Below are 40,639 nucleotides of genomic sequence, written 5' to 3'. Positions count from 1 at the left end.
GGATGGGTGTCTATTTAATTTTATAATGCGCACACTCCATGACTTTTAAACTTGTAACTCGTTATTATTTATAAAAGCCATAAACCACGCCTATTGAACCCTTTGTATTTTTACTTCATATTAGCTGAACTATTTTTCAATTATTAGGCTGTTATGTCACTTTTAAAATTTAGCCAAGCACTTATTTTTACCCTTGCGAGTACCTTACCGATTACAAGCCATGCGGCGCTTAATAAAAATGAGCGTGAAATAGTAAAACAAGTTGAGCAAAACATGCCGCAAGCACTCAAAGAGATAGAACAAGCGGTAAACATAAATAGCGGCTCGCTTAATATTGAAGGCGTAAAAAAGGTGGGCGCGCTTGCAAGCGAGCAACTAAAAGCGATTGGTTTTGAGGTTGAGTGGCTAGATGGCAGCGCGTTTAACCGAGCTGGGCATGTATTAGCTACGCACAAAAGTAAAAACCCCGATGCAATAAAAATACTGATGATTGGCCATCTTGATACGGTATTTGCCAAACACGATAACTTTACTACCTATAAACAAATTGATGAACACACCGCCAGTGGCCCAGGTGTCGCCGATATGAAAGGCGGCAACACCATTATAATTACCGCACTTAAAAGCCTGCAAGCCCTTAATTTACTTGAAAACGTAAGCGTAAAAGTACTACTTACCGGCGATGAAGAAAGCAGCGGTCGCCCACTTAGCTTATCTAAAAAGGCGATTGTTGATGCGGCAATTTGGGCTGACGTAGCGCTTGGTTTTGAGAACGGTGATAACAATATTAAAACTGCTATGGCGGCGCGCCGTGGCTATACCGGCTGGAAATTAAATGTAACGGCTAATGCTGCACATTCGTCGCAAATATTTAGTGACAGTGTGGGCTATGGTGCTATTTACGAGGCGTCGCGTATTTTAAATGACTTTAGAGAGCAACTAGCCACGCAGCCTAACTTAACCTTTAACCCGGGGATTATTGTAGGCGGTACAAATGCCGATTACGACAGTGCTAACTCGTCAGCCACGGCGTTTGGTAAAAGTAACGTAATTGCGCAAACCGTGCATGTAGCGGGTGATTTACGTGCGCTTTCGCCAAAGCAGGTAGAAGGCGCTAAAAAAGTGATGCAGCAAATAGTGGCTAAAAGCTTAAATGGCAGCCAAGCTGAGCTTACTTTTGAAGACAGCTACCCACCAATGGGGCTTACCAAGGGTAATAAAAAACTGCTTGCACGTTATAGCCAAGCAAGCCAAGACTTAGGTTATAACAAAGTGGTGGCTGCAAACCCACGTAATGCCGGGGCGGCTGATATTTCGTTTGCGGCAAACCATGTTGATATGGCACTTGATGGCCTTGGCCTAATGGGTAGTGGCGCGCACACTAAAAACGAAACCGCCGATTTAACCAGCCTAAACAAAAACACCGCTAAAACAGCGCTGCTTATATACAGATTAGGGCAGCTATAAGCTCTTTGATTTTTTAATAGGCTCTAACCGTTTGCCCGCTACTTGCAATGCAAATTTACGTAGCGTTTTAAGCTGTGGGCTTTCGGTTTGCCAATAATGCCAGTACAAAGGTGTATCAATATAATACTCAGGGAATAAATCGACTAACTCTCCTTTTGTTACTGAATCTCCTAGCTGTAATGTAGGCAATAGCCCATAGCCTAGGCCTGCGATCATGGCTTGTTTAAATCCCTCTGACGAAGGGTAAATATGGGTAAACAATGGAGTTGAGCCATTAATATCTTCTAAAAACTGATGTTGTAGCTTGTCATGCTCACTAAATACCAAGCACGGTAAATGCGCTAATTGCGAAAGCTCAGTAAGTTTATGTTGTTTTATAAACTCGGGGCTGGCAATGGCTTTATAGCGTATGGCGCCAAGCGGGCTTACAAGCCCGCCATTAACTGGCTCGGGGGATGAGCTAATACACACCATAACCTCGCCGTCTTTCATTCTTTTATGCGCAATAGATTGATCCTCACTAATGACTTCAAAGCGTAGTTTGCACGTAAGTTCACTATCAAGCACAGCGAGTGCTTCGGGCAGCCAAGTGGCAAGGGAATCCGCATTAGCGGCAAGCTTTACGCTAAGTGGGGTGTTTAAATCGGTATGCTCGTTGAGTGCCTCTACATTTAGGGCCACTTCTAGCTGTAATACTTGCTGTAAATGATTAAGTAAACGTCTACCAAGTGCAGTGGGCGTTGGCGGCTGGGTTCTTATTAATACGGGCTCGCCTAGTTTGGCCTCAAGCTGATGTATTCGCCTGCTCACCGCCGATTGGGTAATAAATAACTTTTTAGAGGCCTTTTCAAATCCGCCTTCACTTATAACGGCACTAAGCGCATTGAGTAGCTGATAATCAATCATGATTTTTACGCATATAACAATAAATATATTCATTGGATTTGTAACAGAACCCCCCCTACCCTGCAAGGCATTGGGTATCAGGTTTTATTTGGGTGGATTTAAAGTATGTCGTTTTTGTCGGGTGTGATGTTAGGGCTGAGTTTAATTATTGCCATAGGAGCGCAAAATATTTGGATTTTAAGCCAATGTATGGCGGGCGCTAACCGTTTTGTTTTAGCTGCAGTTTGTATACTTTGCGACGCCACATTAATTATTGTAGGTGTATTTGCCGCTAATGAGTTAAAGCTATGGCTGCCGGGGTTATTACCTTGGCTAACCTGGGGCGGTATAGCTATGTTACTTTACTTAGCTTTTGGCTCTGCGCGCAGCGCAATTAAAGGCACATCGGGGTTAAAAGTAACTCAAGTAATAAAAGTGAGCTGGTGGAAAACCGCCCTTGCGGCCTTTGCTATAAGCTTACTCAACCCGCATGTTTATTTAGACACCGTATTACTACTTGGCAGCATTGGCGCACTTCAGCCTGCGCCTATGCATTTTGCTATTGGTGCTTGTGTTGCCTCTGTTATTTGGTTTAGTAGCTTAGTGTTGTTTGCGCCAAAATTAAAAAAGGTTTTAAGCTCCCCGTTTAGGTGGCGCGTATTTGATAGCTGTATTGCGGTTATTTTATGTTTTGTGGCGTTTCAGTTATATAACGTACCAAACCAATAAATAAAAAGCGGTAGTTATGTGTGTAACTACCGCTATGAGTTAGCGTATTTTAAAAGGCTAAGACATTATTTTGTAAAGTAACTCTCGCACTGTGGCCGGTTCAAATGGTTTATCACAAATGGCGTCAACCCCTGCTTGCGCAATATTAGCTAGGTGAGTGTCGTTTGCCTCTGAGCTCACCATTAAAATAGGAATATGCGAGTAAGCATTAGAGCCACGTACTGTTTCGGTTAGTTCGCGCCCATCCATTTCTGGCATATTGTAATCGGTAACTATTAAATCGAACGACTGCTCACTGAGGTGCACTATGGCTTGTTTACCGTTTTCGGCCTCTACTGGCTCAGGAATACCCATGCCAACAAGTACGCGAATTATGTGTTTACGCGCAAAGCGGCTGTCGTCTACTACAAGTACGCGAAGTAGCGTTACATCAAAATGATCAAGCTCTACTTCTTCTTCGCTTATTATATCGAGGGTTGCTTTGAGTGCGCGGGTAATCGCTTTTGCGCTAAAAGGCTTAGGTAAAATAGCCAGCACACCCGATTGGCGTAATTGCTCAAGGTATTTTTTATTACGCTCGCTCGATATAAGCATAAAAGGTTGATGCTCTGTGGCAGGATTAAGTCTTATTTTTTGCAATAGCGAGTCGGCAGTGCCGTCAGATAAGTACATTGAACTAATCACTAAATCTGGGTGGTAGGTTTCAAGCATAGATAGAACTTGTTCTTGAGTAGAGGCGGTTTCAACCTGTTTTACGCCACTTTCTACTAGTGATTTTATAATTATTTTTTGCTGAACCTCTGAAGGCTCTACAAGTAAAATGGACAAATTTGCTATTGCAGTTAAGTCGCTCATTCAAGTCTCTTTGGTATTGTTATAATCAGGATAATAATAACATTATTGACTCGTTAATATTATATAAAGAGATTGTAATATTTAAGAAAATATTAGCAATCTCTTTAAAATATAGCACTTTCTAATTAGATTGGATGTATTCTAATGCATTCATTTTTTTGTATGTTACATTACTGTGCATTATGTGAACAGGGTTTGGGTCTACCACTTCCACAGGTATGTTGTAATTACGGGCTATTTCTAATGCCATTTGAGTGATATTGACACTAAATGAGGTGCCCATAAATACAATTTTATCGGCATTGAGCATACGCTGTTGTGCTTCGGTGATTCTGTAAAGCTCGGTGTAATACTCATCAAATAATAAAACAAAGGGCTTGTATGAATGATTAAGCTCAGGTGTTTGATTTTGAATGTTAAATAGCTCAAAAAGAGACTCTTGCAGGCGACTTTCGTCTACGCTATCCCATGGAGTCATAAGCGGTTTAACGGCTTCGCCTTGTTCATGAAATAACGTCATTTGATCAAGCCTACCATGTATAGCAATGTAATTTTTGTTACCGGCTTTGCCATCAAGGCCATCTATATTTTGGGTAATTAAATTTTTATCGCTAAGCCAATGGTGAACGTCGTTAGGGCCATGGTTACGATACGTTGCAAAGCGGTTGTAATACCAAGCTAAAAATTCGCGTGGATTATTTTGATACATAGCACGCGTGGCCATTTCCATGGGCGTATAATTTTTACTGCCTATGGTCCAAAAACCATCTTCGCCTCTAAAGGTAGGTATACCACTGGCCGCGCTTACCCCTGCACCGGTAATATAAAGGGTATTCACTGTGTTACCTCATAACCTGTTACATCGCTTATTACTTGCTGTTGATTATTCATGCCGCCAATACGGTATAAAGACCCGTTGTGCTCAAGTAGTCCACGGTGATCCATACTGCCTTTGGCTAAAGGCGGCAAAACTTGCCATGTATTTTGCTCAATATTAAAACGCCACACGTGTTTACTCGCCGGTGCTGGCTTTTTATTGTAACCAATACCATTGTAGTTATAGGGGTTATTAGAGCCGCCAATCATGTAAATATTGTTATTGTAGCTAGTAGCAGCCATACGGTAATGTGACTCCCCGGTAGGGTGGGGCAAAGTACGCCAGTCTATTTTAAGAGGGTTACCTTCATCAATTGTACCCTTTAAACATTGCGCAACACCTGCAAACGAGCGGCGAGAATCGGGATTTGCTTGGGTTTTAACCCCATCGCAAATAACAATAGTATTACCACTAATGGCAGCCGCTTGACCAAATACTGGCTCGCCTAAAAACGGCGATGCCTGCTGCCATGTGTCGGTTAGGGTATCGTATACTTGTACTAAATTTACGTTGCCATCGTTATGCCAGCCGCTAATAAGGTATATGTAACGCTCTTTGTAGCTTAGCGCTACGCTGTCATCAACCGGTACAGGCATACTTGCAAGGTGTTTATACGTGTTGCTTTTTATATCAAAGCGGTAAACATCGGGGCTTGAAATTTCAGTATGATCGCTATCTACCGTATACCCACCAAATATATAAGCGTATTCACCTAAGCCCACAGCAGTACTCGCTAAACGCCCTTTCAAGGGTAAGCTTGAAGGTACACTCGTTTGTTGCTGCCATTCGTTTTCACCTAATTTAAGTGAAAACACCTTATTGTGTACATCGGTATGTTGTTTGTTTTTACCCAGTCCCATAAAGCTTAAAAAGTAGCTTTGGTTTTGTACGCTAACCTTAGCTACGGCATTGTTTGCAACGGGTTTGGGTAAAGCAGGAAGGCTTGCTAATACAACAGAAAAAAGAAGGCTCATAAAAAACAAATAATATAAAAGTGACTAATAGACTTAGGGTAATTTATTTTGCCTTTATGAACCAGTAATACAGCTGCTTTTAGTAGTAATGCACAGTTCAAAATTTTGTTTTAAACACAGCAGCAGGCTTAAAAATATAAATAAACTCAATTAGCTGTATTCCTGTTGTTTCATATTTATTGATCTTAGCTACACTCATACATAAGTACCATTTTGAACACAAAAGCAATACATAAAAAAACAGAGCGTAATTTAATTTTTTATAATTATTTAAAAAAGTCCGAGCAATCAAAAGCAATTTATTTTTATTACTAACTAAATGTACTTTTATGACTATAAAGTATGTTAATATTTTGTAGAATAAAATGTTTTACAAAAGCATACCTTGTTTTTGATTTTTTGAACCGTGTGGAGAAAATCTAGGTGAAAGTACCTCAAACGTTGTTGTTCTCAATTCTTGTTATTTCACCAATGCTCGCCGCTGACCCATTAAACGACGATGATTTAGACCTTGACGCGTTAATGGAAATGGATGTTCAAGCAACCTCGGCAATGAAACGAGCACAATCGGCCTTTAGCACCGCCTCTTCTATTTATGTGCTCAGTAAAGAGCAAATTATGAGCTCGGGTGCCACCTCTATTCCTGAAGCATTAAAAATGGTGCCAGGCCTTGCAGTAAGACAACTTGATAACAATCAGTGGGCGATTTCTGCACGCGGTGTTGCTTCACGGTATTCAAGCAAATTATTAGTAATGATAGATGGGCAAAGCTTATATACGCCAAAATTTGCGGCTGTGTATTGGGAGTCACTGCATGTGCCTTTGTACGATATTGAACGCATTGAGGTTATTCGTGGCCAAGGCGGCTTGTTATGGGGTAATAACGCAAATAACGGCGTTATTAATATCATAACTAAAAATAGTTTAGATACTCGCAACACTTACGCCAAAGCAATTACAGGTAACCAAATAAATGCCGATATAAGCCTACGCCATGGTAATGATATTTCTGATATTGGTAGTTACAGGGCCTACTACAATAGTAAAAATACAGCAGCCTCTAAAAAAGGCACTCGCATCAAGCCAAATGACTTTACTAAACAACGTTCGGGCGGTTTTAGAGCTGATTTTACCCCAAGCGACGAGTGGTCGATACTTATTCAAGGAGAGCATACTCACACAGAGCACGGTCAAAACCTTAATGGCGTTGTAGATGCTTCGAACCGCAGTAAGCAGTTTCCAACGGTTGCTGACAGGCGCGATACGCGATTAATGGGGCGTGTTGAGCATCGCCTTTCTGAGCATGCAAACCAAATGCTGCAAATGTCGTGGCTTAAACAACATGGTGAACAACCCTATATAAATGAAGATTTTGAATCGATTGATATTGATTATCAAATGAACTTTATTACTGGATCGCTCCAGGTTGATTGGGGGCTTAATTATCGTTTTAATGATATTTCTTTCCAAGACAGTATTTTTATTAATAGCGATAAAGACCTTGATGACCTTCATCAATACGGCGCCATGCTGCAAGCACAATACAGTGTTATACCTGATACGTTAAATCTCATTGTAGGCACCAAAGTTGAGCATAACGATTTAACCGGTTGGGAAAACCAACCTCTTGCCCGCTTTACCTATCAGCCATATGACGACCACCTAGCTTGGGGCTCAATTTCTCGAAGCGTGCGTATTCCTACTCTTATTGAATATAATGATAACTTTAGAGTAAATGGTCAAAAAATTTCAGACGTTATTGGCATGCAGTCGGGTATTGCCGAGATAGATCAATACCATATAGCTACATTTTTAAATGGTAACGATAACGTAAAAGCCGAAAATTACATCTCTTACGAGCTAGGCTACCGTATATCAAAAGCAGACTGGTCTTTAGATGTTTCTGCATTTAATACGCAAGCGGATGATGTTGCCGTAATTAGTTTAAACCCTCACGTAGAACAATTTATACCTGCATTAAACTTTTACCTTACAGGACAAATACCTCAAGCATTCGCGGCGCTTCAAACAACAAGCTTAGACTACGACTTTGTTTCGCTAGGCGAAACCACCACAACCGGCGGTGATTTATTATTCTCGATACAACTAATAGACGACTTAAGCAGTGAAATAGGTTACAGCTACTCAAAAATAGATTACGACCTACCTAATGCAACACGACCAACTATTGGCTATGACTCTGTAAACAGACAATTATTTACTAAACTGAATTACCAATTGAGTGAGCAGCATTCTATTTATGCCACGCTAAGAGCCGAAAACTCAAACACCTATAACACAGACAACTACACAGCATTAGACCTTACTTGGAACTGGAAAATAAACAATAACTGGGCCACGGCCGTATCGGGCAAAAATTTATTTGCAGGCTCACACTTAGAGTACGGTAATACGCGCGAAACGTTTACGGTTCCTAATTATATCGACGAGTGCGTCACGTTTTCTGTTAGTGCAACATTTTAAGAGACTCAATGTTTAAGCCCTTAAGCTTGTTACCTTACATAATTTTTAGCCTTGCACTTATAACAAGCGCAAGTGCACACGCTGTGCAAAAAGAATATGTCCTCAAAGCAGGGTTTTTATATAACTTTGCTCTTTTTGGTCAATGGCAAGCGACATCAGAAAACACATCAAATTTTTTAATTTGCAGTCCCGACAGCCAATTTATAGCGATAGCTAATGCAGCACTTGATAACAGAAAAGTACATAACCGTAATCTGCTCAATAAGCATACCGCGCTTGAAAAAGCAGCGCTTAAACAGTGCGATATAATCTTTATTACCGATAAAACCTACAATTTGTGGTTAAACGCCTACACTGATCTCGAATTAGAAAACACAATGGTTGTGGGCGAAACGGATGGCTTTATAGCCGCACATGGGCATATTCGGTTTTTTCTTTCAAGCAGTAAAGTTCGCTTTGAAGTTGCGCCAGGAAAACTTAAAAAAGCAGGCATAACGATGAGCTCAAAAGTGCTGCGACTTGCTCGTGTGGTTGAGGGGTAATTAAATGAAAAACTACTTCTCGCTCAATTCGATGAGCAAAAAGCTACTCTTTATTTTAATGAGCGTTGCGCTTATCTCAACGGCGGCAGTAACTGCAGTATTTAGCGCTTATGAACTGAGGACCGCAAAAGAAGAGCAAACACAAAGCTTAAAATCTCTATCACAAATATTAGCGCCAAACATTAGTACTGCCTTAATTTTTTACGACACGGCAGCCATAAAAGAGCTGATTGAGCCGCTACTAATGCGCTCAGATATTGTATCGGTAGAGGTGATAAACAATCTGAGCCAACAGATTGCAAGCGTAACGTCGCCTAAATACAGTCAAGAAAGCTCAGTCCCGCATACAATAGAAGTAAAAACACCATTAACAATTGACGCTCAACGCTACGGTACGCTGCTCGTACGCGCTGACGACAGTGACCTAAACGACAGAGCCGATTTTTATGGCCGGTTTATTATTGTATTAATGATTTTTAGCTTTATTTTAAGCTTGCTTGTCTCGTTAATGCTCAGAAAACGTTTTTTAAACCCTATTTTATATTTAGCACAAACGGCAGAGCAAATTACTTCATCTAATGACTATAGTTTACGTGCTAAAGAACTTTCGCAGGATGAAGTAGGCAAACTAACCACCTGTTTTAATACTATGTTGCACACAATAGAGCAACGAGACAACTTGCTAGAGAACCAAGTAAAGTTAAGAACAAAAGAGCTCGAAAATGCGAACGCTCAACTACACCAATATGCCTACCAAGATGGCTTAACCGATCTACCTAACCGCCGTTATTTTTATGAGCACTTGCAGCAACTAGTAAGCACACCAAAAGAAAAATTCTCTTTAGTGTTTATAGATTTAGATGGCTTTAAAGAAGTAAACGATAGTTTAGGGCACGACTTTGGTGATTTATTATTGCACGAAGTAGCCAAACGCTTGCGCCGCTGCTTAAATAAGCAAGACATTGTGGCACGCTTAGGGGGTGATGAGTTTACCTTAATTCTCAAAGGAATAAGCGATACAACAGCCGTATCACATATTGCGCACGATGTGATGAAAAGCCTCACTCGCACAATAACGATAAAAAACGAACATGTGCAGGTAACGGCTAGTATGGGGGTTGCGTTTTTCCCACATGATGGAGATTCGGTAGAAACGTTAATTAAACGAGCTGACCAAGCCATGTATTTATCAAAAAATAAGGGCCGAAACCGGTTTGAGTTTTTCTCTTACGAAATGGAAGAGCTGGCTGTTGAAAAGCGCCGCCTTATAGAAGAAATACGCATAGGTCTGAATAAAAATCAGTTTGAACTTTACTACCAACCCATATTAGATCCGCATTCACGTACGCTAAAAAAAGCCGAAGCGTTGATCCGCTGGAATCACCCAGAGCGGGGGATTATAAGCCCCATTGAGTTTATTGATATTGCAGAGCAAAATGGGTTAATTAAAGAGCTTGGAGAATGGGTAAAGGCACAAGCTGTTCGCGATGCTGTAGAGTTTAATAAACTAAGTTACACACCAGTGCAAATTAGTGTAAATACCTCGCCTTTAGAAATTGACCATGAAGGTATTTGGGCAAACCAATGGATAGAGGCATGCAAACTCTACAAATTGCCACCGCACACTATTTTAATAGAAATAACTGAAAACAGCCTAATGGACCCAGATAACGCTATACAGCATCATTTAAAACGACTTAACGCGCTTGATATAGATATTGCGATTGATGACTTTGGTGTAGGGTATTCATCGCTTGCATACTTACAGCAATTAGATATTGATATTATTAAAATAGATCAATCATTTGTACAAAACATTGAAGCAAATAGCAACAGCCTTGCCCTGATCAAAGCCATTATAACAATGGCACATAACTTAGGGGTAGAAGTGGTCGCAGAAGGAGTAGAAACGCCCACTCAACAAGCGCATTTAATCGCACTTGGCTGTAACTATATACAAGGTTATTTGTATTCTAAGCCACTTGCAAAGCAGGACTTTATAAACAACTACCTACAAATAAATGCAGCCACCGATTAACTTATAACCAACGTGGCACAGTTTGCTTATATTTTAGATAGTCATTATTAAAACGCGCCATTAAATGCGCTTCTTCAACGGCTATTTGCTTATAAAGTGCGTACAAGCCAACAGCTAAGCAAATTAAACTAAATACACAAGGTAAAGCTAAAAAGAACCCCAGCTGAGCGGTTGCCACACCAACATACATAGGGTTACGTGACAAACCGTATAGCCCATTGGTTTTAAGGGTTTTAGGGCCATTAGGGTCAATCCCTGAGCGCCAAAGCGATGCCATATGAAAATGCACAACCATGCTAAGTATAAAACCGGCACTTAACAAAATATTGCCAAACATCACACCTGGCCAACCATTTAAGGTATTGAACATACCTAAATAATTATCTGTAGAGGGCACAAATACTCGCAGCACGCATACAAACCATATAGCAGCTCTAAAAAACTTGAATGCCATATGATTCCACCAACTCGTACAAAATTTAGCACCCGGAAAGATAACACCCGCAGGGGTTGAGCGGTTTTTATAAACAATTCTAACAGTGTAAAACCCTGCCACAAACGTATAAAAAAGCGCTAAATACACACGTGTAAACTCAATTAACGACGCGGAGTCATCTATAAACGGTTGGTAACTCATTAAATTATTTTCTTCATCCTTTTAAAATAATTTCATCATAATAGTCATGTATCAGTTTAACAAGGCTAGTCTACGAAAAACGTTTATGCTGTTTTACTTTAAAAACTATAATTAATCCCTGCGTAGTAGCGTCTGCCTGAGTAACTTGAACTTAATAAACGCGCATCGCTATCATTACCTAAACGCGTAACAGACTCTGATTTAGTTAAATTAATAACAGAGGCTGTTAAACTTAAGTCATCTGAAATATTAATGGCTGCATTTACATCAACTTGATCGTAAGGGTCTTGGTAAACATTTAAACCACTGTTTAGACCAAGGACTGTTTCGCCACGTTTATTGTACGACGCTCGAAGAGTAAAATACTCACCCTCGTAATACGCAGAGGTGTTGTACTGATATTTAGCACTGCCTATTAATGGCGATTGGCCAAATTCTTCACCATTTACACTAACATCGGCTTTATTTGTTTTGTTATAAGTGTAGTTAGCATAAAAGCCAAAACCACCTGCAAAAACATGTTGAATAAATACTTCTGCCCCTTTTGATACGGCATCGGTGCCATTACCTACTGTGCTGTATGGCGCAACACTAATTACACCACTCTCTACTATATTTTCTTTGCCAGCGAAACCTTGCTGCATATCTATTACCAATGGCACAACAAAGTTATCAACCTTTTTATGAAACAGCGCTAAACCTACTGCTGAGCCCTCAGCGTAGTAATATTCAATAGATAAATCGGCCTGTACTGATTCAAAAGGTTTCAAATTCTTATTACCACCACTGCCACTAAAGCCTGCAAGCTCGTTGAATGCCGCTCTATCATCTGCCCATTCATTGGATACATACGTAATACGCTGCTGCGAGCCTAAATCGCTATAATCTGGTCGTGCCATCACTTTAGCAATCGCACCTCTAATCACTAAATCGTCGGTGGCATCCCATGCTATGTTAAAGCTTGGTAGAATTTGTGTGTCGGTGTTTTTTTGTGTAACCAACTGATAGTCTTCTACAAAACGCGCATCACCAGTAACCGGCTCGCCTGTTTCGTCATTGGTGTGATCAAGTTGATAAGTATATAAATCGGTAGAAGAAGTTAATGTTTTAGTGTGTACTACGCGCACACCTAAATTACCTCTTACATCACTAAATTCAAAATCGCCTTGAATGTAAAACGCGGATATTTTTTCTTCAATATCATATACAAAGTTATCTTCTTTACGGGTATAAGGGGTATAGTTGTCGGTTACTAAATCTCGGTAAGTATCCCAATCTATACTGGGCATTTGGTTTATGTTAAACCCACCTACTATATTGGTTTGCTGAATAAACACATCTTGCGCAAGTGGCATGCCGCCATTCCATTGATAGCTATCAAATTGCGTTATACCTTGCTCGCTCGCTTCACCTGCAGCAATATCAAAGTTAGGATCTAAAAAAAACGTATTACCAGTCTCGCGATGTAAGCTAGCATGGCGATATTTAGCCCCGGTTCTAATCGTTTTTAAAAACCCCCAATCAACATAAAAGTCGATGTCGGCTTGGTAATAATCTTCTTCTAGCTCGCTGCGCACAAAGCTAGAGTTTGACGAACCTGCATCACGGCCACCTCCTATACCACTTTGCAAGTTAGCCAATGTGTTGGGGTCAATACTCAGCGATACATGATTGTTATCTAAAGACCACGCGGCACTTTGCGATGCGTTTTGTATAACGGCTTGGTTTTCGCCGGCGTTTGAACTTTTATAAGCCGCTTCCCAACTTTCTTTTGGGCCACCCTCAGATTGAGTACTGCCAATAATAAACCGCGCTTTAAAGCTATCGCCTTCGTAGGTTAAATTAAAATCAAACGTGTCGGAGGTAGACTCTTCTCGTACATAACTGCCACGCATCCACGGAAATTGCATATCGTTTTCAACGCCGCTCGCACTGGCATTATATTGCATATCTGTTGCAATGGTGCCTGTTTCATCTAGGTTTACTGCGGTTAAAAAATCAGGGTTGAGTGACCACTCGGGAATATCAATGACTGATTCGGTTCTGTTTTGGCCAAGTGTAAAACCAAAGTAGTTAAATCCCAGCTCTAATTGGTTAGTCGGGCGCCATTGCGCACTAAACTGTATACCTTCACGCTCTCGTTTTTCATTCAATACCGAGCCGCGCACCACCTGCGGAAACCACACACCGTCGTAATTATTACCATTGGTGTCCGTTATCGTATCCCAACCATTATTATTTTCTACGGCATTTCCATCAATATCAGTAGGTTGACCGCCACCCGTATAGCGCCACACATTCGCATCTGTACCGCCTGTTAGCGTGCGATTTGTTCGCTCTTGATAGGTATAGCCTACTAATACACCAAAGGTGTCATCGTCATTTTTCCACGAATATAAGCCACTAAATTGCGGCTCGTATTCCTTAGTCACGTCAGCGTAAGTGGATTCAACGTTAAATACACCTGAGTTTACCTCCATGCTCAAAGGCTTGCGGCTATGCATTAATACCGTACCACCCACGCCGCCTTCATCTAAGCGCGCTTCGGGCGATTTATATACCGCAACACTTTCTATCATAGCAGCGGGCAGTAAAGTGTAATCGAACGAGCGAGAAGGCTCCCCCGGCGACGAGGCAATAAAATTACCATTTAGTTGTGTAAATGTAAGTTCCGATGATAAGCCACGAATACTCACCGCCGCCCCTTCTCCGCCATCGCGCTCAATTACAACGCCTGGTACACGTTGCAGTGAATCGGCCACATTTTTATCGGGAAATTTGCCAATATCTTCGGCTGTAATGGCATCCACTACCGAGCCGGACATACGTTTTACATCTAAGTTCTCAGCCATGCTTGAGCGAATTCCACGCACCTCAATAACTTCCATATTTTTTTTAAGCAGAGTTTTAGCGTTTTGTGAGGCAGCATCATCCGCTAAGCTGAACGGACTTGCAGTAACAATAGATACACAAAATAAAGATTTATAAACATGAGATAAGGGGTAATGACGTAGGCAATTAATCATTTTTTACAGCTATTCCATTTACATTGCTTTAGGTTAAGCAAATCAGTGATTCCGTTGACGCAATGAGGTACGTATCGGCAAATTGCTGCAAAGTTTACATGGTGAAACTTAATGTATTGTTAATGCCTGATTTAATTTAATCTCAACTGTGCTTGAAAATAACTCGCATCTCAGTATTTGGCCTTATTAGGGTTTATGCGCCAACAGCTAGGTAGGTTTATAGGTTTATTTTTCAGCGCTCTAATTACTTGATATGTGACGCTACACACGCTTATTAAAGTCAAAAACCGCTTTCGCGGTTTTATTTGCACGTGTAGTTTAAGCGTATTTATTCTATCAGTTATTAGAGTTTAGTTGGCTGGTAAATTGCCCTACTGCATTAACCACTTTTTGAGCGCCATCTTGGATTTCTGCCATAACCTCTCCCGACTCCTTAGAAAGCGCAAGCCCTTGCTCTGCTTTTTCTTTGCCTTGTTCAATAACGGCCACAGTACTTTGTGTTTGTGATTGATTACGCTGCACTACCTCTACAATCTCTTCTGTTGCTTTTGATGTTCTAGATGCTAAATGCCTTACTTCGTCAGCTACTACAGCAAAACCACGCCCTTGCTCTCCCGCTCGCGCCGCTTCTATTGCAGCATTTAAAGCCAGTAGGTTAGTTTGCTCAGCAATGCTACTTATACTTTGCACTATGTTGGCTATTTGTTGAGACTGTTGATCCAACGCCGAAATTTCACTCGCTGCTTGTTCCATATTGACAGCTAACTCATCCATAACAGAAACGGTTTCTTGTAATACATGGCTACCACGCTCCGCTGTTTTATCGGTTTCTGTTGAGGTGCCGTACGCGATTTCAGCTGCTTGTGAAATAGCAATCTCACGGTTTACCTGTTCAGTAATTACAGTGGCAAACTTCATTACTTTATAAAGCTGGTCAGCATCATTTGATATAGGGTTATAAGTAGCCTCAAGCCAAATAACATTGCCATATTTATCTATACGCTTGAACCTATCGGCAATAAATTGGCCCTGTCTTAACTTATCCCAAAATGCCTGATATTCCGCGGAGTTTGCTTCTTCAGTTTCGCAAAAAATTCGGTGATGTTGGCCAATTATTTCAGCTTCACCGTACCCCATAGCAGATAAAAATTGATCATTTGCGGTTAAAACATGTCCCTCTAAATCAAATTCTATCACCGCCATAGAGCGATAAATTGCTTTGATTGTGTCTCTTTGCTCACGCGAGGTCGCGATTGTTTTAGTAAGCACAGTGCCAAATACAGAAAAATACAACAGCTGATTTTGCTCACCCACCACAGGGTGAACAATTAATCTTAGCCATTCTGTATTACCATCTTGGCGAATAAACTCAATAGCCCCACTCCAGTGCCCTTCCTTTTGGAGTGCTTTTTCAAGCTCTTCAAATTCAGAAGATAAACGGGAATGATCAGCTATAAAGTCGCCTAGCTGATTATTTGTTAGGCTGTCTTCGTTGTAACCTAATACAGCTAAAAAGTTATCATTAGCATGTGAAATTCGCCCATCATAAAGTACATTTAATACCAACATTTCTTTATACAGCCCCTCCCATACTTGCTCTAAGGGGTACAACTGAGCTTTTAAAGCGGCTATTTCGTTTTGCTTACTTTTCGAAAAAAACATTAATTTCCCTACCAAACAACACTAAATCAAGTTAATTCCAGTATAGGAGGTTTTATAGATAACGCGATAATAAATAAGTAATTAACACTTAACTATCAGTACAGCTGTAAACAAATGTTTGTTTTTATATCCTCAGCTTTCACTTTCGATTAGATTGACGTATTTTTGTGCAAGCTGCTCAAGCGACTCTTTATGGAGCGGATCGTTTTTTATGCAATTGATAGGGCACACTATTACGCAGGTTGGTTTATCATAATGGCCAACGCACTCGGTGCATTTGCTTGGGTCTATTCGATATATTTTTTCACCCATAGAAATAGCGCTATTTGGGCACTCATCTACACATACATCACAGTTAATGCATTTGTTATTTATAAATAGAGCCATTTGTAGCCTTTTTAATTAACATCATTTTAGTTCTAGGTGTAAGCAATAACCGCAAATTATGCCTATTTTTCTTTGCTGAGTTGTTGATTTCAATCAATGAAGATTACCCTGCGTAACTAGGCGGCAGATGTTTATAATCCATAGCGTACCAATTTCGAAAAGTTTTAATCCTACAAAAAGCGCTTGTATTGCAAAGAACTAAAAAGCACTCCCCACCTATTATGTTTCCCTAAATACGGGGCTTGAGAGTTAAAAGGCAACTATATTAGACAACTCTAATATTAAAGTTTATATTAGACCTTACTAATATAATTCTCTACTTCATCGTGAGGAAATAAATATGGCAATAAAAGAAATATCCGCAGCAGAAGCTTTTCAGCTTATGAAAAGTGGGGAGGTTGGATTAATTGATGTACGAGAGCCTGCAGAGCACGCTTCTGCTCACATTAGTAATTCTAAGTTACACCCATTAGGCACTATTAATGAAACAGTCATTAATCAAGAAAAAAAAGCCCATATAATTTACTGTCAAAAAGGCGGTAGAGGTAAAAACGCCTGTGAAAAGCTACTTTCTAAAAACCCAAATTTGAGCCTTTTTAACATCAGTGGCGGTATCGAAAGCTGGCAAGAGGAAGGCTTTGATATTACTAAAGGAAAAAAATCGGTTCTTCCGCTAGACCGCCAAGTACAATTATCGATTAGCACCCTGCTATTGGTGTTCTCTGTGTTTACTTTAACTGTGTCGAGTAAGTTTATTTGGCCCATAATTTTCATAGCAACAGGGTTGTTTATTGCAGGCTCTACAGGTTTTTGTGGACTGGCTAGGCTTATAGCCCAGATGCCGTGGAACCAAAGAGTATAACTGAGGCCGATTAAAACTAGCGTATTTAAAAAGTGATTTCCGTACGCGTATTTACACTGATGCTATGCTTGGTCGACTACTAAATACAGGGCTTAAAACGGGGATATCAAGTCTTAGCTTCTATCATTAAGCGTTATTTTAAACCGGCAAAGTAAGGAGCATTAATTAATGCTCCTTACTTATTTTATTAACCCGGACCTTATCGCCATTGACGTTCTATATATTCTACTTATAACGACTGCTTTGACTCACCCTTCACACACAATCTTTTTATACGGATCACGCGTATCTTGATGTGCCTCCAAATTACGCATCAAAATAGCGTGCTCTAAGTTAATGCTCTCATCTAATGGTATTTTTACGCGATGGCCAGACCCTTTTGCATCATAAATGGGCTCATTTTTACTGTTTTGCATATGTGTAAGCTCAAACGTGATATTACCTTTTGGCGTCATTAGCTCTAAAACATGGCCAACACAAAATTTGTTTTTAACGTCTATGTATACAAATCCGTTCTCATCACGCCCTAGCACTTCGCCTACAAATTGCTGCTTGGTAGATACCGAGTGGCCGTATTCGTAATTTTGATATTCGTTATGAGCATGACGTTTTAAAAAGCCTTCGGTGTAGCCTCTGTGCGCTAAGTTTTCGAGTGTTTTAAATAAATTGGGATCGAATGGTTTACCTGCGACAGCATCATCTATGGCTTTACGATAAACTTGCGCGGTGCGAGCTACGTAGTAAAACGATTTAGTTCGTCCTTCAATTTTTAAACTATGAACTCCCATTTTTGTTAGCTGTTCAACATACTGTACTGCACGTAGATCTTTTGAGTTCATAATGTATGTACCGTGCTCATCTTCAAAGGCAGGCATATACTCCCCAGGGCGCCCCTGTTCTTCCAGCATGTAAATACTATTAGTTGGCGCGCCTTCGCCTAGCGTTGGAATAACCGAGTTAGGGTCGACTTTATGCACCATGTCGCCCGTTTCGTTTTCAACCCCAGGCTTTACATCGTAATCCCAACGACAGGCATTGGTGCAGGTGCCCTGATTTGGATCACGCTTATTAATATACCCCGAAAGCAAACAGCGTCCAGAGTACGCCATACATAACGCACCATGCACAAATACCTCCAGCTCGGTATCTGGGCATAAATTACGTATTTCATTGATCTCTTCAAGCGATAGCTCGCGCGACAAAATAACCCGTTCAATGCCTTGCTTTGCCCAAAATTGCACACTTGCATAGTTAACGGCATTTGCTTGCACCGACAGGTGAATAGGCATAGCTGGCCACTTTTCGCGTACCAGCATAATTAACCCAGGATCTGACATGATCAGTGCATCAGGCTTCATCGCAATCACAGGTTCTATATCGCGTAAATACGATTTAACCTTTGTGTTATGCGGGGCAATATTAGACACCACATAAAACTTTTTATTTTGCGAATGCGCTTCATTAATCCCTATTTTTAATGTTTCTAAATCAAATTCATTATTACGTACCCGTAAGCTATAGCGGGGCTGGCCGGCATAAACGGCGTCGGCCCCATACGCAAAGGCGTAACGCATATTTTTTAAACTCCCTGCAGGGCATAATAATTCAGGTACAAACGAGGCTAAAGGGGAAACAGCTGACATACGCGCTCCATAAGTTCAACCGAGTACACATCGGCTGCATGGTTAGTTAATATTGCAAGCGCGGCATTATAAAGGCGATAAATAATAGACTTTTGATCAAGATCACAAAACGGTAACCAAACTGGTTTTTAATAAAATTAGGCTTTTTCAATTAAAACGCGTATAATCCGCGCCCGTAAATATTCACACTTTTATTTAAAAATTATTGGAGCATAAAGATGGCTTTAGAGCGTACTTTCTCAATCGTAAAACCTGATGCAGTAGCTAAAAACAACATCGGCGCAATCTACAACCGTTTCGAAACAGCGGGCCTTAAAATCGTTGCAGCTAAAATGGTTCACCTTTCAAAAGAGAAAGCTGAAGGTTTCTACGCAGAGCACAGCGAGCGTCCTTTCTTCGGTGCTTTAGTATCTTTCATGACATCTGGCCCAGTAATGGTTACTGTTCTTGAAGGCGAAAACGCTGTTCTTAAAAACCGCGAAATCATGGGTGCTACTAACCCAGCTGAAGCACTAGCAGGTACTTTACGTGCAGACTACGCTGATAGCATCGACGAAAACGCTGTTCACGGTTCTGATGCTGTTGAATCTGCTGCTCGCGAAATCGCGTACTTCTTCGCTGACGAAGAGCTTTGCCCACGTACTCGTTAATTCGAGTTTTACAGTTAACGCTGTAAAGCAAAGTATGAAAAGGGCTTTCGAGCCCTTTTTTAGTCATTACGTAAAGCATCAACAAGTGCATTTTTGATATTTTACTTAATGATTAAAGTGGGTAAATTGTGTACAATTTACCCTTGTAAATTTTATCTCCACCGTCACCGATTGAGGTTGTTTCATGACCGAGCAAAAAAAGATTAACTTATTAGATTTAAACCGAGATGCAATGCGCGAGCTATTTGTATCATTCGGTGAAAAGCCGTTCCGTGGCGACCAGGTGATGAAATGGATTTATCATTTTGGCGTAGATAACTTTGATGATATGAGCAACGTTAATAAAAAGCTTAAAGAAAAGCTTAAAAACGAATGCGAAATTGTTGCGCCAGAAATCTCTGTACGCCAGCAAGCAAGCGACGGCACCATAAAATACGCATTAGTGCTTGATGGCGGCCAAGAAGTGGAAGCGGTATGGATCCCAGAAAAAGACCGCGCCACTTTATGTGTATCTTCACAAGTAGGCTGTGCCCTTGAGTGTACGTTTTGCTCAACTGCGCAACAAGGCTTTAACCGTAACCTTAAAGTATCGGAAATTATTGGCCAAGTTTGGCGTGTCGCTAAAGACATAGGCCTTGATGGCAACAGCGAGAAACGCCCTGTTACCAACGTAGTAATGATGGGTATGGGCGAGCCACTACTTAATATTAAAAACGTCGTGCCAGCAATGGAGTTAATGATGGACGACTGGGGCTTTGGCTTATCTAAGCGCCGCGTAACATTAAGTACCTCAGGGGTTGTACCTGCGCTTGATTTATTAAAAGAAAAAATAGACGTCGCACTTGCTATTTCACTTCACGCACCCGATAACGCACTGCGTGACGTACTTGTACCAATTAATAAAAAGTACCCAATTGAAGAGTTTTTAGCGGCGTGTCGTCGTTATATCGATGGCTCTAAGGCAAATAAAGATGTAACCATTGAATACGTTATGCTAAATGGCGTAAACGACAGCACCGATCAAGCTCACGAGCTGGTTAAAACGCTTAAAGGCACGCCTTCTAAAGTTAACCTTATTCCATTTAACCCGTTCCCGGGTAATGAATATGCGCGCTCTAGCAACAGCCGTATTGATCGTTTTTCTAAAGTACTTCAAGCGGCCGGTATAACATGTATTGTTCGCCGTACTCGTGGTGACGATATTGACGCAGCGTGTGGGCAGTTAGCGGGCGATGTTGTTGACCGTACTAAGCGTATGGCGAAAAAGAAAATGCGCGACGATAACGCCATTAGCGTAAATATCCAACAAGCTTAAGCCTTGATCCGCCCTGCGTATATTACCGACGTAGGGCGGTTAAGTTGTTTATTTTTAAATAAATGATGCAACACTAAGGGTTTTAGGTAAGATAGGCGCTATGGATAGAAAAATAGAGACAAGGTAATGCGATCTTTACTTGCTTTAACACTTTCAACACTTGCCCTTACAGGGTGTGTGAGCGAAAGCAGTTATAACGGCAGTGACAAACCCGTCGTCAAAAACAAAATTAACAATGCAGGTGCTGCACGCACTCGTATCGCCCTCGCTTTACAATACTTAGAAACAGGCAATAACTCGCAAGCAAAGTATAACCTTGAACGAGCGATTGAATTTGCCCCAAACTTACCCGAAGTTCACTACTCTCTTGCTTACTATTATCAACAAGTTGGCGAAAACGAGCGTGCTGACAAGGCTTATCAAAAAGCACTCGCCATTAAGCCTGATGATCCAAACACGCTTAATAACTACGGTGTGTTTTTATGTAGTATTGAAGAATATGACCGCGCAACCGATCAATTTTTAAAAGCTATTGATATCCCAAGCTATATTCGCGTTGCCGAAAGCTACGAAAACCTTGCTTTATGTGCCATAGAATTTAACGACTTTGAAAATGCAGAAAGTTACTTTACCCAAGCACTTAATCACAGCTCGCAACGTACATCGACCCTAATAAGCTTAGCCGCCCTTTTTTATGCTAAAAGTGACTTACATAAAGCCAGCGACGTTTTAAAACGTCATGACGACACCGGACGAGTGTCTCCTCGTGCTTTACTGCTTAGTTATTTAATTAAACAGCGTATGGGCAGAATAGAAGAAGCAGAAAAAATTGCCGCCACCATATTGCAAACTTACCCAACAAGTAAGCAGGCGTATGCTATTCGCGATAACCGTACTAAACAAACTGAGTTTGAAATACTGCGCGAAAAATACCGTAAAGCACAGCTCGAAAAACTAAAAGATCAATATAGCGAAGAGCAAATTAGTGTTGAGCAACCAAAAATTAAAATTATCCGCAAAAAGCGCCCAACTACCGATAATTCGACCAGCTTAATTTCTCCTGGCGTTGAGCCATCAAGCCCAGTATTAAATGAGGCCGCAAAAGCACAGGCAACCATAGCCGCAGTAAGCAAACAAAAAACCATAGCTGAGCAAAATGATGAAGTGAAAACCCTCACGTTACCGGCTGAACCTGCGCAAGCTAAAACAACAACGACTAATACAGAAGTACCTGCTGTGGTAGAGGCTCCTACTGTTACAAATAAAGCAGAGGCACCTGAAGCAGACAAAAAGCAACCTGCCCAAGCAGTAAATACACAGGCAGCTAAAAATGCACCTGCAGAGACTAAAACAGATACCGCAGCGGTACTTTTAGCATTAACCACTGAGCACCAAGCTCAGCAAACATCATCAGCAACAGCTGCGCCGCCAAAAGCCGCCTCTACGCAAACACCCAACAATGATGAAGAAGTTAAAATAATTTCGTTTGGGGCGCCAAAACAAGCTAATTTTAATACCCCGCAAAATACATACTCGGCGACAAACGGATCGCAAAATACCGGCACAAATAACCCAGTGGTATTTTACGAAGCTAAAAAAGACAGCGCAGTTTTTATTGATAATTCATACAGTAATAACCAAGACATTACACTCAAAACCTATCAACCTACAGTAAAAAAAACGCCTCCTATGCTCAACCCAAAGGTCCCTCCTTTGAAGGTGCCTTTTCATATTATTGAGTTTGGTGAAAACCTATTTAGCATTTCAGTACGATACAATGTTAAACTACAAAAACTCCTGCAGTGGAATGGTCTAAAGGAGTCGGATCGTGTAATCAACGGAAGTAAAATTTACTTAAACGATCCAAATATTTATTACGAGATTAAAGCTGGCGATACCCTTTACGACATAGCTACCCAGCGGCATGTATTAATTGATGAATTAATGCGGTGGAATAAATTAAGCCCAGATATAGAACTCAAAGCTGGGCACAGACTATTACTAGTGGATCCAAATTCGTACCTATTATGACAGAAGAAACTACGCAACAAAGCGATGAACCAAGTGCTGGGCAGCTATTAAAAGCGCACAGAGAACAAGCTAATATAAGCTTAGAATCATTAACAGGCCCACTTAAGCTTTCGATTTCTCAGTTACAACGTTTAGAAAGCGATGAGTATCAAACATTAGGGCCTATAACCTTTGTAAAAGGTTATATTAAAAATTATTGTCGAGAGCTCAATATCGACAGTGCCCCTATTTTAGCTAAGCTGCCTGCACCGCCTGAGCCCACCAAGCCGGCTAACATGCAAAGCTTTTCGCGCCGCACAGAAAAAGAAGCACACGACAGCCGCCTAATGTTAGTGAGCTATATTATTTTGGCTATTGTTATTGGCTCATCTGCCATGTGGTTTTGGCAAAATGCCACACCTATTGATGAGCAAACCAGCTCAATTAACATTGAAAATTCGATTTTAGATAATCAACAAAATAACAATACGCTAAATAATGAAAGTCAGAGCAGCGCGCAATTGCCAGCAACACAAGCTGCTGATAACACATTAACTGAAACACCTACCCGTGTTGAGCAAATGCCTTTAAGTGAAGCCGTTAATGCCACTGCGCCCATAGCTGCAAACACACAGGCAGCAGCTAACGAGCCCGACACGCAAAGTAACACCAGTACAATTACCATGGTGTTTAACGATGAAAGCTGGGTAGAAATACATGATGGCGAAGGTGAGCGCATTGCATTTGGCGTAAAAAAGGCAGGTTATAACATGACGGTAAGTGGTACCCCGCCTTTTTCGGTTGTGCTGGGTAAGCACGACGTAGTCAGTGTTTCTCTAAACGGCGAGCCCGTTGATATTTCGGGCTTTCCTAAAAATCGTTTAGCCAAATTTAAATTACCATTAGCAGAGTAGTCGCTATGTTTTCAGAATCCCCAATTAAACGCAGAAAATCAACCCGTATTAATGTAGGTAACGTCCCTATTGGTGACGGTGCGCCTATTGCTGTGCAATCTATGACCAATACCGACACCATGGATATAGATGCCACAGTTGCACAAATTCAAGCTATACAAGATGCTGGTGCCGATATAGTGCGAGTATCTGTACCTACAATGGATGCCGCTGAAGCGTTTAAAAGCATAAAAGAGCAAGTGAGCATTCCACTTGTTACCGATATTCACTTTGATTATCGCATAGCCTTAAAAGTGGCAAAATATGGTGCAGATTGCTTACGCATAAACCCAGGTAATATAGGTAGTGAAGAGCGTATTAAAGCCGTTGTAGATTCAGCTCGCGAGCATAATATTCCGATTCGTATTGGTGTCAATGGCGGCTCGTTAGAGCGTGACCTACAAGAAAAATACGGCGAGCCAACGCCCGAGGCGTTACTTGAATCAGCAATGCGCCATGTAGATATATTACGCCGTCTTGATTTTGACCAATTTAAAATATCGGTAAAAGCGTCAGACGTATTTTTAGCTGTAGGCGCATACCGCTTGCTTGCTAAAGAAATAGATCAGCCCCTGCATTTAGGGATCACCGAAGCCGGTGGCATGCGCTCAGGCTCGGTTAAATCGGCTGTCGGCTTAGGCATGTTACTTGCCGAAGGGATTGGCGACACCCTACGTGTATCGCTTGCAGCCGATCCAGTTCAAGAAATCAAAGTAGGTTTTGATATTTTAAAATCGCTGCGTATACGCTCTCGCGGTATTAACTTTATTGCTTGTCCTAGCTGCTCACGTCAAGAGTTTGATGTAGTAAGCACTATGAACCAGCTTGAAGAGCGCCTAGAAGATATTGTAGAGCCAATGTCTGTTTCGGTGATTGGTTGCGTTGTTAACGGCCCAGGCGAAGCCCTTGTGAGTGATATTGGCCTTGCCGGTGCTAACCGCCGCTCTGGTTTATACATCAATGGCGAACGTCAAAAAGCGCGTATTGATAACAATAACATTGTTGATCAGCTCGAAGGTTACGTGCGCGATTTTATTGCTCAAAAAGAGCAGCAAACACCTATCGATATTAAAATAGTCGAATAAATACCGTATAAAACGCCAAACCACGGTGTTTGGCATTTACCTTTATAGCTAAAGGATACCCAAACGACCCCAAGGTACAGAATTGAGCATTTCACAGGCTCATAATATCAAGCGTTACTTTAAAAATGGCAATCCCTTTTAAAAAGTAACAACGATGAGAGTAAGTGTCTGTGAACCGCCCAACGGGTTGGTTTAAAAGCGATTTATACTGCGTTATTGGTTTTTGCAATAGAACCACTATTAATTTCAATCAATGCCTTGCTTAAATTGCTTTTAATTCCAACGACGCTCGCATCATGAGGTCATTTGGGTATATAATCACGGGTCAATATTTAGCATTCTTGTTGTGTAAGCATTTTTTATTACACATAAACAGTAATTAGGATTTATCAGTGGCAAAACAAATTCAGGCAGTTCGCGGTATGAACGATTGTCTGCCGGGCGACACGCAAGTTTGGCAGAAAGTAGAAAACATTTTACGCGAGACAGTAGCATCGTTCGGTTATCAAGAAATTCGTTTTCCTATTGTAGAATCAACCGACTTATTTAAACGCTCTATTGGTGAAGTAACCGATATAGTAGAAAAAGAAATGTACACCTTTGCCGATCGTAACGGCGACATGCTAACCCTTCGCCCTGAAGGCACCGCTGTGTGTGTACGTGCAGGTAACCAAAATGGCTTACTGTACAACCAAGAGCAACGCCTGTGGTACATGGGCCCGATGTTTCGTCACGAGCGCCCGCAAAAAGGTCGCTACCGTCAGTTCCACCAATTTGGCCTAGAAACATTTGGCATTGCCACAGCCGATATAGACGCAGAGGTTATTTTACTTACCGCGCAATTATGGAAAGCATTTGGCATTAACGAACACGTTCGTTTAGAGCTTAACTCATTGGGCTCTAACGAAGCGCGTGCTGATTACCGCGATGCACTTGTAGCTTACCTTGAACAACATACCGATGTGCTTGATGAAGATTCAAAGCGCCGTATGTACTCAAACCCACTACGTGTACTTGATAGCAAAAACCCAGACGTGCAAGCAATTTTAGTAAATGCGCCTAAATTATCTGAGCATTTAGATGCTGAATCAAAAGAACATTTTGCAAATTTATGTGAACGTTTAGACGCAGCTGGCGTCAAATACACGGTGAATGAAAAGTTAGTACGTGGTTTAGACTACTATAACCGCACCGTGTTTGAGTGGGTAACAGATAGCCTTGGCGCACAAGGTACAGTATGTGCCGGCGGACGCTACGATGGCTTAGTTGAACAACTTGGTGGTAAAGCCACGCCTGCGGTAGGTTTTGCAATGGGTCTAGAGCGCTTAGTATTGCTCCTACAAGCCCTTGAATGTGTGGGTGACATTCGTCGTAATGCTGATGTATATTTAGCGGCAATGGGTAACAAAGCAAGCGTACACGCCCCTGCTATTGCAGCGCAACTGCGCAGCGACGTACCAGGTTTGCGCGTTATGGTGCATGCCGGCGGTGGTAACTTTAAAAAACAACTAAAACGTGCCGATAAAAGCGATGCACTCGTAGCCGTTATTATTGGCGAAGATGAATTAGAAAAAGGCGTTGTGACCATAAAATATTTACGCGAGCGTAAAGAGCAAGTCACACTAGAATTAGAACAAGCTAAAGCGCTATTAGCTGAGCTTATCAATAGCTAAGCTAACATAAGAGGTAGTAATGGACATTTATTCAACAGAAGAACAACAAGCAGAAGCCATTAAGCGCTTTTTTCGCGAAAACGGTATTTCACTTGCGCTAGGTGTAATTGTAGGTTTAGGTGGTTTATACGGCTGGAAAGCATATAACCAAAATCAGATCACAACAGCCGAGCAAGCATCTGACGAATATACAACACTTGTACAAAGTGACGATGTACTTGGCTCAGCCGATACATTCATTAAAAACAACCAAGATACAAGCTATGCAACTTTAGCCGCTTTTGTTGCGGCAAAAGACGCTGTTGATGCAAAAAAATTAGACTTAGCTAGCGAAAAACTAAGCTGGATTGTTACAAACGCCCAAAGCGAAGAGCTTAAAGCCATTGCCATTACGCGTTTAGCCCGCATTCAACTTGCGCAGAGTAAATTTGACGAAGCCCTAAGTACATTAAACTCGCCACTACCAGAGGCCTACAATGCCAATGTAGCTGAGCTTAAAGGCGATATTTACATAGCACAAGGTAATAAAGACCAAGCTCGCACTGCGTATCAAGCCGCTGCCGATGCAGGCGGTTTAACAACAAACCCTTTATTACAAATTAAATTAGACGACCTAGCAGTAACTAGCCCAGCGGCATAAGGTTTTAGGTATGAAAAAAATAACAACAGCAACTCTAGCACTGTGCATGGCAACGCTAATTGGTTGTTCATCAAGTGATGACGAAGACGAATTAGTACTTCCTGAAATTGTTAATCAATTTGAAACAGACGTAGTGTGGCAAGAGTCGGTTGGCAGCGGTGTAGAGCATTATTTCTCTCGTTTATCGCCAGCTGTATACAAAGATACTGTGTTTGTAGCCAGCCGCGAAGGCCAAGTTGAAGCTTTATCATTAACAACAGGCGATACACTGTGGGAAACCGATGTACGTGAAGACTTATCGTTTTGGCCATGGTCTGATAACGGTACAGCAAAATTATCAGGCGGTATATTACAAGCTTATGGTAAAATTTATATAGGCTCTGAGCACGGCTTTGTTATTGCTCTTGACCGCGAAACAGGTGAAGAAGTCTGGCGTAAAAATGTGCCAGGCGAAGCACTATCTAAGCCCGCTGCTGGCGATGGCTTAATTTTTGTTAATTTAGGCTCGGGTAAATTATTAGCGCTTCACCCAGATACTGGCGATGAACGTTGGAACTTTGAGCAAGAAGTTCCACCACTTACGTTACGTGGTCAAAGCTCACCGACCGTTGCAAACGGTGGTGTATTAATGGGCCTAGAAACAGGCAAATTAAGCGTACTAATTTCAGAAAGTGGCTACTCGGCATGGAGTGCAGAAATTGCCGTAGCTAAAGGCGCATCTGAGTTTGAGCGTTTGATTGATGTAGACACGCAACCACTTATTAGCGGCCCTTACGCTTATGCTATTGCTTATAACGGTAACCTAGCAGCGGTAGATATTCGCTCGGGTAATGTAGTATGGAAACGTGAATACAGCAGCTACCGCGAAATTGCGATGGATGCACAAACTATTTACGTAGTGGATAGCGAAGGCGTAATTTACGCATTAGATAAAAATTCAGGTATTGAACGTTGGAGCCAACCGGCTCTTCGTGGCTGGTACTTAACAGGCCCTGCCGTTGCAGGTAGCCACTTAGCTTTAGGCGACCAAGAAGGTAACCTACATTGGCTTAACAAAGACACTGGCGAGTTAGTATCTCGTGAAGAATTTGACAGCTCAGGCTTTTTTGTAGAGCCTGTTGTAGCCGACGACAAGCTAATTTTATACACCCGTGATGGTGAAGTTAGTGTGGTAACCCTACCTAACTAACTAGCTAACACTTAAAGGTTTTTTGTAAGGCTTCGCACTGCGAAGCCTTTTGTTGTTTTTTAAAGAGGTAGTTTATGCTTCCCGTGATCGCTCTTGTTGGGCGACCCAATGTGGGCAAATCCACATTATTTAACCGTTTAACACGTACTCGTGATGCACTCGTAGCCGATTTTCCAGGTTTAACACGAGATAGAAAATATGGCCAAGCTGATTACGATGGCTATGAATTTATCGTGGTAGACACGGGTGGTATTGATGGCACTGAAGAAGGCATCGAAACCGAAATGGCTGACCAGTCGCTACTTGCCATTGAAGAAGCCGATATTGTGCTGTTTTTGGTTGATGCCCGTGTAGGTATGACCGTTGCTGACCAAGCCATTGCTAATCACTTGCGCAAGCAGGAGAAAAAAAGCTTTGTTGTAGCCAACAAAACAGACGGAATAGATGCCGACTCAAATTGCGCTGAGTTTTACCAGCTATCACTAGGCGAAGTACACCACATTGCAGCGGCGCATGGCCGTGGTATTACACAGCTTCTAGAGCACACATTACAACCTGTAATTGCAGAGCTTGCCGCACTTGATGAAGATGTTGCCGATGAAGATGACGAGTTAATCGACCTTTATCAAGAAACGCAAGACGACGATACAGACCACCAAGCCTTTGCTGATAAACCCGTCAAATTAGCCATTATAGGTCGCCCTAACGTTGGTAAGTCTACACTTACAAACCGTATACTCGGTGAAGAACGTGTCATTGTATACGATATGCCAGGGACAACCCGTGACTCTATTTATATTCCGATGACCCGCAACGACAAAGAATATATTTTAATAGATACTGCAGGTGTTCGTAAGCGTAAAAAAGTAAGCGATGTCGTTGAAAAGTTCTCAGTCATTAAAACACTTCAAGCCATTGAAGATGCCAATGTTGTGCTACTTGTTGTTGATGCACGTGAAGGTATTTCTGATCAAGACTTAAGTTTATTAGGTTTTGCACTTAACTCAGGCCGCTCATTGGTTATTGCCGTGAACAAATGGGATGGGCTTGACGATTACGTTAAAGATCGTATTAAAACAGAGCTTGATCGCCGTTTAGGCTTTGTTGACTTTGCACGCTTACACTTTATATCTGCACTTCACGGTACAGGTGTTGGTCACTTATTCGAGTCGGTAGATGAAGCGTACGAGTCAGCAACTAAGCGTATTAGCACCGCAATGCTTCGCCGTATTATGGACATGGCACAAGCCGATCACCAGCCGCCACTTGTGCGTGGCCGCCGTGTTAAGCTTAAATACGCGCATGCCGGTGGTTATAATCCGCCACGTATCGTAATTCACGGTAACCAAGTTCACGATTTACCAGATAGCTACAAACGCTACCTGATGAACTACTACCGTAAAGCACTTAAAATTATGGGCACCCCAATCAAAATTGAATTTAGAGAAGGTGATAACCCATATGCGGGGCGTACCAATAAAGTAACGCTTTCGCAAAAGCGTAAAATACGTGCCTTTGCAAAAGAAAACCGTAATAAGTCTTAGAGCTGTAAGCTGTAAGCTGTAAAATAAACCTTGTAGAGTACGTCTCTACAAGGTTTTTTATGGCTCACTATAAATTTTATTTGGATTGCGATAAGAATGAAAAATGCGGCCCTCTGGCCGGGTGAGCAGTAATGGCATTTAAAAATGCCTCTAATGCTTTCATTTCTTCTGCGGTTAGTGATAACGGCTGTAAAATAGATGATGTTTCAGGAAAAAAAACATCATTCTTGTCCTTAGGTATCCTAACACCACCTGCATTATATAAATTGATGACGCCTTCCATACTTGCAAATAAACCATTGTGCATCCACGGTTTAGTATTCATTACCCCACGTAAACTAGGTGTTTTAAACTTACCTACATCATCAGGCATACCAGTGATATTAAATAACCCAAGATCTTCATACTCTCTTTTATAGTAAGTAAGGCCAATATTATGAAATTCATTATCTGAAAAAAGTGCGCCGGAGTGACAATTCATACATCGCGCTTTGGTTCTAAATAAGTGCATCCCCCACAACGCTTGATCACTTAATTGTTTAGCATAAAAAGTCTTTTTTTCTTCGTCTTCTTCCGCAATTGCATGCATAAAATAATCAAAGTCTGAATTACGCGAACGAATAGTCCGTTGAAAAGTAGCCAACGCTTTTGCTACATCACTAACCTCCACTATATCTTTGCCAAATACGTCATTGAATTTACTTTTATAGTTCGCGTTAATATTTAATCTTAGCGCTAACTCAAACAGCGAAAAATTCATTTCATTACTATCTTGTATCGGCATTAATGCTTGTTGCTCTAGTGAGCTTGCTCTGCCATCCCAAAATAAATTTTCCCATAGCGCTGCATTTTCAATGCTGGGTGCATTACGTTTTCCAAAACGACGATTGTGACCAAACGATACTTCACGACCATCTGCCCAGCCTAAGTCTCTATCGTGGCAACTCGCACACGCTATATGCTTAGATGAAGATAAAATAGGATCGTGAAATAGCGCTTCCCCTAGGCGCATTTTAGCCACTGAAAAAGGGTTTGATTTAGGAAATGTGATCTCTGGTAATAAACCAATCTCATTATGCGCAATACCGGGGTCTAAAAAAGGCTTTGGCCACTTATCGCTAGATTGAAGGTATTGCTCACGTAAAGACTCAAAGTTAACTGGCTGAGCACTTAAATTACATGCCCAGCCTATTAATATCGCTAAAAATAAATGAAAGGGTTTAAACATTACTTATTTTTTTCTAAGGAAAAAGTTTTGCCATCAGCTGCAACAAGCTTTTTAACTTCTTCAATATGTAATTCATTTATATCTAAACACATATCCTCGCGATTTTTTCTTGCAGACACTAACGCTGCTGGCTCAGAAATAAACTGTTCTATTTTAATTGCATGGGTGTCAGCGTCTGCGTTATAGCATAGCTGTGTAGCCGAAAGGGTTAATACAAGTATTGGTGCCATAATAATTTCCTCTTAATAATCTAAATTAATGCCTAACCAAAAGCGTCGTCCAAGCTCAACACCTGTTGTATAAGGGCTAACTTGATAAGTACGCTCGTTTAAAATATTTTCACCTTCAAAACTTAAAGTCATTGTGTAATCACGTGCTACTACTAACGAGTATTTAACGCTAGCGCTTAGTAACCAAAAACTTGGTCGCTTTTCTATTCGATACACGGGGTATTCTTTTCTGTTTGGTGCACAGCCATCGCAGATAGAGGTGGCTTCACTGACTGATTTTGTGGTGCCTGTTGCATAAACTACATCCTGCGCACCGTTAAAGCGCGCATAAGCAGACAGCTGCCAATTACCAAAATCGCCACCCCAGCTTAAGTTAGCAATTATTGGTCGGTTAAAATCTTGTTTTTCAAGCTCCATATCATGACGAGTAATTAAGTGATAAGTATCGTTCACACTTCGGCTGCTCAACTCATAATTATCAGATCTTAAATAAACTAGTTCATTATCATCATACGAAAAATTTAGGAAGTAATCGTTGCTATTAATATAAGTGCGTGTTTCACCATCGAATTGTTCAGCGCTTGTGGTATTACTTGCGTGCGATACATTAAACTCAATGTGTTGATTATCATATGTTGCCATCCATGAAAGGCTATAACGCTGATACTCACTACTGCCTGAGTTAGCCCCATATAATATTGCTTCACCTAGGTCATTGGTTCCTCTAACGCGATTTATGCTGTCTTGCTGATCACGATACAGCCACTTTAACTCAAGCGTTCCACCGAGCAGTTGATGTCGATAAGCTGCTGTGAGTTCATCACTAAACGGCGTTTCTAAATCATTATAAACATAGCGATAACCTGTGTTCGTAAGCGAAGCTTGCCACTGCTGAGGCCTATGCTGATAAATAGCCCTCACTTCACTGTGGGTGGGGAGCATCGCTTCATTTAATTTATAATTAATTGCATCACTTGCGTAATAGCGATTTGCACCAAGTACAATTTTGCCATCTCCTTCAAACAGCGAAACAGTGCCACGTAAACGTGGTGCTAAATTATGATTAGTAAAAAAGTCATTGTAATCGTACCTAAAGCCCAATGTTAACGAATAGTTTTGCCATTCAAGTTGGTTCTCAAGGTAAGCTGAAAACACATTTACTTGCGCCTCAGCTTTCGCTTTAGGCGTTACTTGGCGGCTTTGAAAATATTGCCCTGTTTGTTGAATATTACTTTGGTACAGTAAAAAGTCGTCATTGTTTTGCAAGTCAAGTGGTCGCCCTAGCTCTTCTTCAAGATCAGCGACAGAACTATATAGCTGTGTTTCTACGCAATCAAACTGATACCCTGCGCAATCAATCATTGGGGAGATAATTGACCCGTTATACACTATGGCATCTTCTAAACGCTCAAATACAGATGTTTGCTGCTCTAATGCATAACCTATTGAAAGACTATAATCACCGTCCAATACTTTTGCTAAAGGGATTTCAAAATCTTGTTTAACGCTTAGCGTTTCTTGGGTTTTCTTAATATCACCAAAACCACCTTCAAGACTGTTTATAGACCCGTCATATTCACCCCAGTTTTTACCTGCGGTATTTAACCAGGTATACCATGCTGAATTCGCATTTTTAGAGTTTTCACTGCTGCGCCAACTTAATTGTGAGTTAATATAACCCCAACTTCTATCCGCTTGCCAAGTAAGTACCGCATTTGTGCCACCACCTTCAATGGTATAATCGCTATTAAGCGCATTAACATCAAAATAGTTACCCTCGTAAGGTGCAAATAAATAACTCAGTGAAATATCATCATTCGGTGTCAAAGAATAATCAAACTTAATAAAACCATTGTAGTTTGTTTGTTCTTGTAACCTTAGCGCACCTAACTGCTCTAGGCTTTCTTGTGACTCTAAGTATTGAAACTGTGCCACAACACCGAGCTTATCGGTAACTGGCGCTGAGATATACGTACTAAAATCGCGTTTTTGGAACACCGCATTTTCTAAGGTGTCTGAGCCATCAAAATCAGGTGAGTAATAATTATGATACTCAACCCAATCATCCGCTGTTTGCCGGTAGCTTATCCCAAACGATAGTTTATCAAGCGCTTTACGGGTTTGTGCTTGTACTAAACCACCATTAAAGTTACCGTATTTAGCAGGAATATTACTATCGTAAACTTCTATACTTTCAATTAGGTCAAGGTTTAAAAACACTTCTTGGCTATGACCAGCAACATCTTGGAGTAAATTCCTATCGGTGTTCCCTGCAACATTGTTTAAGTTTGAGTTATTCGAAACGCCATCAATAAGATAAGCAGTGGCGCGACCATCAGCTCCTGCAATAGATACTTCAGCAGGTTTAATATTGCTTACTTGATCAGCCGTATACGCAGACTCTCCATATTGAACGCCGGGTAAAACACCAAGAAGATCATTTAAATTACCATTGCCAAAACGGTAATCTTTAATTAGTTTACGATCTAACGTATATACACCCTGAGCCCCCATAGAGATAGGGTTTAACTTTTCTCCCTTAACCTCTATTACCTCAATATTTTTAACACAATGAGAATCTTGGCCATCGCACGTTTCATAACGACTTTCGGTAATTTCTTTCTCATCACTTGTGGCTTGTTGTGCAAGAGTAGGCATCGTGAGCGCAAAGCTAACGATGCCTAAAGTCGAATTTATAAAGCTCATTACTGGCGTGTCTTATCTAATGGGTAAGCATCGGTTAGATCATCAACACCATCGTTATCGCTATCTAAGTCAAGTTCAATTGCAGACTCTGCGATCATTTGCTCACTGGCATACGGTAAGAAGAAGTTTGCTTTACCATCGTTATCTGTATCTACAGTGGCAATGCTCACACCCGTAAACGCATCAAACTGGCTTAGAGACTCAATCACAGAAGTCAAAATAGAGTCGTGCTCAACCACCCCAAGTGAACCTTTGTCTTTTAATTCAAGTGCACTATCAAATTGCCCGATAGCTAGGTATTGCTCAGCAAACTGTGGATAATATTGTAACTGTGTTTGTAGTGAGGCTTCGTCTAAACGCGTGATATTCCATTTCACTAAATCTGCCCATAAAGTTGTCGTCTCTTCATGAAGCTGCTGGTAATTATCAATTTTTCCGGCTTGTCTAAGCAATAACTTATAGTAGGATTCAAAGCGATAATCATCTTTTGTAGTGGTTGCTTCAAAATAGTCTTGCGTCACTGAAAACTGATATTCACTGCTTACCAACGACTCTATTTCTTTAATTAGTTCTACATATTCAGTGTAATGAGTCAACGCTGTAGCAAAGTCACAGCCATAAGCAAAAGCAGCAGCCAGTTTACCTGTATCTATTAATTTTTGCGTGATTTGACTGTCATCGTATGCTGTAATAAAGCTTTGTGCTTTTTCAACTAGCGGGCTTACTAATTCAGCTTGTCCTAATGAATAATGGTATTTAATCAGATCAATACTTGAATCAACAATCTCATCAGTGGTTACATCTGTGCCACTGATTTGCCCATATTTTTGCAGCGAAATTTCACGGCACACCGTTAAGGTTGATACGGCTTGATCGATGTATGTTTGCTCATCCGTAAAGTTGATTATTGTTGATAGCTGATCCAGTATAAGCTGACACCCCGTGGCGCCAGTAACAAATGCTTGTGTTGCTATATTTTGCGCTAAATATTCTTCAGTGCTTAAAACACTTAAACCCTCTGCAATGTATTTTGCTGCATCTGCGTAACGTCCTTGCTCAATCAAAATTGCAGAACCACCAGGGTTAGAGCTATTAAAAGATGTAATTGTTGTAAATAAATTTCTTAAATCACTCTCATCTTTTTGTGCAAGAATTAGCGCTAAACTTTCATCTGCATCTTCAATGCTACGAACATATGCAAATAAAAGTGCTTCCTCAGCATCTTCTTTAGCCCAATCATAGTAAAAACTATCCTTGTCAAACTTACTTAATAGTACTGTTTCAATATCTATTTCGGGATAAAGCGTGACCAAATGCTTGGCGTAGTCTACTAGTCCAAAAGGGTACTCGGTAAGGGTAACTTGCGCATATTCATCTGCTTCTCGGGGGTATGCATCATCGTAATTTACAACGCCATTTAAGGCTAATGCGTCTGCAATTGCATTTTTTGCGTCATCTATTTCATTTAAGGTTATATAGCTTTCTACAACATTAGTTAATGCTACAAGGCGTATACTGTAATATTTTTCCCCTTCATTGCCATTTCTGTCGTTCGACACATAGCTGTAACCTATTTTATTGGCAAATGTATATAGCCTATCCACCATATCTTTAGCATATTGAAAATCTTGCTCAGTACGGGTTTCAAGCCAAATATTAATTACATCTTCAACCGTGTTTCTAAATCCAAAAAATAATCTTAGCGCTTGAGTAGTCTGTTCCTCATCAAGTGCTGAGCTTAATAAGATATCTAGAATATTATAGCTTTGTAGTGCAAGCGTGGGCTCACCCGCGTTTAGGTATGACTCAGCTAAAGTATAGAAAAAATCTTGATCGTCTGCTGTAAATGCCGAAATACCTTTGGTCGCAATATAGGTAGAGTATAAGTTACTGGCCTCTAATCTAAGCTCATTCGCTCTTTCAAGTTTACCTAATAAAGTGTATTGATTTGCAACATTAACAAGTGCTAAAGCGCGTACCTCATCACGAATAATGCTATCTTGTGTAATTAAACGCTCTGTCTCGTTTTCTAACCCAGCCTCCGCGTACCCTATTGCCAAAGCTGAGTTTACTTCACCAATATTAATATCATTTTGTAATGTATTACTAAGCTGCTCCGAGCGCTTTAGATGTGACTGTTCTGACGCATAGTAATAATAAGCACGATCCGCATTAGTCGATAAATTAGCCGATATTTCGAGTGTTTTACTTACAGTACCACCATTTCCATCATCAACTGTTAGCTCAAAGCTATCAACCGCATTCGACAATGTAATTGGCGAATAAGTAATTTCACCCGTGTCTGAATTAAGCGTAAGATCACCATTAATGGCTTGTTTTGAAATTGTATATTTAAGTGTATCTGCATCGATATCTGTGGCAGCAACCGTTCCAACTTTTGTCTCGCCGCCACTAACCTGAACTTTATCTATACTAATAACAGGGTCATCATTCACTGCTAGCACGTTGATTGATACTGTTGTTGTTGCTGAGTCTTTGCCATCAGACACCATCACTTGAAACGCGTCAGCGCCGTTAAAGTTGCTATCCGGTAAATACGTTACCTCGCCGGTGCTGGTATTAACATTCACGCTACCATTACTCGCAGCATTCGCTAAAGAGTAACTAAGTTGATCATTGTTAGTGTCTGTTGCGCTTACAGTAAATGTCAGGCTCGAATCTTCATCCAAAGATGAAGAGTACGCTGCCTGAGAAAATTGTGGTGCGGAGTTTGACTCTGAACCTGAGCCGCCGCACCCACTTAGAATTAGTGTACTTATTGCTATAGATAAAAATTTTAATTTCATGTCAATTCCCTGTTAATTTCCAGCGAGATCTTAATGAAACTAATTATCATTTTCAATGCTTTTTGGTGATTTCCAATCATTTATTTACAAAGGTGTTATTTTTTAAATAAAGTTAACCACTTAACCAACAAATATTAAAATCATTATCCTTTCTAATCATGGGGTAGCTAGCTGTAGCGGTTGAATTTTAAGCTGCACATGTAGACTTATTACCGCACTGCTTATTTAGGTAATCTATTTTAAGGTATGTAAATCATGAGGGTAGTGAAGCGAATTTTTTTATTAGGTTGTGTTTATTAATTAACCTTTTGTACTCCAAATTTATACAGCCCTAAATGAGGGTTTTTAATATAGCCTGCGGAAAATTTGATTACCCAAAGTAACCAAGAGCTACATCTTTTTTCATAACGAGTTATATTTTATTAGCAGCACTTGCTTGCTTAAAATTAATACCAATTCACTTAATTAAGTGAGCTATTTTGAGGCTTGGTATTAAAGATTAAGTAATGCTAATTGCACCAGCCGCTCAACCGTGGTGGCTTGGGTATTTTTGGGCGCTTTGGGGGAGTATTTTGATTTTGGCGGCTCAATAGTTATAAACCCATGATTGGTGGCCATTTCGTGGGCTAATAGCTTTCGTTCTTTGGGGGTTAAATGGTTTTCGTGTATTTTTGCAAGCTCGCCGCTATCAAGCCATATGCCTGCACAACCTGGGCACTCGTCTATCTCAACCACTTTGAGTGGTGAGAAATACCGGCGCATCATCACTATGCTTGGGCATTTAGGGCACTTTACTCGCGATGATACATCGCCCTCGCCTTCAATGTAATTACTCAAATACTTAAGTAATACCTGACCATCCTTTAACTCTGGCGAGCTAAACTTAAAAATTTGGCTGTTATCAAAAAATACCCCGCCTTGTGCTGAGGTATAAACAGTAATACCGCCAATTAATAACGGTTCAAGCGAGGTGTTTGTGCGTGGGCATAACATTCTAAAATCCTTTTATTTTAATACTTAACTTACACTACTTTACTCAAGTGCTTTATGAATAAGCCCAACAAGCGGCGCTGGCAATGTAATATTACCTGCAAGTACAAACTCATGGGCTTCGTCTGACATTTTTTGCCATGTACGGCGAATAATACCTATCCATTTTTGCTCATCGTAATCAGGCTTGCTATTAGCAAACCCGAGCATGTAATACTCAATAAATACCAGGCTAGCTACGTCTTCTACTAATTGGCTGTCTGGATTACGTTTAATATTTTTTTTAGCAACCGCATCGTACACTCTGTTTTGCTCAGCCTCGCTGTACCCAGCTTGCTGCATAAGTGCAACAACACTACTTGCATGCAATATATAAAGCGCACTGCGCCACTGATGATAGCCTTGCTTGTTCATTGCAAAGTCACTACGCGGCGACTTCCAACGTTGTATATGCTGCCCACGCACTGCAATTTGCATAAGCTCGTCAGCATCGGGTTTAAAACGGCTAAGCATATCGCTCATACGCTGTGAGTATAAATACTCTTTAGGGACACTCTCCCCATTAAATTGCTCACTGTTTGGGTCTTGGTTGTTTGCTTCATCAATTAGGGCGATTACTTTATTAAACATGACGGTCATTTTTTATAATAAGTTTTAATCATTCTAAACGCTGATAAAACAATAAACTAGTGCGCCAATCAGTTATGCAGTGAAATTTGTTCAATCAAAAAGTAAAGCCTAGAGGTACAAATTATAAAAGTAAGCGCATTGATTAAGCTAACTTGGTACTATATTGAGCACATATTAAAATAAAAAAGCGCGACTAACTCGCCAATAACGGATGACTATGTTTAAAAAACGTATTTTAGCTATGTGCTTAGCAGCCACCTCGCTACCAAGCCTTGCCGACAGTAACAGCGATTTAAAAACCATTATTGATAACCACTGGCAAAACGCCAAAGCAGAAAAAATATTCTTTCGAACCGATCCAGACGGTTGGAAACCCAACGGCACATTACCCAATTGGAGCGAGCAAGCCATTGCAAAGCGCCAAGCTTATAACAACAGCGTACTAAAAAGCTTAGCGAGCATTGACCCAAAAACGCTCAACAACGAGCAGCTAATGAACTACCGCTTATTTAAATATGAGCGAGAAACCGAGCAGCAAAGCTACCTTTATCAAGATAAGTATTTTCCGGTAAATTTTTTAAGTGGCTGGCATACTTACTTTGCAGAAGCGCCCGCTAATATGGCTTTTTTAACAGCAGATGATTACAACGCATTTTTAATCAGCCTTGCCGACTACCCACGCTTTAATCAGCAAAATATTGATTTAATGAAAGAAGGTATAAAAACAGGCTTTACTCATTACTGCAAAACCTTTGAAAATTACAGCAAAAGCATTAGCGCGCACATAGTTAACAACCCCGAAAACAGCGCCCTTTTCGAGCCCTTTACCCGTATACCTAATACCTTTAGTGCCGCGCAAAAAGCAAGCTTACAACAAAAAGCACAAGCCGTAATTAAAGATAAAGTCATTCCTGCGTATCAGCATTTTTACGACTTTTTTAAAAACGACTACATGCCACATTGTAGAACGCAGCCGGGTATTGCAAGCGTTGAAGGCGGGCTTGATTACTACAAGTACACAGTTAATTACTACACCACAACAAACGCCACACCAAAGCAAATTCATGAGCTTGGCTTAAAAGAAGTGACGCGTATAAAAACGCAAATGCAAAATATTATTGATGAAGTTGGCTTTGATGGCACTTATAGTGAGTTTTTAGAATTTTTAGCAACCGATGAGCAATTTTACGCAAAAGACGCGCAAGACCTACTTGAAAAAACCGCTTTCATTACGCAAAAAATGTATGGCAAATTGCCCACTTACTTTAGCCACTTACCGCGTAACACCTTTACTATTAAGGGCTCAGCGAGTCGCGGGGCGTTTTATATGCCACCGGCCGACAATCGCTCGCCAGGTACTTACTTTTTAGCCTCAACACCTAAACTGCAGCCTTTATATAATTTAGAAGCACTCAGCCTGCACGAAGCCATACCTGGGCACCATTTACAAAACGCCATTGCTATGGAGTTAAATGTACCCGAATTTAGACGCACCCTTAGCCACTCTGCATTTGGCGAAGGTTGGGCACTTTACACAGAGCGCTTAGGTAAAGAAGCGGGTTTTTATCAAAGCCCATACAGCGACTTTGGTCGTTTAGGCTATGAAATGTGGCGTGCAGTGCGCTTAGTGGTTGATACCGGTATTCACGCCTTTGGTTGGAGCCGCCAAAGAGCGATTGATTACTTAGCCAGTCACACCGCTTTACCACAAAGCGCCGTGGAGGATCAGATAGATCGTTATATTTCATGGCCAGGCCAAGCGCTCTCTTACAAAATGGGCGAAATAAAAATACGAGAGCTTCGCGCAAAAGCCGAAAAAGAACTCGGCCCACAATTTGATATTCGCAGCTTTCACGACACTGTAATAGGCCAAGGCTCGCTCCCTATGGCAGTACTTGAAGACGTTATAAACGATTGGATA

The 40,639-nt window shown here is 41.0% G+C and carries 31 protein-coding genes; 16 read left to right on the top strand and 15 right to left on the bottom strand.

Annotated features, from left to right (window positions below):
- Positions 1-153 precede the first annotated feature (153 nt).
- A complete protein-coding gene (locus AABI99_RS08840; protein WP_338365301.1) occupies positions 154-1,467 on the top strand; it encodes a M20/M25/M40 family metallo-hydrolase in 1,314 nt (437 codons plus the stop codon).
- Here the strand turns inward: AABI99_RS08840 and AABI99_RS08835 are convergent.
- Positions 1,462-2,373 (bottom strand): LysR family transcriptional regulator ArgP, encoded by a 912-nt coding sequence (locus AABI99_RS08835; RefSeq protein ID WP_338365300.1) that lies wholly within the window; start codon positions 2,371-2,373, stop codon positions 1,462-1,464. The two genes, AABI99_RS08840 and AABI99_RS08835, sit on opposite strands and share 6 nt — an antisense overlap.
- Before the next feature lie 105 nt (positions 2,374-2,478).
- On the opposite strand from AABI99_RS08835, the gene AABI99_RS08830 reads away from it, so the two are divergent.
- Positions 2,479-3,081 carry a LysE family transporter gene (locus AABI99_RS08830; RefSeq protein WP_338365298.1) on the top strand — a complete coding sequence of 201 codons (603 nt, stop codon included), beginning with the start codon at positions 2,479-2,481 and terminating at the stop codon, positions 3,079-3,081.
- Positions 3,082-3,138: 57 nt separating this feature from the next.
- Here the strand turns inward: AABI99_RS08830 and AABI99_RS08825 are convergent, their stop codons facing one another.
- The 3 genes from AABI99_RS08825 to AABI99_RS08815 all read right to left on the bottom strand — a co-directional run bounded on the left by AABI99_RS08825 (position 3,139) and on the right by AABI99_RS08815 (position 5,787).
- On the bottom strand, positions 3,139-3,936 hold the full coding sequence (locus AABI99_RS08825) for a response regulator (RefSeq protein ID WP_338365297.1): 798 nt from the start codon (positions 3,934-3,936) through the stop codon (positions 3,139-3,141).
- A gap of 121 nt (positions 3,937-4,057) precedes the next feature.
- Positions 4,058-4,774 carry a Sir2 family NAD-dependent protein deacetylase gene (locus tag AABI99_RS08820; protein WP_338365295.1) on the bottom strand — a complete coding sequence of 239 codons (717 nt, stop codon included), beginning with the start codon at positions 4,772-4,774 and terminating at the stop codon, positions 4,058-4,060.
- Positions 4,771-5,787, bottom strand: coding sequence for a kelch repeat-containing protein (locus tag AABI99_RS08815; RefSeq protein ID WP_338365294.1), 1,017 nt, complete (start codon positions 5,785-5,787; stop codon positions 4,771-4,773). Before AABI99_RS08815 ends, AABI99_RS08820 begins: the two co-directional genes overlap by 4 nt.
- A 423-nt stretch (positions 5,788-6,210) precedes the next feature.
- Here AABI99_RS08815 and AABI99_RS08810 point away from each other — a divergent pair, with 423 nt between their 5' ends.
- From AABI99_RS08810 to AABI99_RS08800, 3 genes are read left to right on the top strand one after another with little or no spacing between them, the layout of a single operon-like run.
- Entirely contained in the window at positions 6,211-8,271 is a 2,061-nt protein-coding gene (locus tag AABI99_RS08810) for a TonB-dependent receptor (protein WP_338365292.1), read from the top strand.
- A gap of 8 nt (positions 8,272-8,279) precedes the next feature.
- Positions 8,280-8,813, top strand: a complete 534-nt coding sequence (locus AABI99_RS08805; RefSeq protein ID WP_338365291.1) for a YfiR family protein — start codon at positions 8,280-8,282, stop codon at positions 8,811-8,813.
- Positions 8,814-8,817: 4 nt separating this feature from the next.
- On the top strand, positions 8,818-10,851 hold the full coding sequence (locus tag AABI99_RS08800) for an EAL domain-containing protein (protein ID WP_338365290.1): 2,034 nt from the start codon (positions 8,818-8,820) through the stop codon (positions 10,849-10,851).
- A gap of 1 nt (position 10,852) precedes the next feature.
- Here the strand turns inward: AABI99_RS08800 and AABI99_RS08795 are convergent, their stop codons facing one another.
- The 4 genes from AABI99_RS08795 to AABI99_RS08780 all read right to left on the bottom strand — a co-directional run bounded on the left by AABI99_RS08795 (position 10,853) and on the right by AABI99_RS08780 (position 16,563).
- Positions 10,853-11,488 carry an isoprenylcysteine carboxylmethyltransferase family protein gene (locus AABI99_RS08795; RefSeq protein ID WP_338365289.1) on the bottom strand — a complete coding sequence of 212 codons (636 nt, stop codon included), beginning with the start codon at positions 11,486-11,488 and terminating at the stop codon, positions 10,853-10,855.
- 98 nt (positions 11,489-11,586) lie between these two features.
- Positions 11,587-14,514 (bottom strand): TonB-dependent receptor, encoded by a 2,928-nt coding sequence (locus AABI99_RS08790; protein ID WP_338365288.1) that lies wholly within the window; start codon positions 14,512-14,514, stop codon positions 11,587-11,589.
- Between the two features lie 336 nt (positions 14,515-14,850).
- Complete coding sequence (locus AABI99_RS08785) at positions 14,851-16,176, bottom strand: PAS domain-containing methyl-accepting chemotaxis protein (RefSeq protein ID WP_338365287.1); 1,326 nt, start codon at positions 16,174-16,176, stop codon at positions 14,851-14,853.
- A gap of 132 nt (positions 16,177-16,308) precedes the next feature.
- A complete protein-coding gene (locus AABI99_RS08780; RefSeq protein ID WP_338365286.1) occupies positions 16,309-16,563 on the bottom strand; it encodes a YfhL family 4Fe-4S dicluster ferredoxin in 255 nt (84 codons plus the stop codon).
- Between the two features lie 340 nt (positions 16,564-16,903).
- On the opposite strand from AABI99_RS08780, the gene AABI99_RS08775 reads away from it, so the two are divergent.
- Entirely contained in the window at positions 16,904-17,425 is a 522-nt protein-coding gene (locus AABI99_RS08775) for a rhodanese-like domain-containing protein (protein ID WP_338365285.1), read from the top strand.
- A 248-nt stretch (positions 17,426-17,673) separates the two neighbouring features.
- On the opposite strand, the gene yegQ is transcribed toward AABI99_RS08775, so the two are convergent.
- A complete protein-coding gene (gene yegQ / locus AABI99_RS08770) occupies positions 17,674-19,068 on the bottom strand; it encodes a tRNA 5-hydroxyuridine modification protein YegQ (RefSeq protein WP_338365284.1) in 1,395 nt (464 codons plus the stop codon).
- Positions 19,069-19,286: 218 nt separating this feature from the next.
- Here yegQ and ndk point away from each other — a divergent pair, with 218 nt between their 5' ends.
- From ndk to der, 9 genes are all read left to right on the top strand, one after another.
- Positions 19,287-19,718 (top strand): nucleoside-diphosphate kinase, encoded by a 432-nt coding sequence (gene ndk / locus AABI99_RS08765; protein ID WP_338365283.1) that lies wholly within the window; start codon positions 19,287-19,289, stop codon positions 19,716-19,718.
- 184 nt (positions 19,719-19,902) lie between these two features.
- Entirely contained in the window at positions 19,903-21,033 is a 1,131-nt protein-coding gene (locus tag AABI99_RS08760; protein ID WP_338365282.1) for a bifunctional tRNA (adenosine(37)-C2)-methyltransferase TrmG/ribosomal RNA large subunit methyltransferase RlmN, read from the top strand.
- Positions 21,034-21,159: 126 nt separating this feature from the next.
- Positions 21,160-23,064, top strand: coding sequence for a type IV pilus biogenesis/stability protein PilW (gene pilW, locus AABI99_RS08755; protein ID WP_338365281.1), 1,905 nt, complete (start codon positions 21,160-21,162; stop codon positions 23,062-23,064).
- A complete protein-coding gene (locus tag AABI99_RS08750) occupies positions 23,061-23,957 on the top strand; it encodes a RodZ domain-containing protein (protein ID WP_338365279.1) in 897 nt (298 codons plus the stop codon). The genes pilW and AABI99_RS08750 overlap by 4 nt, the downstream gene beginning before the upstream one ends.
- A gap of 5 nt (positions 23,958-23,962) precedes the next feature.
- Positions 23,963-25,081 carry a flavodoxin-dependent (E)-4-hydroxy-3-methylbut-2-enyl-diphosphate synthase gene (ispG, locus tag AABI99_RS08745; RefSeq protein WP_338365278.1) on the top strand — a complete coding sequence of 373 codons (1,119 nt, stop codon included), beginning with the start codon at positions 23,963-23,965 and terminating at the stop codon, positions 25,079-25,081.
- 392 nt (positions 25,082-25,473) lie between these two features.
- Entirely contained in the window at positions 25,474-26,754 is a 1,281-nt protein-coding gene (hisS, locus tag AABI99_RS08740) for a histidine--tRNA ligase (RefSeq protein ID WP_338365277.1), read from the top strand.
- A gap of 19 nt (positions 26,755-26,773) precedes the next feature.
- On the top strand, positions 26,774-27,394 hold the full coding sequence (locus AABI99_RS08735; protein ID WP_338365276.1) for a tetratricopeptide repeat protein: 621 nt from the start codon (positions 26,774-26,776) through the stop codon (positions 27,392-27,394).
- Positions 27,395-27,404: 10 nt separating this feature from the next.
- Complete coding sequence (gene bamB / locus AABI99_RS08730; RefSeq protein ID WP_338365275.1) at positions 27,405-28,583, top strand: outer membrane protein assembly factor BamB; 1,179 nt, start codon at positions 27,405-27,407, stop codon at positions 28,581-28,583.
- A 74-nt stretch (positions 28,584-28,657) separates the two neighbouring features.
- Positions 28,658-30,127 carry a ribosome biogenesis GTPase Der gene (gene der / locus AABI99_RS08725; RefSeq protein ID WP_338365274.1) on the top strand — a complete coding sequence of 490 codons (1,470 nt, stop codon included), beginning with the start codon at positions 28,658-28,660 and terminating at the stop codon, positions 30,125-30,127.
- Between the two features lie 76 nt (positions 30,128-30,203).
- Here the strand turns inward: der and AABI99_RS08720 are convergent, their stop codons facing one another.
- The 6 genes from AABI99_RS08720 to AABI99_RS08695 form a co-directional block, all read right to left on the bottom strand.
- The gene (locus AABI99_RS08720; RefSeq protein WP_338365273.1) at positions 30,204-31,355 is read right to left on the bottom strand and encodes a cytochrome c peroxidase; all 1,152 of its coding nucleotides are present in this window, start codon (positions 31,353-31,355) and stop codon (positions 30,204-30,206) included.
- Positions 31,355-31,585 carry a hypothetical protein gene (locus tag AABI99_RS08715; RefSeq protein ID WP_338365272.1) on the bottom strand — a complete coding sequence of 77 codons (231 nt, stop codon included), beginning with the start codon at positions 31,583-31,585 and terminating at the stop codon, positions 31,355-31,357. Before AABI99_RS08715 ends, AABI99_RS08720 begins: the two co-directional genes overlap by 1 nt.
- 12 nt (positions 31,586-31,597) lie before the next feature.
- Positions 31,598-34,291, bottom strand: coding sequence for a TonB-dependent receptor plug domain-containing protein (locus AABI99_RS08710; RefSeq protein WP_338365271.1), 2,694 nt, complete (start codon positions 34,289-34,291; stop codon positions 31,598-31,600).
- Entirely contained in the window at positions 34,291-37,098 is a 2,808-nt protein-coding gene (locus AABI99_RS08705; RefSeq protein ID WP_338365270.1) for a cadherin-like domain-containing protein, read from the bottom strand. The genes AABI99_RS08710 and AABI99_RS08705 overlap by 1 nt, the downstream gene beginning before the upstream one ends.
- Before the next feature lie 492 nt (positions 37,099-37,590).
- The gene (locus tag AABI99_RS08700) at positions 37,591-38,091 is read right to left on the bottom strand and encodes a zf-TFIIB domain-containing protein (RefSeq protein WP_338365268.1); all 501 of its coding nucleotides are present in this window, start codon (positions 38,089-38,091) and stop codon (positions 37,591-37,593) included.
- 39 nt (positions 38,092-38,130) lie between these two features.
- Positions 38,131-38,718 (bottom strand): DUF4202 domain-containing protein, encoded by a 588-nt coding sequence (locus AABI99_RS08695; RefSeq protein WP_338365267.1) that lies wholly within the window; start codon positions 38,716-38,718, stop codon positions 38,131-38,133.
- Positions 38,719-38,935: 217 nt separating this feature from the next.
- Between AABI99_RS08695 and AABI99_RS08690 the strand changes: the two genes are divergently transcribed.
- Positions 38,936-40,639, top strand: a 1,704-nt coding sequence (locus AABI99_RS08690) for a DUF885 domain-containing protein (protein ID WP_338365266.1), incomplete at its 3' end; no start/stop codon positions are given.

It is taken from the genome of uncultured Pseudoalteromonas sp. (genome assembly GCF_963922945.1).
GTDB lineage: Bacteria > Pseudomonadota > Gammaproteobacteria > Enterobacterales > Alteromonadaceae > Pseudoalteromonas.
Note: the sequence above shows the minus strand (reverse complement) of the source record. Positions and strands in the feature narration are given on the sequence as shown.

Excerpts from the sequence above, each read along its gene's own strand:
- AABI99_RS08795 (WP_338365289.1), bottom strand. The coding sequence starts at position 11,488 with ATGAGTTACCAACCGTTTATAGATGACTCCGCGTCGTTAATTGAGTTT.
- AABI99_RS08825 (WP_338365297.1), bottom strand. The coding sequence starts at position 3,936 with ATGAGCGACTTAACTGCAATAGCAAATTTGTCCATTTTACTTGTAGAG.
- AABI99_RS08735 (WP_338365276.1), top strand. The coding sequence starts at position 26,774 with ATGGACATTTATTCAACAGAAGAACAACAAGCAGAAGCCATTAAGCGC.
- AABI99_RS08835 (WP_338365300.1), bottom strand. The coding sequence starts at position 2,373 with ATGATTGATTATCAGCTACTCAATGCGCTTAGTGCCGTTATAAGTGAA.
- der (WP_338365274.1), top strand. The coding sequence starts at position 28,658 with ATGCTTCCCGTGATCGCTCTTGTTGGGCGACCCAATGTGGGCAAATCC.
- AABI99_RS08780 (WP_338365286.1), bottom strand. The coding sequence starts at position 16,563 with ATGGCTCTATTTATAAATAACAAATGCATTAACTGTGATGTATGTGTA.
- AABI99_RS08805 (WP_338365291.1), top strand. The coding sequence starts at position 8,280 with ATGTTTAAGCCCTTAAGCTTGTTACCTTACATAATTTTTAGCCTTGCA.
- bamB (WP_338365275.1), top strand. The coding sequence starts at position 27,405 with ATGAAAAAAATAACAACAGCAACTCTAGCACTGTGCATGGCAACGCTA.
- AABI99_RS08800 (WP_338365290.1), top strand. The coding sequence starts at position 8,818 with ATGAAAAACTACTTCTCGCTCAATTCGATGAGCAAAAAGCTACTCTTT.
- AABI99_RS08695 (WP_338365267.1), bottom strand. The coding sequence starts at position 38,718 with ATGTTTAATAAAGTAATCGCCCTAATTGATGAAGCAAACAACCAAGAC.
- AABI99_RS08790 (WP_338365288.1), bottom strand. The coding sequence starts at position 14,514 with ATGATTAATTGCCTACGTCATTACCCCTTATCTCATGTTTATAAATCT.
- pilW (WP_338365281.1), top strand. The coding sequence starts at position 21,160 with ATGCGATCTTTACTTGCTTTAACACTTTCAACACTTGCCCTTACAGGG.
- AABI99_RS08710 (WP_338365271.1), bottom strand. The coding sequence starts at position 34,291 with ATGAGCTTTATAAATTCGACTTTAGGCATCGTTAGCTTTGCGCTCACG.
- AABI99_RS08700 (WP_338365268.1), bottom strand. The coding sequence starts at position 38,091 with ATGTTATGCCCACGCACAAACACCTCGCTTGAACCGTTATTAATTGGC.
- AABI99_RS08750 (WP_338365279.1), top strand. The coding sequence starts at position 23,061 with ATGACAGAAGAAACTACGCAACAAAGCGATGAACCAAGTGCTGGGCAG.
- AABI99_RS08785 (WP_338365287.1), bottom strand. The coding sequence starts at position 16,176 with ATGTTTTTTTCGAAAAGTAAGCAAAACGAAATAGCCGCTTTAAAAGCT.
- AABI99_RS08760 (WP_338365282.1), top strand. The coding sequence starts at position 19,903 with ATGACCGAGCAAAAAAAGATTAACTTATTAGATTTAAACCGAGATGCA.
- AABI99_RS08715 (WP_338365272.1), bottom strand. The coding sequence starts at position 31,585 with ATGGCACCAATACTTGTATTAACCCTTTCGGCTACACAGCTATGCTAT.
- AABI99_RS08705 (WP_338365270.1), bottom strand. The coding sequence starts at position 37,098 with ATGAAATTAAAATTTTTATCTATAGCAATAAGTACACTAATTCTAAGT.
- AABI99_RS08775 (WP_338365285.1), top strand. The coding sequence starts at position 16,904 with ATGGCAATAAAAGAAATATCCGCAGCAGAAGCTTTTCAGCTTATGAAA.
- yegQ (WP_338365284.1), bottom strand. The coding sequence starts at position 19,068 with ATGTCAGCTGTTTCCCCTTTAGCCTCGTTTGTACCTGAATTATTATGC.
- AABI99_RS08830 (WP_338365298.1), top strand. The coding sequence starts at position 2,479 with ATGTCGTTTTTGTCGGGTGTGATGTTAGGGCTGAGTTTAATTATTGCC.
- AABI99_RS08720 (WP_338365273.1), bottom strand. The coding sequence starts at position 31,355 with ATGTTTAAACCCTTTCATTTATTTTTAGCGATATTAATAGGCTGGGCA.
- ndk (WP_338365283.1), top strand. The coding sequence starts at position 19,287 with ATGGCTTTAGAGCGTACTTTCTCAATCGTAAAACCTGATGCAGTAGCT.
- AABI99_RS08815 (WP_338365294.1), bottom strand. The coding sequence starts at position 5,787 with ATGAGCCTTCTTTTTTCTGTTGTATTAGCAAGCCTTCCTGCTTTACCC.
- ispG (WP_338365278.1), top strand. The coding sequence starts at position 23,963 with ATGTTTTCAGAATCCCCAATTAAACGCAGAAAATCAACCCGTATTAAT.
- AABI99_RS08840 (WP_338365301.1), top strand. The coding sequence starts at position 154 with ATGTCACTTTTAAAATTTAGCCAAGCACTTATTTTTACCCTTGCGAGT.